We start from the raw sequence: 57,671 nt of genomic DNA on the forward strand, positions 1-57,671 counted from the left end.
AGCTCCGCTACGAATATGGCATCGTGGCCCGCGCCACTGACGATATCCTGATAGCTGTATCCATAGTGCTGCGCGCCTCTGCGAACCGCGTTTACACAGCCGGTCTCAAAGTGCAAGGGAGGGAAGTCCGCTGTTGGCGTCAGGGTGTAGCTCAGCCCATGGCGCTGACAAGCATTCTCTATCGCCTCGGTCGTTTCAGCCACCATAGCGTCAAGGTGAGTGCTGTCTAGATGGCGAAAATCAATTGTCATCTGAACCTGTCCTGGAATCACGTTACGCGACGCGGGGTATACCTCCAAGCATCCTACGGTACCGCATGCATGGGGGAGATGCAGGTGTGCTGCACGGTTTACCGCTTCCACGACAGCGGCAGCTCCAACAAGTGCATCTTTACGCAGGTGCATCGGCGTAGGACCCGCGTGGGACTCCACACCCGTGAGGGTGAGGTCAAACCACTTCTGTCCCAGGCACCCTGTTACCACGCCAATGGTCTTACCCTGGTCTTCCAGGATCGGACCCTGTTCGATATGTGCTTCAAAATAGGCACCCACTGGATGACCCACAGCGGAACGCGGGCCAGCATAGCCAATGGCTTCCAGTGCTTGCTTGACGCTGATGCCACTGGTGTCACACCTGGAATAGGTCTCTTCTACGGAAAACTTCCCAGCAAACACCCCTGAACCCATCATGCAAGGGGGAAACCGTGATCCTTCCTCGTTGGTCCAGACGACGACTTCAAGTGGTGCCTCGGTTTCAATACCATGGTCGTTAAGCGTACGAATGACCTCCAGGCCCGCCATGACACCAAAACAGCCATCAAACTTGCCTCCTGTGGGTTGGGTATCGATATGGCTACCCGTCATGACAGGAGCAAGAGCTGGATTGCGGCCTGGCCGTCGTGCGAAAAGATTGCCTATGGCATCGCACGTGACGACGCACCCGGCTCCTTCGCACCATTGAATGAACAGATCGCGGGCCTGGCGATCAAGGTCAGTCAATGCCAATCGGCAGACTCCACCTTTAGGCGTGGCGCCTATCTGAGCAAGTTCCATGAGCGACTGCCACAGCCGTTCGCCATCGATTTGAGGAATCAAGGGTTTGTGCGCACGTGATGCAAGAGACATGAGCGTCCTCTCTAGTTGAGTATTCATGTTCCGGCAGTCGAAAAAGGATCAACACATCGTTGCGCTCTGTGGCGCTTTAGACAATCTGACTTACCCTTGCAAAGTCCAGAAGAACGTGGCGTGCCATCTCGCCTTCGAGTGCTGTCATATGTTGCTCGGCATCGCACATATGCTCATGCATCAGCTGGCGAACAGCCGCTTCGTCCTTGACGCGCCAGGCCTGGAGGAGCGCCTGGTGATAATTTACGTTTGATTCCCCAAATGCATCACGACTCGGTAGATAGGCTTTTTTTAAGACCACCAGATCACGAAGCATGTCGTTCATAAAGCGTGACATAAAGCCGAGTAGGGGGTTGGCACACCGTTCAGCCAGAAGGTTATGGAACTCAATCTCTGCAATTCGTTGAGCACGCTGTTGAGCCTCGCTCGTAAGCGGCAGGCTACAAAACTCAATGTTTCGCTCCAGCTCTTGGAAGTCCTCTTCGTTTAGCCGACCTATAACCGCCACGGCAATCTCGACTTCTATGATCTTGCGTAACTGGTAAACCTGCGCGCCAGCGACGTGATTGAAGTGCAGGTAATTACGAAGCGCCCGACTGGCCGGCTCCATATCCACTTCACAGAGGTAGGCGCCACCGCTAGGGCCAGTTCGCATGATGACCAGTCCTTCTACTTCTAAGGCCTTTAAGGCCTCTCTGACCGTTCCCTTGGAACATCCAAAGCGCTCCATCAACTCTTTTTCCTGAGGTAAACGACCACCAGGCTTGAGCTGCTCCATAACAATAGAGCGCTTCACTTCCTCGACAATAAGATCAGATAACTTTTGTCTTCTCCGAACTGGCGGCTTCATGATTTATCACATTTATACGTATAAATAGAACCTAGGAGGTGCTTTGGCAGGTGTCAATCCATCCGCAAGCTCCAGTGTCGTACCTACACCCTTAATGTCGTTTACAGAACGTGTTTGGCTTCTGTAGGCCTGCAAGCACTCACCCCAAGGTCTCAATCCTTAACGCAACCTGGTGTGTCTCTACGATATCCATGAAGTGCCGCCGGCCTTGAGTCTATTTTTGCCCTCAATACAGACCTTTTACTCTCACGATCCAGGTACAGGTCGCCGCGCTTGATAAGCCTAGTCACAGCGATCCTAGTGATCGCCTTGGATCAAGTGACTCAAGTTATGGTTACTAGAGCTTGATAGCGGATGTCTGACGGACCTTTCCTAATCTTCAAAATTTCTAGCTTGTTCCAGAGCTATAGGGTTCTACCCGGTTTCCACGGACACTTTCAAGTAAGCTCCCATCGAGCCAAAGGAGTGTTCATGAAACGAAAGAAATACAGCCTTGAATAAGCAAGAAGCGAATGAATTGGTACGTCGCTCCGGTGCCAGTTGCCGACAGATAGGGCAGGAAATCGGCGCTGCGCCAAACCTGCTCAGTCGCTGGGTTCGAGAGGCTCATCCGGGCGTAGAGAAGGCCTTTCCTGGAACCGGAAGCCTGCGAGATAAGAAGCTTGCCCGCCTTAAGCGCGAATTGGCCGAGTGACTAAGGAAGGTGATTTTTAAGAGGCACGGCAGCGTACTTTGCCAGGAAGTTATCCAGCGGTACACGGTGATCCAGCGCTGCCGCACCGAGTATCAGGTACAACTGATGTGCCGTTGTTTGCAGGTTTCCGCCAGTGGCTATCACGACTGGCAGGATCGTGAGCCAAGTCTAGGCGCCCAGGAGAATGCGCGCCTGGTAAGGTGCATTCGTGATATTTACTAGGACAGCCGCGGCCTGATCGGCGCACCTCGTATGCATGAGGATCTGCTCGATGAAGGTGAAAGCGTCAGCCTGAAACGCGTTGCTCGCCTGATGGCCGCAGAGCGAAGTCAAGGCTGTCCACGCCGAAAAAACCGCGGCTTTGGCCGAGTTGCTTCTGACCGCCCGACAGGTGTGAAAAACCTGCTAGAGCGCGACTTCACCGCCCTGGAGCCGGAGCGCAAGTAGGTTACGGACATCACGGAGATCGCCACCCTGGAGGGCAAACTGTTCCTGTGCGTTGTACTCGACCTGTACAGTAGGCTGGTGATCGGCTGGTCGATGCATCACCGCCAAGATCGGAAGAGGGTGATCCGAGCGGTTGAGATGTCGACCTGGCAGCGTCAGGGCAACTGGTCAGTAATTCGGCACTCGGATCTTGGCGACCAATTCACCAGTACAGAGTACCAGCATTTCTGACTCGAAATACACTGGTTTGCAGCATGGGCGCCGTTGGCCACTGTAGTGATAATGCTGCCTGCGAAGGCTTCTTCGACCAGCTCAAACGCGAGTGTGTAGTCCATCAAGTGTATCGAACGCGCGATGAAGCACGGGCGGATCTATTCGATTACATCGAGCGGTTCAATAATCTACAAATGGGTATTAGAGACGCTTGGCAAGATCTGAAGTTTTCAGCCCTTTTCAAACCGTCCGTGGAAATGGGGTAGAGCCCAGCGGACCGTACGTGTTTGTCCGGATGACAACTTTAAGAAGTTGGCAGGGCGACTGTTGCACTCTGAGTTTTTCCGCGTGTAGCTGGCCACTGATTCGGCAAGAACCGAAAAGGTGTACTGGTGCTGGCCAGACATGCTGCTGGTGTAAAGTCTCTGACTGGAATACCCGTCGACTTGTAGACTCGCTTGATTGACATCTAAAGGACGGGGATTCCCCAAGATGGACGCTCATGTCCGAGTGCGAGAATGTTTCTGGCCGCGTTAATATCGCGATCGTGAGCGACACCGCACTCATACGCCAGTACATCGAGCAGCAGAACAGGCCGCATTAGGACCGCTTCGTGACCCGCGCTAAAAGAGTACGGAGCATGTTGCGCTTTTTGGCCAGATCCACCACTAAGATTTCCAAAAGAAGTGTGATTCTATCAGTGCCGACGATGATAATGTACTGATAGGTCTTGCCAGCTCAGATAAGCTGCCCTGTTTGCACCGTTTGGGCTGTTTCAGACAACATTTCACGGACAAGCTCTACGAACCGTAAGGTGAGCAAACCGTGTGGTCTTTCAGCAGGTAGAACTAAGTAAGTTGTGAATCTCACCTCTGGATAAAATGGCCGGGTTTCTATTCCAGTATGCAGATACTCCATCGCGACGATCGGACTTACTATGCTTACCCCCAACTCAAGCGCTACCAACGAACAAATTGTGGCTGCATGAGGTGTTTCAAGCTTCAGCTTTCTGCGTCCTCCATCAGCGGGGAACGCGCGATCGACTTTGGCGCGTGACCCATCATTTTGCGATAGTGAGATGAACTCTTCACCCTCCAAATCTTTAGGTGTAACCGTGTCCAAGCTACTTAGCCGATGGCCTTTAGGAAATATGCATACCCCTGGCACGTCGCACACCGTCTGGATCTTCAACCCCGGCATATCTTCGCTGATATAAGACACAAGTCCGACATCACAGAACTGAGATGCGGCCCATTGATTGACCATCGGTGAGTCGTTTGTATGAAGTGAGATTGCCACACCAGGATTTTCCTGCACGAAGCGTTTAACGACCTTAGGCAGTACCGACGACGACAAGGAAGGTACCGCCGCGATACGCAACCGGCCCGTACCGCTCTGCCGAATAGCTTGAACCGACTTCTCAAGGCTCTGCAGACCAATAAAAGCACGCTGCACGTCAGCAAACAGCGCAGCCCCTTCGTCGGTCGGCATTAGTCTACTACCGACACGTTCAAATAATCGGAATCCACTACCTCGCTCCAGCTGCGCTATTAGTCGGCTGATATTGGGTTGCGAGGTATGTAGCGATTCGGCCGCTGAGGTCATCGAGCCGCTCAACATAACTGCTCGGAACGCTTCAATTTGTTTGAAATTCATAAGCCCTATATCAATTTGGTATGCGTGACTGTTGAATTGTGATTGGATGATATAGGTTAGAACCTTTATAACTATCGTCAAGTCGCTGCTTTACGCCGTTTGGATGCGACTCACGACACATAAAACAACAACAGCTCTTGCCCCTCTTTGTAAGCCTGCTTTCAAACTCGTCGCGCCCCGCTGCGCCTTGGCCAGTCAGCGTTGATCTTTCATCAGGAGGCATCATGTCGTTATCTCTCAAGCGTTTCGCTCGTGCTCTCTCGTTTTCTTATCTTTCAATAGCGGGTCTGGCCGCTCATGCAGCAGAGCTGCCGCAGGTTCCTGATGAAATTAAAGAGGCGGGGCAATTGCGCGCTGGCGTCCGGTGTGATCAGCCGCCTTATGGCTTTCAGAACGGCAGTGGCGACTTTGCTGGCGTTGAGGTCGAAATGTCAAAGCAGATTGCCTTTTGGGCATTAGGCTCTAAGGACAAGGTAACATTTACCTGCGTCACCGCTGAGAACCGAGTGCCGCAACTGCTAGGGCGCAAGGTCGATTTACTTATTGCGACGTTAGGCGTCACCCCAGAACGCCAGCGTGTCATTGACTTCACCACGCCTTACCGTTGGGGTGCCAGCGACGTGGTCGTCAGGAAGGACAGCCCGATTAAGTCGATTAGGGACCTCAACGGCAAGACTCTCGCGACCCTTAAAGGCTCAGTTCAGGCCAAGTGGTTTGAGGACCACATGCCCGGAGTTAAAACCCTTCGCATGAATAGCGCTGCTGATGCATTACAAACCTTCCGCCAAGGTCGGGCCGACGCCTACACCCACGACGCCGCAACGCTGGTCGTAGTCGCTGCCAATGACAATAACGCACGGCTGATCAACGAACCGTTTCAAATATCCGACGCCGCCATTGGTGTACGGAAGAACGATGAGCAGCTGCGTGAATACCTGAGCGCGGCTGTAGCCAAGATGCACGATGAAAAACTGTTTGGTGAGTGGGTACGCCAATACGTTCCGGAAAATATTCAGAGCTACTACTTAAGCGTATTTGAACAAGCCAAACCTGCTGAAAGCCTCTGATCGGAAGCTGCCATGGACTTCGATTTTAATTACCTGCTGGCGCAATGGCCTGCACTGCTTGAGGGCGTGCTAATGACACTGCGGGTTTCGCTGCTTGCCATAGCCTTCTCGCTGTTGATTGGCATCCTTGGCGGCGGCGCACGAGTAATGCGGGTGCCAATAGTGACTCAAGTCGTAACGTTGTATGTGGAGCTGATCCGTAACACCCCGATTTTGGTGCAGCTGTTCTTCATTTTTTATGGCCTACCCGCGATTGGTTTTGAGCTATCACTGTTCTGGTCAGGCGTGTTCTGCCTATCGCTATGGGCAGGTGCTTATCAGGTAGAAAATATGCGCGGAGGGCTGGCTACGGTTGAGCATGGAATGCGCGAGGCGAGCATGGCTCTAAGTCTTAAACCAAGTTATTACTTCTGCTTGGTGGCTCTGCCAATTGCTTTTCGTACAAGCCTTCCGGCAGTGCTCAACACGGCGATTTCACTGCTTAAAAACTCGTCATATCTACAGGCAATTGGTCTGGCAGAGCTTACCTTTGTTGCAGTAGACAGGATTGCCACGGACTTCCGGGCCATCGAGATGTTTAGCGCGATCTGCGTAATGTACCTGACGTTGGTTGCGATCCTGGCACTATGCACTGGGCGTCTGGCCGCCTACTTGCAACGCCCGTTCAGGCAGTGAGATTGCGATGAATTTTATAGTTGAGAACTGGAGCTTTGTGCTCAAGGGCTTGTGGATGACTGTACGTCTGGCGCTGGTAATCCTGCTGTTTACTACTGTTATCTCAGCCGTGTTCGGCGTCTTGGCGACTCTGAAGAACCGCCTGTTATGGTGGGCCATTCATAGCTATGTCGAGCTATTTCGTTCGATTCCGCTGATTGTCAATGTATTTTTCATTTTCTTCGGCGCACCCATGCTCGGTATGGATCTCAGCCCATTTGCGGCAGTGGTTACGGGCCTAACGTTATGGGGTAGCGCCAACGGCATTGAGATCGTGCGCAGCGGGCTTGAGTCGGTGTCCCGGCATCAGTGGAAAAGTGCCTGGACCCTAGGCCTGCGCTCCTGGCAGATCTACCTCTATGTAATTATCCCGCAGTCGATGCGCGCGATTCTTCCTGCGTACACAGGGCTTTTGACCATGTTAGTGCAGGCCACTTCGCTGGGCGCACTAGTAGGCGTTGGTGAGTTTCTCAAGGTGGGCCAGATTATCGTCGAACGCTCGACGGTAATGACCGGTGTCAGCCCGGCATTCAGCGTTTATGGGGTGGTACTGCTGATTTACTTCTGTATCTGCTCGCTGCTGAGCTGGCTCAGCCGTTATCTGGAACGTCGCCTGGGCCGCCCGGCGTCTCGCGCTACTCGTTAGGAGTTCAACATCATGCAAGAGTCAAAAGTCAGCCGTCGCCTGAAAGAGACCACAGCACCAGAGGTTAATGAATATATCTATCGGCCGCGGCTAGAGGGGTTCGCCGATGGCTTTGCCAACCTGGGTAATGTCAACAAGGCGCACATCGTGATGCTGGCCGAGCAGGGCCTGATCCGCAAAGAACATGCAACCGCATTGGCCAAGGGTGTATTGGACATGGAAGCCTCCGGGCCAGGTGCGGTAACACTCGATCCGGCCCGTGAAGACGCCTATTTTAACTACGAGGCGCATCTGATTGAGCAGATCGGCGCTGATATTGGCGGACGCCTTCATACTGGCCGCAGCCGCAACGATATTCTCGCTACACTTGATCGCCTGCGTTGCCGTGAAGTGTTGATGAACTTGATCGATGCGCTGATACAGACCCGGCAGACCGCGCTGAACAACGCTGAAAGGTACGCTGAGGTGGTAATGCCTGGTTATACTCATCTGCAACCGGCACAGCCCATTACCTACGGCTACTACCTGTCGGCCGTAGAGCAGGCGCTGGAGCGAGATTCCAAACGCCTAACTCAGACACTAGAGTCCATGAACCGAAGCCCACTAGGCGCCGCAGCATTTGCGGGCACGCCGTTCGATATTGATCGAGCACGCACTGCGGAGCTGCTTGGTTTCGATGATTATCTAGACAATGCTCTGGATGCAGTAGGCTCGCGAGACTTCATTTTGGAAAGCCTGTCGCACCTCAGTTTGTTATCGGTGTTCTGGAGCCGGGTGGCTCAAGACTATTTTGTCTGGAGCACCCATGAGTTTAACCTTATCGACTTCCCAGACAGCGTGGCGGCGACATCAAGTATTATGCCGCAGAAGAAAAACCCTACGGTACTTGAATACCTTAAGGGCCGCACCGGGTACATTATCGGGTTGCTCATGGCTTCGTCTGTAACCCTTAAAGGTAGCAATTTCTCTCACACAGGCGACGCTAATCGTGAGGGAACTCGGGGTTTCTGGGAAGCTGCTGAAGAAAGCCTGCGTTGTCTGAAATTGCTGGAGCTGGTCTTGCGTACGGCGACTCCTAATACCGACCTTGCAGTTCGTCGTGCAAGCGAGGACTTCTCTACAGCCACCGGGTTGGCCGATCTGATTGTGCGTGAGGCGGATATATCTTTCCGAGAAGCGCACCATATTGTTGGTGCCGCAGTGCGCATGGCCATGGACACGGGGCTGCCAGCTTACAAGATTGATACCGCAATGATTGATGTCTGCGCTATGGAGCAGGTGGGGCACGCTCTCAATCTAGATGCAAATAAGGTACGTGACTGCCTAGACCCGACAGCTAACGTACAGTCGCGTAATTCAGCAGGTGGCCCAGCCCTGTCTTCATTACGCCCTAGTCTGCTACGGGCCAGCCAGCGTCTGGAAGTCGAGCGTATGACCAATAAGGCTCGACGTGACCGTTTGCAGGCCGCTCAGGAGAAACTACAGGTTGCTACCCGTGCGCAGGCTGAATTATGAGCATGATGCTGACGGTGCGTGGGCTGCACAAGCGGTTCGACGAGCATGAGGTGGTAAAAGGCGTGGACCTGGATGTACGTCAGGGAGAAGTCGTGGTAATCATCGGTCCCAGCGGTTCAGGTAAATCGACGTTTATTCGTTGCCTTAACAGCCTTGAAGAGCCTTCGGCAGGCACGGTTGTAGTGGGCGGAGGGGAATCAATCAATGCAAGAGACCGTAAAGCCCTTGGACGGCTCCGAGAAGACGTCGGCATGGTCTTTCAGGATTACACGTTGTTTCCGCATATGACTGTTATGGACAACATGACCCTGGCGCCGGTCAAGCTTAAGCGTATGAGCAAGCTTGAGGCGCAGGCCAATGCGCTGGCGCTGCTAGATCGGGTCGGGCTGCGCCACAAGGCAGACGGCTACCCCTGTGAGCTGTCGGGCGGTCAGCAGCAGCGGGTGGCGATCGTTCGAGCACTGGCAATGAAACCGCGTCTTTTGCTGTTCGATGAGCCCACTTCGGCGCTTGATCCAGAAACAGTCGGCGAGGTACTAAACGTAATGAAAGGACTTGCTGCTGAAGGCATGACCATGATCGTCGTTACCCACGAAATGGGGTTTGCACGCGAAGTCGCGGACAGGGTGGTGTTTTTTGATGATGGAAAGATTGTTGAGATGGGGCCGCCCGCACAAATCTTTTCCGCCCCTGAGCATTCTAGAACACGGCAGTTTCTACAAAGCATTCTTCATTAGACATCAGTGATGAATGCAGCTGCGGTTAAGCACGAGGACGCCAAACTATGATCAGGATGGAAGGCGTACATAAGTGGTACGGCCAGTTTCATGTGTTGAAAGACATTAACTTGGACGTGTGTGAGGGTGAGCGTATCGTCCTGTGTGGCCCCTCAGGCTCGGGCAAATCGACGACTATTCGCTGCCTCAACCGTCTGGAGGAGCACCAGCAAGGTCGCATCATAGTTGATGGTACTGAAATGACTTCAGACCTCACGCAGCTCGAATCTATCCGTCGCGAGATTGGCATGGTTTTTCAGCACTTCAACCTGTTCCCGCACCTGACTATTCTGGAAAACTGCACACTCGCACCGATGTGGGTGCGTAAGATGCCGAAAAAGAGGGCGCAGGAGATTGCTATGCACTACCTGGAGCGTGTACGCATTCCAGAGCAGGCGCACAAACACCCAGGTCAGCTGTCTGGCGGTCAGCAACAGCGCGCGGCCATTGCCCGGGCCCTATGCATGAAGCCGAGAATCATGCTTTTTGACGAGCCGACGTCAGCCCTAGACCCGGAAATGGTGAAAGAGGTTCTGGATACTATGGTCGGCCTGGCGGAAGAAGGAATGACCATGCTTTGTGTGACCCACGAAATGGGTTTTGCCCGCACCGTCGCAAGTCGCGTGATTTTCATGGACAAAGGGGAAATCATTGAGGAAGCAGAACCTGTTAAATTCTTTGAAAATCCGAGGAACGACCGCACGCGTTTATTTTTGAGCCAAGTTATACATTGAGCGTTTGTTAATTCGGTCGCGAGATAAAAGGCTTTTCTAGCTAATTAAATTGTACGTATAGCTCAGGCTACGGGTATTCCTTAGTGAAATGATTTACAGCTCACTCAGTAGGCGCAAACGCAGAAAGCATTTCGACTACTGAGCATCCAAGGGTTGCTGCTAGTCATTTAAGTTACCTATTTCTCAGCAACGTACGGCCTAGAACTGATCGAGCTGTGTGGTGTAGCTCTGGCTCATCAGCTCAGGCCGCATCGCCTAGCCGGGTTCAGCCATAATACGCGCGCAGGGCGGAGCATGCCTTGGCCAAATTTTTGTTTGATCCTGTCCATAATTCTTATGAGTTTATCGGCACTGGCTGATTGCTCGGGCTGGAGCAGGTCCCTTGAGTATTCGCTACGCTGCTTGAGACCCACAAGGAGGATCTCGGACTTGTCTCAGCCATAGCCCCCTTCCGGTCCAGCCCTTGCCTGGCTAGGTTTTCTACGAAAAGCAGTGACGCGTGTAGCGTAAGGCACACGACAGCGTGACCAGAGCCTTGAAGCTCTTGGCCAGCTTGTCATTGAGGGCCGCCAGTTTACGCCTTCCTTTAGCCAGCCGAACGTCCGCTCGATCGGATTACTCTGATTTACTTGGGACAATTGAGCAGCCTGAGCGGCCCTGGCTTCGGTTTGCGGTTTATGTCACGTCGCGCAATGACAGGCCTGAACCGGTAGCAGTTGCAGTACTGATGCAGGTGTTCGGCATCTCTTGTCCACCGCTAAGCAGCGGCTACGCTTGCGAAGCCGACCAGCCCGCCAGGTATGCGCGCTTTGTCCTGCAAGGAGCAGGCATGAGAGATATCACCAGTCTGTCCCGACGTTAATACAAAAGCTCAACGGGATGCCGTTGAGGTCATAGAGCATATGGTTCTTGATGGTTCGTCCATCTCAGCTGCGGTCCGAGGAATGATTGGCTGGCTCTTCAGTTTCGCTTTTTCCCGGCACCGCTAGCGGCTCGGGCTGCGCGGAATGGTGGTAGAGTTAATCATCCAGGTGTCCAAGTCGATTAGAACCTGTTGATTGAACCCGAGGTGCAGGCGTTCAAGCATCTGTTGAGTGTCTGAACACCTTGGGCCCTCGAAACTGTTGGTACACCGTTGACCAAGGTCCGAATCGCTCTGGCATATCACGCCAGGCGGCACCAGAGCACAAAATCCAGAGGGTGCCGTTAAGCATCAGCCTGCTGTCACGGCACGGCCGGGCCATCTTTTGTGCGCAAGAGAACAGATTGGCAATCACGTTTCAGGCTACATCCGGTAACCTGTAGCGCCTTGCCACACGGCCCTCCAGTGGCTCTAGACGGTCATGTTACCTATTTAGACTTTCGTGCAAAGCCTAGATCCATAAGCGATATTAGTGGTTCGACTCTGGCAGCTAGATGACTAAATTAAGTTGATAGATTAACCCACTTATTTAGCTAAGACTTTCTAATCCTGCATAGCTGATCCTATCGCACTAAAATAAAGCCCTTTACTAACGGGCTATCCAACACTGCTCTGTCCTGGTGCCTAAGGAGGCAACCTATTTACCAATATATGCGGCATATCTCTTGCTGATAGTCTCCGGATGCAATGTTGCATCTGCACAGGCTAAAGGTTTTTTATGCAGGCAAAACCAATAACTCCCACATTGCTAGTGATGTCAGTCTTGGCCAGTTGCCAGCTACTGACTCAACAGGCATTAGCTAAAGACATCAAGATCGTAGAGCTGACAGCGCAAGAAGCCCAAATAGCTCTTGAGCGAAAACAATATACCTCCCGGCAGTTAACCGAAGCGTTCCTGGCCCGTATTGAAAAATATAATCCTGGCTACAACGCTATTATTACTATGAATCCAAATGCTTTGAGCGATGCCGAGGCGATTGATAAACGCCGCGCCGCAGGTGAAAAGCTCGGGCCTTTGGCTGGGATTCCCGTAGTGGTAAAGGACACAATGGACTTTGCAGGGCTTCCTACCACCGCTGGCTGGGCGCCGCTGAGTCGCCGTGCTGGCGGGATCGACCTGATTCCGGCCGTTGACGCTCCGGTCGTCGAGAGATTGCGTGCTGCTGGTGCAGTTATTCTCGGTAAGACCAATGTGCCTGTCTTAAGCCTAAGCGGTACTAATGCTAATGACAGCTGGGCAGGTCCTACTTACAACGCAGCAGATCAAACACGTGCGACAGGTGGAAGCAGCGCAGGAACAGCTACAGCAGTTTCAGGTAGCCTTGCGGTGTTGGGACTCGCTGAAGAAACAGGCGGTTCTATTCAGAATCCGGCCGCAGCACAAGCGTTGGTCAGTATAAAACCTACTTTTGGTCTCGTTCCTAATGTTGGAGTAGTACCGCTTGCAACGAGTACCCGTGATGTTGTGGGGCCACATGCCAAAACCGTTTATGATGCTGCCATCACGCTTGATGCTCTGGCCGGTTACACTGCGGCTGATCCCAAAACCGTAGCCTCGATTGGACATATACCTGTTAACGGGTATACCAGTCAGCTCATTCGTACAGCGCTGAAAGGTAAACGGATTGGGCTTTATGGACCTGGCTGGCGTGATGCGCCACTCTCCCCTGATACCCAGGCACTCTACAAACAAGCGATTGCTCAACTTGAGGCGGAAGGCGCGATAGTAGTCACCGACCCGTTTGCCGGGTCAGGATTTGCTTCGATTGCACAACCCTCTCCTATTCCAGGGCTTGGTGGGTATGATCCACGGGGTGAGGATTCTGTTGCCTTTGATCTACAAAACTACCTACAGCGTCTTGGCCCACAAGCTCCAGCGCATACGCTGGAAGAGCTTACCAAGTTGATTAAGCAGGATTCCTTCGCTGAAGGTGGCCCGCTAGCGTACGAACGCTCTCAACCAGGCTTTGAGGATTCTTTGGCAAACCCTTCAAAGCCGCCTAGGCTAGAAGCATTCTTAGAGGCGAAGACCAAATACATCGAGACGTTAAACGGGGTCATGGATAGGCAAAAGCTGGATGCTGTTGTATTACCCCAGATGCGCAAAGAAACGCCTCTTCTGTTTAGTTCGGATGTTATTGCTGAAACAACCGTATCGGAGATTAATATTGGGGGCTTTCCTGGCGTAACGGTGCCTGCGGGGTATTATCCTTCGGGCTCGCCTTTCAGCCTTATATTTATAGGTCGTCAGTGGGACGAAGCAAACCTGCTAGGCTTGGCCTATAGCTATGAGCAGGCTACGAAACTACGAAAAGTCCCAAAATTGATAATCAAACCCGTAGCTCAAAGATAATATCCAGCAAAGCCAGGTTTTTCTGGGCCAAAATCATTGTAAAGAACGGTGCCATCCTCAATAAGGTGCTAGAACAGCTAACGGTAGTGTTGTGAAAAGTTACCTTGTGAATATGAGCCTGCCGGGTCAGGAACTGAGTTCTGACCGGCCCGGCTATAACCGCTACCATTGATATCAATATCGATGGTAGCTCGCTCCTATTTATCCGCTGAGTTAGGGCCGGTCTAAGGATGATTTTCTCAAGCCGATCCGTATCCAGGTCAAAGCGATCATGGCTTCAACGCTGCTCTGAATGACCTATATTACCGTGGGAATTCTGTCTCATAATGCTCGCGCAGCGCCTGGATGAACTGTCTTGCTAGTGGCGTCTGGCCTGATGCCGCAGGAGTTACAACATAAACCGGGAATAACAGTTCAGGCTCAAAGCGGTGGATGGTGATGCCCTTGTGCAGAAAGTCTTGTGCAACGTTCGGGCTTACCAGTGCTGCTCCCATCCCGGAGGCAACCATCTCGCAATTGATGGCGCTGTATTGGCCTTCTACGACCAGCTTTCGTTCGACGCCGGCATTTTCGAAGACCTTATCCATCTGCTCGCGTGTACCGTCGCCATGACACAGCGACACAAAATTCTCTCCGTGCAGATCCTGTGCCGTTATGAGTTCCTGCACGGCTAGGCGATGCCCAGGCGGCAATACACAAACGGCTCGCAGCTGAGTAATGAGGAGTGTCTCCAAGGGACCGGCATCGCTTGGTTGGACCACTACTCCGAGGTCGCAGAACTGTGATTGCACCCATTGCACGACTGTGGGTGAGGCATTCATATGCAGCGATACGGTCAACTCCGGGTGTGTTTCGACGAAGTGTTTGATGACCTGAGGTATCAGTGTAAGTCCAGTCGAAGGTACTGCAGCGATACGTAAACGGCCTGTACCAAGATTGCGAATGTTCTTTGCGGATTGACGCAGGCTATCCAGCCCGACGTAAGCGCGCTCTACCTCTTGAAAGAAAGCGCTGCCTTCCTTCGTTGGGATCAGCCGTACACCTGCGCGTTCAAATAATTTGAGCCCCGTACTCAGCTCAAGCTGCGCAATCAATCGGCTGACGTTGGGTTGTGACGTGTACAGCGCTTCGGCTGCAGCGGTCATGGAGCCCAGGCGCATAACGCTACGGAATGCTTCGATCTGCCTTAGATTCATGGCGAGCCTTCATATCAAATATGAATACCTAACCCACACATCCGTATTTGACCTTATGGGTTTGGAGCGACAATACTCGATCCTAAGCCAAATGGCCCCATAAAAAGAAAGCGTTTCCGAAAGGTGTGATAGCGAAGTCTTCGGAAGCGGATGCATCGACCTTCTTGTCGTGATCCACGAAGTTCTCGATCTGCCGCTACGCAAATAAGGGAGCATTGCCCGTGACTAGCTCGCATTCTATCCTCGCCTCATCGATCTCCTTACGCCATGGTCTATCCGCGCTGCTGTTGGTCACAGCCGGTTTCTCATTAACCGCTCAAGCCGAAACCACACTGTATGTGGCAGGTGTTGGCGGTTCCACTGAGCAGATGTACAAGACTCGCGTCATTCCCAACTTCGAAAAGGCTCACGGGGTGAAGGTGGTCTACGTCTCCGGCAACTCAACGGAAACATTGGCCAAGCTGCAAGCGCAAAAGGGGCGCCAGCAGATCAACGTCGCCATGATGGACGATGGTCCGATGTACCAGGCACTGCAACTGGGCTTTTGCGAAAAGCTGGCTGATGCACCTGTCTACCAGGATCTGTATCCGTTGGCGCGGTTGAGCCCGGAGGCAACTGCACTTGGCATGGTCGCAACAGGTATTGGTTACAACGAGGAAGCCTTTAAAAAGCGCGGCTGGGCAGCGCCGACCTCTTGGAACGATCTCAAGAATCCCCAGTACCAGCAGTTGCTGGGTATGCCGCCAATTTCCAATACCTACGGCTTACATTCCTTGATCGAAATGGCACGCCTAAATGGCGGCAGCGAGAAGAACATCGATCCAGGCTTCAAGGTGTTCGAAGAGGACATCGCACCGAATGTCCTGGCCTGGGTTAGCGCCCCCGGTGAGATGGACGGCATGATGCAGAACGGTGACGTAGTCATGGCGGTGTACGGCAGCGGTCGAGCAGTTGCGCTTCAGAACACCGGCTTCCCGCTCAAGTTCATCTACCCAAAGGAGGGGGCGGTGGCGCTGCAGATCGCGGGCTGTTCCGTGACGCCAAACGCGCAATCAGAGCTTTCGCAAAAGTTTATCCAGTACGTGCTATCCCCCGAAGTGCAGAGGATCCAGTCGGAAAGCAATGGCTTCGCGCCGGTAAACCGGACCGTTGAACTTCCGCCTGAACTCGCCGCCCGCATGCCTTATGGACAAAAGAAGGTCGACAGCCTGATCAAGGTTGATTGGGACACGATCAACCAGAAGCGTTCTGAGTGGACGACACGCTGGAATCGCACGATCGAGCGCTGAATCGATGTGCCTGACGGTCATGGATAGAACCATGACGGCGGGCGTTCGAACCCTTTCCGAATACGGACGTTGATCAATCGCGAACGCGTTTGTCACCCTGGAGGCATGCATGGCTTTTCTGACCCTCGATGGCATCGTCAAGACGTATGGCGACTTCACCGCCATTGCCGGCCTGGACCTTTCAGTGGAAAAGGGCGAGTTCCTCTCACTACTTGGGCCCTCCGGCTGTGGCAAAACCACTACCTTGCAGAGCATTGCAGGCTTTGTTCAGCCCACGGCCGGACGTATCGTTCTGGACGGCCGGGACATCACCCATGTTCGCCCGGAAAAGCGTGGGCTCGGAATCGTTTTCCAGAGCTATGCGCTGTTTCCGCATATGACGGTTGAGGAGAACGTCAGCTTTGGGCTGGAGATGCGAGGTGTTCCTCGCAGTGAGCGGGTAGGGCGCGTACAGTCCGCGCTCGACATGGTTCGCCTGCACGGTCTCGGCGCGCGTTATCCCAAGGCCCTATCCGGTGGCCAACGACAGCGCGTTGCCATTGCTCGTGCGCTGGCGATCCGTCCGGATCTATTGTTACTGGACGAGCCGATGTCCAACCTCGACGCCAAATTGCGCGAAGACATGCACATCGAGTTACGCGCCATCCAGCGTGACCTTGGCATCACCACCATCCTCGTGACACACGACCAAGTGGAGGCGATGACCATGAGCGATCGCATCGCCGTGATGCACGGCGGACGCATTGTGCAGATCGGTTCTCCATTCGAGTCCTACGAGCGACCACAGTCGCCGTTTGCCTCGAGCTTTTTGGGCAAGACCAATGCCTTCGCTGGGGCGATTCATACCCGCAAGCCTCGCTGCTATGAGGTGAAGGTGGACAACCTGATGTTTCACGTTCCGCACGAGGGGCATCAGTTCGACGGGAATGTAAATGTCTACCTTCGGCCCGAGAAAATCCGCCTGGCCGAGCCCACCGAGGCACGTTTGCGCGGCACCGTGCGTATGCGGGTATTCCTTGGCAATCTTTGGCTGATCGGAGTCGAAAGCCCATTGGGTCCGGTAAACGTTACGCAACCGAACTTTGGCCCTCCGCCACCGATGGAGGGTGAAGAAATAGGCCTAACCTGGCTCGATGATGACCTGCGGCTGTTAGAGCAGGAGGTCGCCCATGGCCACGTATGACGCCGAACGCATCGGCAGCTCGCCCTGGCTGCTAACCGGGCCCGCGATGCTTGTCTTCGTCACGCTATTGGCTGCGCCCTTGGTGTTGACCGCGATGCTGTCACTGAACCTATTCAGCGATACCGAGGGTGTGATTCCTATTTATACGTTTGCCAACTACCTGGAAGTCTTCAGCGATGACTACTTCCACGAGATCTTCCTGCGTACTGGCGGAATGGCAATAGCGGTGACGTTCTTCTGTGTGCTGCTTGGCGTACCGGAAACCCTCATCATTGCGCGCATGCGTAGCCCGTGGCGCTCCCTGTTCCTGCTGGTTGTATTGGGGCCGCTACTGATTTCGGTCGTGGTACGAACCATTGGCTGGGCGATCCTGCTGGGCAACAACGGGTTGATAAATCAGGCACTACAGGCGCTCGGCATCACAGAGTTTCCCATTCGGATGATGTTCACCCAGTTTGGTGTCGTGCTCGCCCTGACCCACGTACTGGTGCCTTTCATGGTGATTGCGGTTTGGGCCAGTCTGCAAAAGCTCGACGTGCAGGTAGAGCAGGCGGGACTATCGTTAGGCGCGTCCCGCATGAGAACCTTTCGCCGGGTTGTGCTGCCGCAGATTATGCCGGGGATTCTTTCGGGCTCGATCATCGTCTTTGCCTTGGCTGCCTCGGCCTTCGCGACGCCTGCGATCATTGGAGGACGTCGTCTCAAAGTGGTGGCGACGGCGGCCTACGATGAATTCCTCGGTTCGCTGAACTGGCCGCTGGGCGCTGCAATCGCGGTGCTGTTGCTGATTGCCAATCTGGTAATCGTGGTGGGCTGCAGTCGGCTGGCTGAGCGCCGTTTCAAACACGTCTTCGAGTGATTGCCATGTATCGCAACGGATTTTTCTCGCTCGCATTTCATACGCTCTTCATTGCCTTCATCGTCGCGCCGTTGGTAGTAGTGATGGCAGTTTCTTTCACGGGAGGGGGATACATTTCCTTGCCGACCGATGGCTTATCCCTACGCTGGTTTCATGCGCTGTGGGAAAACCAGGAAATGATCGATGCGTTCTGGCTATCGCTAAAGCTGGGGCTAGTCTCTGCCACCTTTGCCACGCTGCTGGCAGTTCCCGCGGCCCTGGCGATCAGCCGATACAACTTTCCAGGTCGCGGCGCGATAACAGGGTTCCTACTATCACCGCTGATGATTCCTTCCGTGGTATTGGGCATTGCCTTTCTACGCTTCTTTTCGCTGGCGCAGGTTGGCGGGTCGTTATGGGCGCTGAGTGTTACACATGTGATCGTCGTACTGCCCTATGCCTTGCGCCTGACCTTAGCCTCAACCATTGGCCTCGAACGCGATGTCGAGCAGGCGGCGTTGTCGCTGGGAGCCGGGCGGTTCACTGTGTTCTGGCGAGTGATCCTGCCCCGCATTCGTACCGGTGTGATTGGGGGGTGGCTGTTGGCGTTCATTCAGAGTTTCGACGAATTGACCATGACGGTATTCGTCGCCACGCCGGGAACTACGACGCTGCCGGTCGCGATGTACAACCAGATTTCCCAAACCATTGATCCTCTGATCACGGCGGTCTCGACTGTGCTGATCATCGGCACGCTGGCGGTGATGGTGTTTCTCGATCGTCTGGTCGGTCTGGATCGTGTACTGATTGGAGAGAAGCAATGACGAACGCTATCCCCACCTCCGCGGATGTGATCGTCGTTGGCGGAGGTTTGGTCGGCATGGCCGTGGCCTATGGCCTGGCGAAGTCTGGTACGAGTACGCTGGTACTGGATCAGGGCGATGATGCGTTCAGGGCATCACGCGGCAACTTTGGTCTGGTGTGGGTACAGGGCAAAGGGTTCGACCGTTTGGAGTACTCGCGTTGGACTCGGTCATCAGCTTTGGCTTGGGCTGGCCTGGCCGAAGGATTGTTGAAGGAAACGGACGTCGACGTACGCCTCAAACAGCCCGGCGGGTTCCACATGTGCTTTTCCGATAGCGAGTTGGCAGAGCGGCAGTCGCGCTTGGCAGGCATGCAGGCCGAGCTGGGTAATTACCCGTTCGAGATGCTCGACCAGGCTGACCTGAACGCGCGATTGCCAGGTATTGGGCCCAAGGTCGTGGGCGCCAGCTACACCCCCATGGACGGCCATGTAAACCCCTTGAAACTGCTGCGAGCGCTGCATGCAGGCTCGCGTTACCACGGCGCGACTGTGCTTGGGCGAATGCCTGTGGAGCGTATTGAATCTCTGTCCGGTGAATTTGCTGTGGTCACACCACAGCGGCGTTTCACCGCGCCACGCATTGTTCTCGCCGCTGGCCTGGGGAACCGAGTATTGGCCGAGCAAGTGGGGTTGCATGCGCCAGTCGCACCGAACCGTGGTCAGGTCCTGGTCAGCGAGCGTGTCCAGCCCTTTCTTGACTATCCCACGATCAATGTTCGGCAGACGGACGAGGGCAGCGTACAGCTGGGCGACTCAATGGAAGAGGTCGGTTTTAATGACCTGACGACTACCGACGTGCTCGCAAAAATCGCGCAGCGTGGGGTTACAACGTTCCCGCTTCTCGCGGATGTCCGCCTGGTTCGCGCCTGGGGCGCATTGCGGGTGATGAGCCCGGATGGCTATCCCATCTATCAACAGTCCGATTCGCATCCTGGGGCGTTCGTTGTCACCTGTCACAGCGGTGTGACGCTTGCTGCCGCGCATGTGACACGGATTGCCCCATGGATTCGGGGCGGTGAACGACCGGAAGAGCTGGCGGTGTTTGCTGGCGAACGTTTTCTCACGGGGGAGGTATTTTCCCATGTCCACTGATTCCTTGTTCCGCCGTGTCGATGCCGATGACAGCCCGCTCATCACCGTGACGTTCGATGATCAACCGTTCCAAGTACCGAGCGGGCTTACTGTTGCCGCCGCGCTGTTACTCGCGGGCGTACGGCATTTCCGTACATCTCCAGTCGGCGGTGAGGCACGTGCGCCGTACTGCATGATGGGTGTGTGCTTTGAGTGCTTGGTTGAAATCAACGGGGTGCCGAGTCGCCAGAGCTGTCTGATCGAAGTGGCCGATGGCATGCGTATTCGTTCGCAGCAAGGCGCACGGGATCTGCCGTTTACGGCGCTTGAGCCAGTCGTGATGGAGGTGCAGCCATGAATCTTGAACCGATCGATGTTGTGGTCATTGGTGCAGGACCTGCTGGGATGGCAGGTGCACGAACCTTGGCCGAGCTTGGCATTTCTGTTGTATTGCTGGACGAGCAGGTCGCCGCCGGTGGGCAGATTTATCGCGGTATCACCAGCGCCTCACCTGCACGGCGCGAAATGCTGGGCCCGGATTATGCGGCCGGAAGCTCGTTAGCGGACGCACTAAAAGGTTCGATGGTGCGCCACGAGACCGGGGCATCCGTGTGGCAGGTGACACGAGAGCGACAGGTGCATTACTTAAAAGATCGTCGAGTACGCTCGTTCGCTGCGAAAAGCGTACTCCTGGCGACCGGGGCGATGGAGCGACCCTTTCCCATTCCTGGCTGGACATTGCCAGGCGTGATGACGGCCGGTGCCGCACAGATTCTGCTCAAGACCGCAGGTATTGGACCCCAGGGGCCAGTTGTTCTGGCTGGGTGTGGGCCACTGCTTTACCTACTTGGATGGCAGTACCTGCGAGCCGGTATCGCGATTAGTGCTTTGGTAGACACTAGCCGCCGGGATGACTACTGGCGTGCCCGCGGACATTTGCTGGAGGCGCTTCGCGCCTGGCCCTATCTGCGTAAAGGCATTTCGCTGCTGCGGGCGCTACGTAAAGGCGAGGTACCGCACTATACCGGCGCCGAGGGTTTGCAGGTCGAGGGGGAGGCGCAAGTGCAAGCACTTAGCTTTGTCGTCGATGGACAGCAGCACCGTTTGCCGGCCAGCACGGTCCTGCTTCATCAGGGCGTGGTACCGAACATCCAGTTTACACAGGCGCTCAGGGCGCAGCATCGGTGGGATGATGCACAACTGTGCTTTGTCCCCGAGATAGACCAATGGGGCCGACTGGATGTGCCGTTCATATCGGCGGCGGGTGATGGGACGGGAATTGGTGGCGCGCAGGCTGCTGCGCTTCAAGGGCAGCTAGCTGCGCTTGGACTTGCGCGGGACCTGGGGCGTATTACGCCAGCGCAGCGTGACAGCAGGGCAGCGCCACTGCGGGATCAACTTGAAAAAAACCTGCGTATTCGCCCGTTCCTTGACGCGCTGTATCGTCCGCGAGACGAGAACCGTATTCCGCCACGTGATGATGTCACTATCTGCCGCTGCGAAGAAGTGACGGCGGGTGATATCCGGCGTTTCGTCGAGCTGGGGTGTAGTGGACCGAACCAGGCAAAATCGTTTGGTCGCTGCGGCATGGGGCCCTGCCAGGGGCGGATGTGCGGATTGACCGTTACTGAAATCATTGCCAGGACACGAGGCCTGTCGCCGGAGGAGGTGGGATATTTCCGCATCCGTCCTCCCATCAAGCCGATCACACTCGGGGAGCTGGCCAGTGGCTGACACGACCTCCGACGTACTCGTCATCGGCGCTGGCCTGCATGGTTTGAGTACAGCGTTTCATCTTGCTCGTCGGGGCATAAAGGTGACGGTCCTGGAGGCCGACTATGCTGGCCGCCATGCCTCGGGTGTAAATGCGGGTGGAGTGCGGACACTCGGCCGCCATCTGGCGGAGATTCCATTGTCGCTGGCATCCCGCGAAATCTGGCACAACCTGCCGGAACTGCTGGGTGACGATGCGAGCTTCGTTGCAAGCGGACAGTTGAAGCTTGCCGAGACCGAGGCGGAGCTTGCGCAATGTCAAATGCGCGTCGCCGAATTGCAGGCGAATGGATTTACTCATGAGGTTCTTATCGATCGGACGGAAGTCTTTGAGCTACTCCCCACGGTGGCCCCACATGTCGTTGGCGGTATATGGGTAGCGGATGACGGCTACGCAGTGCCGTTTCGCGTCGTGACGGCTGTTCGGAGGGCGGCGCAGCGACTGGGCGTGGTGGTGCATGAGCAAACGCCGGCGCTTGCCATCACTCAACAGGCCTCGCATTGGCACGTCAGCACGCCGAAAGGGCGGTTCGAGGCGGACCACCTTGTGGTGACTGCCGGTGCTTGGGCGGGACGTCTTGCCGCTGACATAGGCGAGCCTGTTCCCACCTATCCGCAAGGCTTGATGCTGATGGTGACCCACAGAGTCGCACCCTTTTGCAAGCAGGTGCTTGGGGCCACTGGACGCGCGCTGTCGTTTAAGCAGTTTGATAACGGTACGGTCGTCATCGGCGGCAAGCTCATCGGCGACCTGGATTTCGATGCCCGGCACGGCGAGGTCGATATCACTCGCCTCATCACCAGTGCGCTAACTGTGACCGATCTTTTTCCGCATTTAACGCACCTTGGTATCAACCGCGCCTGGGCAGGTATCGAAGCGTTCACTATAGACGATCTGCCGGTTATTTCGCACAGCTGCCGTGCAAGCGGGCTGACCTATTCGTTTGGCTACTGCGGTAGCGGCTTTCAAATGAGCCTTGGTACTGGAGAGCGCGTCGCGCAACTGGTCCTGGGCGAGTCTTCATCTATCGACCTGGCAGCATTCGCCATCGATCGCTTCAATCTCGATTCTTCCGCCCTCAGGGCATCCAAGGAGCCTTCATGCAACCGATCACCCGAGTCGAAACCAACCAGCGCATGAGCCGCGTCGTCCAGTATAAGGGCGGCATAACCTTTATCGGTGGGCAAACCGCCGGCGACCGCACGCAGGACATCAAAGGCCAGACGGAGCAGGTGCTGCAGAAGATCGACCACTACTTGGCCAAGGTCGGTCTAGACAAGACCCGCATTCTTAGTGCGCAGGTCTGGCTGTCGGATATTGAGGCGAATTTCGCTGGTATGAACGAAGTATGGGACGCCTGGGCACCAGAAGGGCAGGCACCTGCACGGGCTACTGTCGAGTCAAGGCTGGCTGCGCCGGAATTACTGGTGGAAATCGCAATCGTGGCGGCGGTTGATTGAGCACAAGCGCATCGGCTCGCCTCACACGAGCCGATGCAGCTAGATGGAGACCGTCAGCAAGTGACACGAGCCCATGCTCTTATCGGGAAGCACCAAGAAATTGGACATTTCCGCTTTATCTATCTGAAACAAGATTGCAAGGAGACGTCGCTCGTGTACAGGGTGTGTTCCTCGTTCGCCTTGTAAGGGTCAAGGATGCTTACGTTGCGTATGTCCCGACCCGTTCACCCTCTAATAGTCAGGATTTCACATGCCCTCATCGGGTTTGTGCTGAGCTTTCCCTGCTAAGCTCGTGCTCCCTAGTGCATGGCGAGCGCTTTGGTGTAATTGCGACGAGGTATCAGTCGCAGTGTTAACCCTTGAAAAGAATTTGACGTCCTTCCGCCCTAAAGGAGGGGATTCCAAATTTAACGAGAACAGGACATCTAGACTTTTCCTATACCGCTTATATCTTTCCAGAGGCTAAGCTAACACCGGGTAGCATTTACGTTACGGTCATGTTCTCTTTACACTCAGGGCAAGCCTGCAAGCGGATGTTGAGGCACTACATGCCCGCCACACGAAGAACGCTTTGAGCTGGGATAACAGTGGTCGATAACGACCGCTTGCCTGCTCATGGACCCCTATATTAGAGCTGGCGGGTAAGCTTGCCCCAACCGACGTCTGCTATCGTCCTGCGCTCTTGATCAACAGGACTACACCCCTGATTGTCAATGCCTCTACTGGTAGTCATGCGCCTAATAAAGCACACCCAACCGGAAAAGTAGGGTTAACCCGTGCCTAGGTAGAAAAGGACAATTGGCCAATTAAAGAAATGACCCCAGTGCAGGCCTTAGATGCGAAAACAGCCTAGGCTCTACTGCATATTTATTCTTTCAGACTTGCCCGAAATGCAGGATCGTCCAGGTAAGCGACGTTTAACCGGGTCCAGGGGACGGGCACATGGCGGTTTACAGCAAAGATAGAGCCTGGGGCGAGCATTACGCCTTTACTCAGGCAGTGACGGGTGAGGTTGTTAGCGTCGTCGATGCCTGGAAAGCGGGCCCAGAGGTAGAGGCTTTGTTCGGGGCGGCAGAAAAGTTCGGCGCCCAGTTCGTCAAGGATGTCGATGCCGCGCCTTGTCGCCTCGCGGAGTCTGTCCTGCAGGCGTGCCAGGTGCCTAAGGAAGTGACCCTCACTCAGGATCACATCTATGGTGCGCTCGCTGTATTCGGCGCCGCTGTTGTGCAAGAGCATCTTAATATCGGCCAGCTCCTCAATGCGCTGCTTACTGCCGGCAATAAAGCCGACCCGTAGCGCGGCAGAGATAGACTTGGAAAAACTGCCCAGGTACAGCGTACGGCTCAACTGGTCTAGAGCCGATAGCTTGATCGACGAACTTGGCTTGAAGTCAGCCATGGCATCGTTCTCGACGATAAGCAGATCGTGCCTCTGGGCAATTTGTAGGAGCCGGTGGGCCTTGGCGGGTGAAAGGTCAGCACCGGTGGGGTTGTGGCCAACGGACTGCAGGAAGAACAGTCTAGGTTTGTGCCGTTTGAGGATGCGTTCCAGCGCGTCAAGGTCAGGTCCATCAGCCTGGCGGGGTACACCCAGCAGGCGTGCGCCTTGCAGCTGTAGTTTGCCGAACAGAGGATAGTAACCAGGATCCTCTACCAGCACGATGTCACGCGACCTGACATAGCGGCGGATAATCAGGTCCATGCCATGGTTGGCACCCAGCGTAGTCACGACCTGTCTTGGGGAGACGCTGATTGCATAGGAGGCAAGCTTTTGAATCAGCCGCTGGCGAAGGCCCGGGTTGCCCAAGCGCGTGCCATAGCGAAACAGCGTCGTTACTCCTCCCCGTACGACCTGACGGTGAAATTTGTCCAGACGCATGTCCATCAACCACTCCACAGGCGGGAAGCCTTCACCCAGATGAGAGTGACCCGGCTCGCGCACGAACTGTTGGCGCATCATCCAGATGGTGTCCAGCGCGCGGGTGTACGGCTCCGCGTCGTCGTCCTCCATGCTGGTGGCTGGCACGGCGCAAACAAAAAAACCCCGTCCATGGCGCGCCTCGACGAGCCCCTGCGAGGCCAGCTGCTCGTATGCGGTGATGATCGTATTCTTGGAGTACCGGTGCAGGCGCATGTACTCACGGAGCGAAGGCAACCTGTCCCCTGCCTTGAGCGCGCCATCAGCAATTTGCTGGGCGAGGGCAGTGGAAACTTTCTGCGCGAGCGTCTGACGGGCCATGATCCTGCTCCAGAGGGTGGAGGGCTTTAACTGTCCAGCCAAACTGTACCTTTTTTCGTGGTTACAGACAGGGCTAACGTAGGCACACCAAAACAATTGACTCCCCAAGGAGCATCTGATGTCCATTGACTCACGCCTGCCTCAGTTCCGAAGCCTTACACCTGTTCAACGCCTTGAACACCTACAGCAACAGCTGGCGCTGTCTAATGCGGACACTGCCCTGCTACGTAAGGCCGGAGCACTGCCGCTAGGAGTTGCCGAGGGCATGATCGAAAACGTAGTAGGCACATTTGAGCTGCCCTATGCGATCGCCACCAACTTTCAAATCAATGGCCGCGATGTCCTGATCCCCCTTGTGGTCGAGGAACCTTCCGTCGTCGCCGCGGCCTCTTTCATGGCAAAGCTGGCGCGCCCGGGCGGTGGTTTCCTGACCTCCAGTACAGCGCCGCTCATGCGCGCTCAGGTCCAAATCATGGGCGTCGACGATCCCTACAGTGCCCGTCTAAGCCTTCTACGCAATAAGGATGAGATCATCGCTCTGGCTAACAGCAAGGACCAGCTTTTAAACACGCTGGGGGGCGGGTGTCGGGACATCGAAGTGCATACCTTTATTGAAAGCCCCCGGGGCCCGATGCTTGTTGCGCACCTCATCGTCGACGTGCGCGATGCTATGGGTGCCAATACGGTCAATACCATGGCCGAGGCTGTGGCGCCGCTGATCGAGCAGCTCTGCGGCGGCAAGGTGCGTTTGCGCATTCTTTCCAACCTGGCCGACCTGCGCCTGGCGCGTGCCCAGGTGCGCATTGCCCCCGAGCAGCTCGATGCTCCAGGCTACCAGGGCTCGGAGGTTATCGAAGGCATCATTGACGCCTATACCTTTGCCGCGATCGACCCGTATCGGGCAGCTACTCACAATAAGGGCATTATGAACGGCATCGATCCGCTGGTTGTGGCCACTGGCAATGACTGGCGTGCTGTCGAAGCGGGCGCCCATGCCTATGCCTGCCGCAACGGGCACTACGGCTCGCTGACGACCTGGGAGAAGGCAGGTAACGGCCATCTGGTCGGAACCATTGAGATGCCCATGCCGCTGGGCCTGGTGGGCGGAGCAACCAGGACTCATCCGCTGGCGCAGCTCTCCCTACGTATCCTGGGCGTCAAGACGGCTCAAGAGCTGGCCGAGATTGCGGTCGCGGTTGGCTTGGCGCAAAACCTTGGTGCGCTGCGCGCCCTTGCTACTGAAGGTATTCAGCGTGGGCACATGGCGCTGCATGCACGCAACATCGCACTGTCAGCTGGGGCGCGCGGCGAAGAAATCGATTGGGTGGCCACGCGTATGGTCGAGGCAAAGGATGTGCGTGCCGACCGCGCCCAAGCGCTGCTGACAGAGAGGCGCGGTCAGTGACTTCCGATGTGGTCAAGCTGGTCGAGGTTGGCCCACGCGACGGTTTGCAGAACGAGTCACGCAGGGTGCCGGTGGCGGTTCGCGTCAACCTGATTGAGCGTCTAATCGCAGCAGGTCTGCGCAACCTTGAGGTCGGCGCGTTTGTCTCGCCTCGGTGGGTGCCGCAGATGGAAGGGTCTGACGAGGTAATGCGAAGCCTTTTACCATTGCCTGGGGTAAGCTACTGCGCGCTGGTGCCAAATGAGAAAGGCCTGGAGGCTGCGCTTGGCTGTGGCTGCCCCGAAATTGCCGTGTTTGCGGCGGCCTCGGAGGCCTTCTCCCAGCGCAACATAAACTGCTCCATTGCCCAGAGCCTTGCGCGGTTTGAGCCGGTACTGATGAGAGCGAGACACGCAGGCATTCCCGTACGTGGCTATGTCTCCTGCGTGCTAGGCTGCCCGCTTGGCGGTGATGTTGCTCTTACCGATGTGGTAAGGGTCAGCACGTCGCTGTATGAGATGGGCTGCTACGAGATCAGCCTTGGCGATACCACTGGCGTAGGTACGCCAGAGAAAACGAAAGCGCTAGTCAGGGCCTGCGCCAGCGAGATTCCGCTCGCCTCGCTTGCTGGTCACTTCCATGACACCTACGGCATGGCCATCGCGAACCTGTACGCCGCATTGGACTGTGGCGTTCGGGTGTTTGACAGCTCCGTTTCAGGACTTGGCGGCTGCCCCTATGCGCCCGGCGCCACGGGCAATGTCGCAACGGAGGATGTTGCCTATCTGCTTCACAGACTTGGCGTTAGGACCGGCATAGACCTGGACGCGCTGGTACACGCGGGCACCTATATCGACAAGGCGCTGGGTCGGCTGACTGCATCGCGCACCGCAAGGGCAATCAATGCACGATCAGACAGGGGATAAGACACTTTTCAAACTAAGACATTTTCTCTTGATAACAACAAAAGCCTACAAAGGCCGGAGAAACATCATGGAACATCAACTGACGCAAGCCGCATGCCCCGTGCCCTTCCAGCAGGAGGCACAGCCATGAAAAAGCCGGAGCTCTATGAAGTCTGGGGTGACACTGTTGATCGCAGCCACCTGCTCATGTCCATCATCATCGGCGCCCTTATCAGCCTTGGCACCTATTATCTTGCGCAGCACGTACTCCTAGGCGTAGTCGAATCCAGGCAAATGGCACGGGCCTATGCAATGCTGACGGGCATTCTGGGCTGCCTGGCAGGTGGCTTAATCAGCGCGATGCTTTTCAAGCCAAAGCGCAAAGTCGTCGAGCACATGATCGATCCGACGTTTCGCCAGCAGGTACTCGTAGAACTTGCGGCGGAACACGGCACGATAGGGCGGCTGGACGAGCTACCTCATGAAGTAGTAGTCGAACTGCGTGAGCTGGGGCTCTATGCCCTTTTTCGTGAAGCCGAGGCCGCTGAAGCCCGGACGGCCGCCCAGGCGCCTAGCGCTGTCGTGGTGGTTCCCGCACACGTCAGTCTGAGCGGAGGGCAGTCATGATGGAGGGCCTTGTTGAACAGATCCTTGTCGCCTGCGGTATGGGGCTTATCGGTGCTGTCGTATTTGCCGCTATTGGCCTGATATCTGGTAGCGACGAAACCACGACCTTGGCGCCGTTGACGCTGCTGGTGGTATTGCTTGGGGTTCCGCCGGAAGGAGTATTTACCTTTTTTCTAGCAGGTGCCGTCGCCAAACATATGACCCACGCGGTGCCAACCGCCTTGCTGGGTATTCCGGGAGACACCATGGCCACGCCCCTAATGGACGAAGCCAACTACCTACGAAAACTCGGTGTGCCTCACATTGCGCTTCGAAAGATGATTTCCGGCGGTGCCATTGCCGCACTGGTTGCCGTGCCGCTGTCAGTATTGTTCGCGGTACTGCTGGCTCCGTTCGGCGAGGTGATCAAGGCATTCGCACCCTGGGTATTTCTTGGCGCCGCCATCCTTATTGCCTATTTCTCGGCCGGTCGCTGGGCCTCGGTATTTACCCTGGTGCCCTTCGTTTTGGTCATCGTCGCGCTGCAAACCCTGACGGCAACCTATGGGGTGAAGCTGGGCGTCAGCTATTTTCTAGGCATAGCGATTGGCCCTCTGGTCGCTTCGTTGTTTGCTCTGATGTCTCCCGGTGAGCGGGTGCGTATGCAGCGCGATAGCGTCCGGGTATTCTCACTGTCACCCGATGTGAAAGGCTGGGGCGGATATTTCCCTAACCCGTTAAAAGTGCTCGACAAGCGCCAAACTCGCATGACACTGGCCACGGCCGCAGTATCGAGTGCCACCTTTGTCTTTAGCCCGGTGGCGATGACCGTGATAATGGGTGAGGTAATCGGAGCACGGATCAAGCATGCCTATCATCGCCTGACATCCGTGATTACGGCGCGTAACGGTGTCACCGAGGCGACCTACATCGCCGAGGCGCTGATTCCGCTGATTGCGTTTGGCCTGCCCTTGAGCCCGGTTGCTGCAGGCCCAGCCGCCCCGTTGTTCAACGCACCGCCGCGCTTTTCGGTCGATAGCACCTCTGGCGAGATCAATAACCTTCATACTTTAATGAGCACATCCGAGTTCTTCGGCTACGGGATGCTGGCTGTGATCATTGCTATCCTGATCGCCTATCCCTTTTCAATGAATTTCGCCCACCGAGCGGCCTTGTTTGTTTCGCGCAAGGTAAGTCACGAAGCGGTTATCGCCACCTTTGTCGGTCTTATTCTGGTCATAGGCCTCTGGGAAGGCGGCCTGCTTGGTCTGATGGTGATTATTACCGTAGGGCTGCTGGGTGGTTTTCTCTCGCGCTTTTTGGGCTTCAACATCGGCGTGCAGTTCATGGGGTACTACACCGCGGTATTGACAGTGCCTGCGCTGCTGACACTCGGTGGCTAACGCCTGCGTGATGTACCCTACCTTTCGCCTTGCTGTATTCCTTGCCCTTACAAAGAGGCACCTGGATAGGCGGCGCTGGTCGCCTCTCCATGCTTGATATCTGGAAACTATAAAAACCATACAGAGGTAATCATCATGCACGCAAGAATTCTTGCCTGCCTTGTGTTTGCGTTAAGTACTCTTGCGCCTTTAGTGGTAGCGCAAGAGCCGATTCCGGCACTTGTTTACCCTCCGGGCGACCAGCAATTGTATGCAATCCCTGAGGCAGAGCGAAACCTACCCACAATTACGGCGCAGCGTTGGCTTAAGGTTTCGGACAAGGGCTTGCTGCTAGAGGGGCCAGCCTTTGATCGAAACGGCAATCTGTTTCTGATCGAGGTGTTTGGCGGCCAGGTACTCAAGGTTGATATCCAGCAAAGGCTTAGCGTCGTGGTGCAGAAAAACGCCCTGGGCTCAGCAGGGCTGGCCATCCATAAGGATGGGCGCCTGTTTGTCGCAGGCCTGGGTAACTTCAATAATACTGGCAACCTAACTGCCTACCAGCCTGACGGAACAGGCAGGAAATCATTACCGCTGGCCAGCATTACCTAGTCGATGATCTTGTCTTTGATAAAGCGGGTGGCCTTTATTTCACTGACTTCAAGGGCACCTCTACCGAGCCAAGTGGCGGCGTCTATTATCTGCCAGCCGACGGCAAGAGGATTGTGCCTATCCTGCCTAGGCTGGCAATTGCCAACGGCATTGCACTGTCGCTCAACGGGAAGACCCTCTGGGTCACCGAATTTGCGACTGGCCTGCTACATCGTATAGAACTTGAGAATGCACAAAAGATTGCCCCCTTTGGCGAGGCCGTAGTCTATCGGTTCAACGGCCCGTCGCCAGACTCTATGCACGTCGATGAGGACGGCAATCTCTATGTGGCGATGTACAGCCAGGGGAGGGTCTTGGTTCTCAATCCAAGCGGCCTGCCTATAGGCCAGATCCTGATACCGGGACGCGAGCGCGGCCACTTCCTGCGCTCAACTAGCTTGGCCATTAAGCCTGGCACCCGCGAAATCTACTTGGTCAGTAGCGATGGTGATCAAGGCGAAGGGAGTGCGCTTTTCCGGGCGCAAGGTTTCGCTCGGGCGTTACAGCTCTATTCCCACCAGTAAACCAACCAAAACTCTAAGTCGGGCGGGCTATTCAAGAAGGGCACTGTCTTTTTCTGGATCAACTAAGCTCCCTAACAATGGATATACCCGGGCTTACAGGTCAGCTCAACAGCTCTTAGGCGATATAACTGCTACCTGCTCGCTAGAACAGCAAGAAAGGTTTGCAAGGGGGATAAATGCTCAGCCTTCGCTTGGGATGCATCGCCTGTCTGGAATACAGTTACTTTCCAAAACATTCACTATGCTTCAATCCACCATCATATCTGGATGACGGTCCCGGCAGACGTTTACAAAAGCGAGGTCAGGCTGCGTGAGTGCCGGTGCTCCTCTTGGTCGAAAAGTTCGGCTTATCTATGAGCATTTAGGGAGTTTTCTATGAAACATTCAACACTTTCGATAGGGATAACGTTGCTATTGGCCTCCGTTGCTATTCACGCAGATAACAACATTGCAGAGCAATATCAGGATGGGACAGGGCTTAAGTCATCACTTACCCAGACAGGATCGGACAACTATTCCTTGCAGCGTCAGGAAGGGGGCCGATATGACACCATCGAGACAAGTCAGGTGGGCACCGGAAACCGGGCGACTGCGCTTCAGAATGGATTTGGAGAAGGCAACATACAAATCGATCAAAATGGAGCAGCCAATCAGGCAATGGTTCAGCAACAGCCAGGCAGTGAAAGCTACACGGCTGCTAATGGTGGGTCTATCAGCCAGGTAGGTAGTGGAAACCTGTCGGAGGTGACTCAAGGCGGAATCCAGAATTACGCGCAAAGCCTGCAATCTGGAGATAACAATGAACATACTGTCATGCAGGACGGTTACCTGAATTACGCAAGCCTTGCCTCTTACGGAGATAATAATAGGATTTCGGTATCGACACTCGCAGGTGCCCTGTCAATGGATAACAGCGTAGGCGCCATTCAGGTTGGTAACGCTAACACGGCTGTTGTGGAGCAAAGTGGTACAGGTGCGTACATTAGGACAAGACAGGAAGGTAGCGGCAATACTGTTGAGGCGCTTCAACGAAATGAAAGTGACAGTTTGGCTCCTGATGCCATTGTTTCCATATATGGCAGTGATAACCGACTTACTATCGATCAGAATGGCGCATCCCGTATGGAGGCTTACCTGGATGGGAACTCCAATAGCGTAAACGTTCGGCAGGAGCGTCAACAGACAGGTTCGGCATCTAGTCTGTTAACGGATGTCATTGGCTCAAATAACAGCATCGATGTCTCTCAGGTCAGCAATGAACTTAGCCTCCCAAGCAGGATGACCATTACCCAGCGTGGTGATGAGCTTGACGTTACCGCCCGCCAGGACAATACAAGCAGCGGTAACCTTGAGGTGTTTCAGAGCGGGTCGCTGGGGGTTGCCACTGTGCAGCAGAGCGGCATCTATAACGAGGCCAGGCTCGTCCAAAACGGTACGGCAAATAGCGCAAGCATCACGCAACAATGATACCTTTGCTTAGGCGATATGACTGTTGTGCTGCAGCAGAAGAGCCTTGTTTCGGATATACACGCCTGCTCTGCCAGGTGTGTATTCTTAAAGACAGCATCCTCTCACTGATTCACCAGAACTAAATGACACTGCTAGAGGTTTGAGTACACTCTTGTGGCTACAATGCACGCCCGTCTCGTTTGCCCTGCGTGTGTGTTGCATGCAAGGTTTCGCGCGCAAGCGCTAGACATGGCCCGACGACCAGATTCCCGGGGAGCTGCGTGACGCTCAACTCTGTCCCTCTATTATCAAGAATACGCTGGGTTTTGATCGGAGCTGCCATCGTTGCAATCGAATTCAGTAGCCCTAGCTCGTGCAAAGCCCGTGCTGCATTTCCTGGCAAGTAGAGCCTGGTGCCTCCCTGTGGCGCATTGGCCTTGCGCTCGACCAAGTCGGGCTTGTTCTAGCGCCCTAGCCATTTCAAGGCCAGCTATACCTCCGCCAACTATTATTATCCTCACTGCATTACCCGTTAAGACACAGATATTGTAGCCCTCGAACCATGCGCAGCGAGAACCATGTCGGCAGCACGTTCACCAATGACAACGCATGGAGCCATCGTATTGCCGACGGTTATTCGAGGCATGATCGAGGCATCCGCGATTCGAAGTTTCTCAATGCCATACACCCGAAGCTGACAGTCAACCACTGACATCGCATCGCGACCCATTTTTGCAGTGCAGGACTGATGCCAGTAGGTCACGGCAGCATTACGGATGAACTGCTCCATAGCGCGACGTTCTTTCGGGCCAGGAACGACCTCGCGCTTTACCAACCCGTTGAAGGCTTCGCTGTTGCCGATCGCCCGGCACAGGTCGATCGACGCGAGCGCCGCGGCCATATCCTCAGGGGCGCTCAGCGATTCCGGCTCAATGAGTGGAGCGTCCTGTGGGCCGGCACCAGACAGGCGCACGCGCCCTCGACTAACAGGCCTGGCCAGCCCTGCAAACATCGTCCAGCCATGTTGCGGCGGCTGAACACCGACCTCAGAGGGAGAGGGCACTGGAAACTCGAGCTGACATTGCAGCAGGTCTGGAGCGTCCAGGCGGCTGTCGCTCCTCCAGTACAGGGTGGTTTCACATCCACTACCGCCTATCAGCTGAGGTTGCCGATACTCCCAGGTACAGCCAAAAGCAATATGGTCCTGAAGATTTTGACCCAGACCTGGAAGGTGATTGATCAAGGCGATGCCATGGGCGCGCAGTTGATCCTCCGGACCAATCCCCGACTGCATGAGTACCTTTGGCGTATTTACCGCGCCCATAGATAGAATGACTTCAGCTCCAGCATGAAAGCGGTGCCGCTTGCCGTCCACTACCGCTTCAACACCGATTGCCTTTGTCCTGCTAAGCAGTACACGGGTTACCAATGCACCGGTCAGAACCGTCAAATTCGGATGCTGCAGCCGTGGCCGGATATAGGAGTCGTAAACGGATTCGCGCTTGCCCTGGTTGATGCGCAGATCGGTAATCGCGACCCCGCCCGGGCCTTCCATCATTTCTCCATTGGGGCTTTCATATCTAGGAATGCCCAGACAGCTGGCTGCTTCCAATGTCGCCCAGGCGAGGGGCTGAGGTGTGGCTGGCTGCTCAACATGCACGGGACCGCCTGAGCCGCGCCGCACTGCATCCGGACTTCCTTGCCAACTCTCAATCCTGCGATAGTAATCTAGTACTGAGCTGTAGCCCCAGGCGGGATCGCCGGACTCGGCAGCGAAATAATCCCAATCCGAGCGGTGCCCGCGCGCCCAGACCATTACATTGATGCTAGATCCACCTCCGAGCCCTTTGCCCATGCTCAGGGAAAGGCGACGATCATTGAGGTGCGAATTAGGTTGCCCCTCGAAAGCCCAGTCGCGATCCGTACCGAGGTTCATCGGCCATTGTGCCGGTTCGACAACCTCCGGTCCGGAATACGCGTTGCCTGCTTCTATCAGCAAGACGCGTGCGTTGTTATGGTCGGCAAGGCGGGCAGCAACCACGCATCCCGTCGTACCTGCACCACACACAATGAAGTCATAGCTCTGAGCATATAGAAGGTTCATGTCCGCTCCGTATCAATGTAACGAGTGAGTTCAGGAGTATCAGTGGCGTCACGAAGGGATCACTGACCGCCATCGCTTCGCACTGCTTCGAGAATTACCTTGGCTACCTCGGCGGGTTGTGACTGTTGAGGAACATGACTCGTGTGTAGCTCATTCAATTGCGCGCCGATACGCTTTGCAGTAGCGCGCTGGACGTCGGGGTGAATCATCCGGTCCTCAGTGGCCAGCAGATACCAGGACGGTTTGGTCTTCCAGGCAGAGACAGTCGTTCTATCCTCGAATGCAGATGCCTTGATGGGTCCTTGCGTTGCGGTCATCACGGCGGTCTGCGCTGCAGGGAGGTCCTGAGCGAAGTCCTTGGCCATGCCTTCTGGCGTCAGGTAAAGGAAGCCATTGCCGTCTGCCTTGATTTGACTGATACCAGGAGGCGTAGGCGCGCCCCTGCCCTGTTCGCCGCTGGTTTGTCCGGCATCCGGCGCGAATGCGGCGACATATACCAGAGCGCTGACTTTCTCGTCGCTGCCGGCCTCGGTAATCACGGTACCGCCCCATGAATGGCCAACTAGAACTACTTTTCCCTGCTGGTTATTTAAGACACGGTGTGTAGCGGCAACATCGTCGGCAAGCGAGGTGAGCGGATTTTGCACGACCGTAACGGCAATCCCTTCAGCCTGAAGCAGCGGCACGACTTTGGCCCAGTCGGATCCGTCGGCGAATGCGCCATGTACGATCACCACCGAAGGCGTTGTATCCTCCGCTTGACTAGTACTTGCGATAAACGTGCCTGTAAGGGCAAAGGCGAAGGCGGCGACTTTTGATCTGAGTGTTTTCATTGAATTGGCTCCTGTGTGGGAGCTCAAATTCTGCTGACTGGCCTGCTTTATGTGCATCGGTCATTTATCCGACCCGGGGTATTTTCAATGAATAGCGCGTTGGCACTGAACATCTCATTGAGCGGAGCACTGGGAGTAATTGCCCAGGTCGGTGACCTCAGCATGGGACAGCCACTCCGGCATTCCCGGCGCGTTGCCGAACTGGCGCGGATGCTGGCGCGGGCCAGGCACGGCGACGGTGAGCACCTGAGAGTAGCGGAACTGGTCGCCCTACTGCGCTGGTCTGGCTGTACCGCAAACGCCGAAGGGTTTGCGGATCTGTTGGGTAATGATGTAGATGGCCGCCGCGCGATGCTTGACCTTACTCTAGGCAAGGAGGAAATGAACGCGGTGCATCAGGCAGCCCCGCTTGCGGTCGTGCACTGTGAGGTATCTGGAGAAATAGCCAAAACCCTCGAACTTGGTGCCGCTGTCAAGGCAGGCCTGTGCCACGTATTCGAAACCTACGACGGGACTGGCCGGCCGCAGGGCCTGACGCATGAGCATATCCCAGAGGTCGCCTATCAAGTGGTGCTTGCTGGTGATCTGGATATTCTCAGCCGAGCCTATGGCCTTGATGCGGCGCTACGCTGGATCCATGAACAGTCGGATCGGCGCTATCCTGCTTATCTCGCATCGTTGCTCATAGGAAACGCCAGGGAATGGCTGGCGGACCTAGAGGCGTCCTCCAAACTCACTGACCATGAGCAGGCCGAACGTTACGTCTCGCTAACGCTGGTGGGAGACGTGATTGACCTGAAGCTGCCCTGGTTGGCAGGGCATTCACGACAGGTGGCGCATGTCGCCATGGAAGCTGCACGCCAGTGGGGGCTGGGTGAGCCAGCCCTTACCGAGATCGGAAAGGCAGCGCTTGTCTACAGTCTCGGTCGGGCAGCCGTTTCCAACCACCTCTGGAATACCGCGGGGGCGCTCCCATACGGCGCTGCGGAGCGGGTACACCTCGTTCCTTACTGGACGCAACAGGCGCTAAGACCTTTTAATGAATTGGCCGCGTCTGGAGAGATTGCAGCCCATGCTTATGAACGGCTCAACGGCAGTGGCTATTTTCGAGGCGTAATGGGCGATGCGCTGTGTGCCGAGCACCGACTGCTCGCCGCTTCCGTAGCCTGGGTCGCACTGAGGCAAGCCCGGCCATGGCGGCCGGCCTATAGCGAATCAGAGGCGGCGAGACTGCTCGAGCGGGATGCTGGCAGTGGCTTGTTTGACAACAATGCGTGCCAAGCGGTGATTGCGACCGCACGGGGCGAGCGGGGGATTTATAAGCCCAAGGCTTCGTTACTGACGACGCGTGAGTGTCGCATCCTCCTTGAAATCAGCCGTGGCGCCAGCAACAAGCAGGTGGCGCGGCTGCTGGCCATCAGTCCGAGCACGGTTCGCACACACGTGGAGAGCATCTTTCGCAAGCTGGAATGCTCGACCCGCGCAGCGGCTACATTGAAAGGCCTGACACTCGGTTTGATTAATTAATGTTGGTGGTGACCATAGCCCGCGGCTCTCTGTTGCAAGTGCGCCAGAGATAAACATGAATCACGCTCGTGCGTTTTGGCTGACTTGATGGGCGCGAGCGAGGGTGATGAATGCCTTAAGCGCGGCGGAGGGGTTGCGACGGTTCGGGTAGTACAGGCAGAGATTGTCTCTAGGCGGTGTCCACGCTTCCAATATCCGCTCGAACTGTCCGGTCTCGATTTCACCTAGTACGTCCTGCTCCATAAAGAATCCGAGCCCCATGCCCTCCTGCACTGTCCATTTGACGACGCTGGGCTCATCAAGCGTGAGCGGCCCGCTTACATCGAGCCTGGTTACTTCTCCATCTCGTTCGAAATGCCACGGGAAGATTGCGCCATTGGGTAGGCGGACCCGGATGCATCGATGGTTGAGCAGATCAGGCGGTGTTTGTGGCTTGCCAAATTTTTCGAAGTACGCGGGTGTACCGACTACGGCGTACCGTTGCGGCAGGCCGAGGGGGATCCCAATCATATCGCTGGGTACGAGGCTCGCGGAACGTACGCCAAAATCGAAGCCGTCAGCGACGATATCCACCAGGCGGCCTTCGGTAACGAGATCAATATGGACCTTTGGATGATGCCGCAAGAACTCTACTACCAGTGGTAGAAGTGCTGCTCGGGCAGCGCTGGCGAATGCATTGATACGCAGTGTGCCCGAAGGCCCCGCGTTGTGTGACCGTACTGCGTCGAGCGCAGCACGCAAGTCTTGCAGGGCTGGCCCCACCTGCTCCAGAAAGATCCTGCCCGCCTCAGTGACGGCCACGCTGCGTGTCGTGCGATTGAATAGCCGCGTTTCGAGACTCGCCTCCAGTTTGGCGATGGTGGCGCTCAACGCGGTGGTTGAAACATCGAGATCGATAGCGGCCTTGCGAAACGAAGCTCTGCGAGCGACCGCTAGAACAGCGTCCAACTCACTAAGCCCTAGACGAAGATCTGACATTGATTGTCCTGGATTATGGGATAGCTCATACGCTTTGTCCCAGTTGAGCAAACTATTAGTCTGGTAGCAAGATCGCTTCGAGTAATCGATTCGGGAAACAGCAAATGAACGTTCAGCTTTCCAATGTCGCTGGGACATACCTCGACATTAGCAATGACGGTAACGTATCGCAGCGCAAGAATTGCTTCTGCTCACAGATCACGGTGTCTGGCGAGAGCAAAACGCATGAACGCATCAAGGCCATCGAAGCCTGGCAATATGAGACCCAGGGGGCGGTCTCGTATCCAGTCCAACCTCTGCACGCCGTGCCTGGCGAGGGTAGGCTGACCGTCTTTGCACAGCTTACCGGCAACTTTCCTGCTAGCCCGGTCCAGCCTGGGTACATATTCCTGCTGGAGGGCGATCAAGTCTGCTCACTGGAGATCATGGCATGCTAAAACTTAATTTGAGTAACAAGCGAGTCCTCGTTACCGGCGGCACTAAAGGCATCGGGAAAGCTGTAGTCGAACTGTTCCTGGCCGAGGGTGCGAAGGTGATTACCTCGGCCCGGCAGACGGACATTGAGATGCCGAATGACCTCTTCGTCTCGGCTGATCTCTCGACCCGGGAAGGCTGTGCTGCGTTGGTCGCCGCGATCAAGCAGCGACTGGGCGGCGTAGACATCATAATTCATGTCCTGGGTGGTTCGTCGGCACCTGGCGGCGGCTTCGCTGCGCTGGACGACGAACAATGGCAACATGAACTCAATCTAAACCTGTTTCCGGCGGTGCGCCTGGATCGCGCCTTGCTCCCCGATATGCTAGAGCGAAAGGAAGGGGTTATTATTCACGTGACTTCCATCCAGAGTCAGCTTCCTCTGCCAGAGGCTACACTAGCCTACGCGGCGGCTAAGGCTGCGCTCTCGACTTACAGTAAGGGTTTATCCAAAGAGGTCTCGCCCAAGGGGGTGCGTGTCGTCCGGGTCTCGCCGGGTTGGGTTGAAACCGAAGCGTCAGTTGCGCTTGCCGAGCGACTCGCGCAGGAGGCAGGTACTGACTATGAGGGCGGCAAGCAGATCATTATGGAAGCACTAGGGGGCATCCCGCTCGGGCGTCCATCCTCCCCGTCTGAGGTTGCTGAGCTGATTGGTTTTCTGTCTTCTCCTCGAGCGGCATCCATTACCGGAAGCGAGTTTGTTATCGACGGCGGAACAGTGCCAACGGCCTAGCCGTCTTTTTCATAGTATGTGTTAAACACTCGAATCAGGGAGTAGAGTGTGTTTACTCTTGGCCCACTGCAGACGTCTGTGGAAGGTTGCAGTGGGTCGGTTGTAGTTGTTTGAAGGGCTCCCTGCAAGACACTCAAATTAATGGGCTTATGGAAGCTGCACATGCTTCATAGCAGAGGCAGATATCAGGCCGGTTGTCTCAGGAGATACTTATGTCCATGGAAATCACGCCCAGCGCCAGCCCCACACTATCCTTAACCTTGCCAACTAATCTGCAGAGTACCGAGCCGCGCTAAAACCTGAGAGGCTGAAATGTTTGCGTTCTGGCAGCAGAACCGCGAGCGCAGCTATGTCGAGGCCGGGAGGATCTTCAGCGAAAAGGAAAAGCGCAAGGGGACTTTCGGGCCTAGGCAGAAGGCTAGATCGAGGCGCTAGAGCCACAGCACACTATCTTCCATATCGCCCGGTAAAATTATGTCTATGGCATTCTCTCGAAACTCCATAGCAGCAGAGCCTATAGAAGGGCGCTCGAAGTTTTCCCTGGGTCCGTAAACGATTCGTATCTTCCTGTTCTCAACACGCATATGCCTGTCAGGCGGAGCGAGAAGGATCTTGCTACGAACAATGGGGGCCAGCTCTTTTGCGTAGCGGCGGATAGGCAGTTGAGTGTGCTGTGAAAATATCGAATAACGCCTGCTTGTCTGGAGTCATATGCACAACCACTAGTACGCGCGTCACAGTACATAAGGGTGCCATAGCATGGAGAATTGATGCGAGGCCAGTCAGATGAGTATAAAGCGATCATCCATCTCGTGGCGTCCCGTTGCCTCTAGTCAACTGCACTAAAGAGGTGAAAGCGTAGCAAATCGGTCTTCAGAAAGGGCATAGGAAGTTATCTTATTTCAGGTATATTTGGTCTACGCCTAATAAGCAGGTATTATTTTCCTACTGTATTAGCTTGGTGTTAAGAGAATTATGAAAAAGCACCTGAATGACCAACTATATGATGTTATAAGTACCAGCATTCAAGAAAAACGCATTGAAGAAGGCACATTGTTATTGGAAGGTAATCTCTCGGAGCTATTTTCTATAAGCCGTTCTCCGGTACGTCAGGCACTTAATCGTTTATGTGATGATGGACTAATTAGTACTTTTGAAGGGCGTGGATATCTAGTAGGTACACAGCCCGAAGGCGTAATACGCAAAAAGCTTCAATTAGATGTGTTTGCATCTTTGCCTAAAGAACTCTTGCCAAAAAAAACCGAGACATGGCAGCGTGTTTACAACAATATTGAGCGTGAGCTTTTGTACCATTCGCTATTTGGATCTCATCGCATCAATGAGCTTGAGTTGTCCAAGTATTATGGTATCAGCCGTACGATATCGAGTCAGGTCCTAACACGCCTTCAACTTAATGGGTTGCTGGAAAGAGACGAACGCTCGCGTTGGCAGCTATTAGAGTGGAATGAGCAAAGACTGAACAATCTGTATGAAATTCGGCGCCGACTTGAACCCTATGTGCTCATGAGAGCTGCCGAACATATCCCTGTTACCAAGATTCAACTATTTATTCGGCGACTAAGCCAGGCTATAGCTCAATATCCCAATATGGAAAGTCGTCAATTTGACGATTTAGAAAGTGATTTACACATTCGCACGCTGGGCTATTGCCCTAATCGAGAAATGTTGCAACTGCTCCAACGTACTCACTCTTTGCTGTTATCGGGAAAACATATTCTTTTGGATAAGACTCATTTTCCAGAAGAGGAGCCTTTTTTCCAAGAGCATCTTGAGATATTTAAACATCTCGAATCTAAGCAGCCTAAAAAGGCGGCTGAAAGTATGGAGGAACATCTTTGTATTGCTGAGCGCAAAGTTTCCCAGCGGTTAGCCGTTTTCAAGGAGAATAATCTAATAGCCGATGTTCCGTATTTAGAGTAATTGTCTTTATTGTTTAATGTAAAGTTTGAATGCCGTTTTAAAAAGTTCTAGAAATTTTCAAAGTCCTAGTCTAAGTAGACGCAGCCGGTAAGAGCTGCGTCCAAACAAAGAGCTAATTAAGTTACCGCGCCTATTGGCCATGGTACAAACTCATTATCACCGTAGTTATACGCTTCACTTTTAGAAAGCGAGCCTGACGCAATATCGATGATAGCCTCAAAGATTCGTTCGCCAGCTTGAGCTACAGTCTCGTGACCCTCTACGATCCCGCCACAGTTAATGTCCATATCCTCTTCCATACGCAGATACATTTCAGTATTGGTCGATAGCTTGATACACGGCGCTGGTTTGAAGCCTGAAACCGAACCGCGTCCGGTTGTAAAACAAATAATATTGGCTCCTGAAGCAATCTGACCGGTCACCGAGACAGGATCGTAACCAGGGCTGTCCATAAAGACGAAACCCTTTTCAGTAATAGGCTCGGCATATTCGTAAACCGCATTGAGTGACGTTGAGCCGCCCTTGGCGGCTGCGCCCAGAGATTTCTCCAGAATCGTAGTCAGTCCTCCAGCCTTGTTGCCAGGGGAGGGGTTATTGTTTAGCTCGGCGCCATTGATTCGGGTGTAGTGTTCCCACCACCGAAGCCGCTCAAGGAGTTTATTGGCCACCTCATGGCTAATGGCTCGTTGAATCAAAAGATGCTCGGCGCCATAGATTTCTGGCGTTTCGCTAAGGATTGCCGTACCGCCGTGGCGTACCAGCAGATCCGCGGCATAACCTAGCGCAGGGTTAGCGGTGATACCGGAATAACCATCGGAGCCACCACATTCAAGTCCTATACAAAGATGCTCGACACTCTCTGAGGTCCGCTCAAGCCGGCCAATTGAGCTCGCTATAGATTCGACCTGCTCAATGGCCTTCTCGATGCTCTTGCGTGTTCCTCCAGCATTTTGGATATTGAACACCTTAAAGTATGGAGTCTCCTCCAGACCATATTTCTTCATAAGTGACGATATCTGATTCGTTTCACACCCCAGACCGATAATCAGAACCCCCGCTAGGTTCGGGTTTCGAGCGTAGCCCCATAAGGTTCTTTCAAGAAACTTGAACCCTTCTGACTCCGTATTAACGGCGCAGCCGCCTCCATGAGTCAAAGCCACCACACCATCAATATTGTTCGCTTTGAGGTGCCCTGATTTCTCGAAATGCGCAGCTACCGCCTTAGAAACGGTTGCCGAACAATTAACCGTAGACAGAATGCCAATGTAGTTGCGTGTTCCTACAGTACCATTCGAGCGGCGAAACCCCATGAAGCGACGACGCTGTTCGGGAGGTAAAACAGGTGTACGCTCGAAAGGAGAAGGAAGCTCATCACTGGTATGACTTGCCGGCATTACCACGTTATGAGTGTGCACATGCGTGCCGACAGGAATAGCTCGGCTGGCCATACCGATCACTTGGCCATACTTAATTACATATTCGCCTTCGGCAATGTCACGTAAAGCAAGTTTATGTCCGCTTGGAATGTCCTCTCCTGTACTGATCCCTATTTCGGTAACCAGCGTGCCTTGAGCGATGGGTTTGCGTGCTACGGCCACTGAATCCTGGTCGTTAAGAACGACAACGGACTGCGGTTTGGTAATCAGCTGCATGATGAGGTCTCGGTTTCTTGTTGTAGGTGAGAGTCATGATCATGGCAAAAATGAACATTGCATGCAATGTTTGTTGATGCTAGTGTCTTTTTCAGATCGCACGCTCACATCGTCACAAAAATAAGAACCGAGGTCTGATCCCATGTCGTACGCAGTCGTTTCGTATTTTCCTTGTATTCGTGGGCAGAGCGGATTTCTCTGTACTGCCTCACCATGCGCTTTCTCCGTATCTGTCATTCATCCGCTTAAGGATCTAACTACCTTCTTAGAACGCTATCTAGGAGAGCAGCTATGATCCGTAAGCTCGTAGCTGGTTATTTCCATCTGCTCAAAGTGATCGCTGTTATCAGCCTGGTTTTAATGGTCGTTCTGGTATTCGGTAATGTAGTGCTGCGTTACGGCTTCAATCAGGGCATTACAGTGTCTGAAGAGCTGTCGCGTTGGGCCTTTGTATGGCTGACCTTTATTGGCGCGCTAGTCGTGCTACGTGACCGGGGCCATATGGGTGTAGACATTGCTCTAAAACATATGCCCCGGTGGGGAGAACGGATCAGCCTGATTATTAGCCAGCTGCTAATGCTGGCCTGCTCGCTTCTCTTTTTAAGAGGCAGTTGGTTACAGACAGACATTAACTGGAATTTTCCTTCGCCAGTAACCGGGCTTTCGATGGGATGGTTTTATGGTGTAGGCATCGTCTTCGGCCTATCCGCCAGCTTCATTCATCTCTATGAAATATTCCTACTGATTATGAGCAAGGATATCCGGCAGCCTGACTCCAGCAAGCTGGAAGCACATCTTTAATAACATCGTTATCACGAGACGCCGTATCGGCAGGCCGACGGCTGCTCGACAATAATAAAGCGGAGTCAGTAATGGTCATTATTGCCATATTCGTTTGTTCGCTTCTGGGTTCCATGATTATTGGTGTACCCATTGCGTACTCGCTCATCATTTGCGGTATCGGAATGATGTACTACCTGGATCTTTTCGATGCCCAGATTATTGCTCAGAACCTAATCAATGGCGCCGACAGCTTTCCACTGATGGCCGTGCCGTTTTTTATGTTGGCCGGTGAGTTGATGAATTCTGGCGGCCTGTCCAAACGAATCGTCAATATGGCAATAGCCTTGGTCGGCCATATCAAGGGCGGCCTTGGGTACGTCACTATCTTAGCTGCATGCTTGTTGGCAAGCCTATCTGGCTCGGCTGCAGCCGATGCTGCCGCATTGGCGGCCCTGTTAGTTCCAATGATGGTCAAGGTGGGGCATAACAAGGGGACTGCTGTAGGCTTGGTTGCATCCGCTGGAATCATTGCACCTGTCATTCCGCCTTCGATAGGCCTGATTCTGTTTGGCGTAGCGGGTAATGTATCGATAACCAAGCTTTTTCTGGCAGGCATCGTTCCCGGCTTAATGATGGGTGTATCGCTCTGTATTGCCTGGTATCTGGTTTCCCGCCGGGAGGTCATCGAGACCACGCCAAGGGCCTCGTCCAAAGAGGTATTCAAGGCATTTTATGAGGGTATCTGGGCACTGATATTGCCCATCATCATTCTTGTTGGCTTGAAGTTCGGAATATTCACGCCTACCGAGGCGGGCGTAATAGCAGCCGTTTATGCATTGCTGGTTTCACTGTTTGTCTACCGTGAGCTAAAGATTCAAGACCTTTATGGCGTACTGCTTTCAGCAGTTACCACGACAGCCATGGTCATGTTTCTTGTAGCGTCGGCGCTGGTTGCCGCGTGGGTGATCACTGTGGCTGATCTGCCCAGCGAAGTGATTGCACTGCTTGAGCCGCTTATGGATAGCCCGCGCCTGCTCATGCTGCTAATCGTCGTGATTGTCATCCTGATCGGCATGGCTATGGACATGTCTCCTATCATTCTGATTCTGGCTCCTGTCATGTTGCCAGTCGCAGTTGAAGCGGGCATTGATCCTGTGTACTTCGGCGTAATTTTCGTGATGACCTGCGCCATCGGCCTGATCACACCGCCTGTTGGGCTGGTGCTGAATGTGGTTGCCGGCGTGTCGAAAATCGATTTCGTTGCCACTGTCAGAGGGACGCTGCCTTTCCTGCTTGCAGAGTTGCTGATCGTCGGACTGCTGCTCCTGTTCCCTGATCTTCTGATCGTGCCTGCCGCCTGGATGAGCTCCTGATGGCTACCTTCACCGAAAACGGGCGCCCATAGAAATAAATGGCTCTTAATGAGCAACATCTAAAAAACCGCAAAGACAACAATGACAAAAAAGAGGAAAACACCATGGGAATTATTCCAAAAGCACTGACGGCACTGCTGTGTTCTGCCTTGCTATTTTCAACGACCAGTCATGCAGAAGATATTAATCGGCATAATTTCAAGATTGCTTTCGTCCAAGCAAAGAACCATCCGCATGGCTTAGGCGCTCAGAAATTCGCCGATCTGGTCAAGGAAAAGAGCGATGGCAAGATGAAAGTGATGGTGTTTGCCAGCGGTACGCTTGGGGGCGACACTCAGGTTATTTCTTCTCTGCAGGGTGGCACAGTGGATATGACGCTGGTTACTCCTGGTTTACTCACAGGCATTGAGAAGGGATTTGGTCTTTATGGTATGCCGTTTCTGTTCCAAAACTCTAAAGAAGTTGATGCTGTTCTAGATGGCCCTGTTGGAAAGAAGTTATTGGATAGCCTCCCTCCGCATGGGTTGATTGGCTTGGGGTATTGGGACCATGGTTTCCGGCATGTATCCAACAGCAAGCGTCCTATTACCAAGCTTGAGGATCTTCAGGGATTGAAGATCCGTGTACAGCAGATCCCGACGGCTATCGGAACCTTCAAGACCTTAGGGGCCAATCCCGTACCTATGTCATTTACCGAGCTATACACGGCGATGGAGACCGGTACGGTCGATGGCCAGGAAAATCCCTTGGCTGCGGTTGAGACATCCAAGTTTTATGAAGTACAGAAGTACGAGTCATTAACGGGGCATTTCTATGATCCGCTGGTTGCGATTTTCAGTAAAAAGACTTGGGACAAACTGAACGACAGCGAGCGCAAGATTGTTCGAGACTCAGCGACCGAAGCTCAGGCTTACGAGCGTAAAGTTTCTCGGGAAATGGATATAACCGCTCGTAAGGCGCTAGCTGATGCCGGAATGCAAATCAATGAGTTAGCCCCAGCAGAAATTCAGCGTATGCGGGACCACCTCAAGCCTGCTACGGAGAAATTCACTCAGGACTATGGCCCAGAATTGGTCGGCGAAGTCATGGCTGAAATCCAGAAGGTACGTGGCGCCCAGTAAGGCAGGCAGGTCGCCTGCCTGTGAACAGGAAGCGACCGGTTTCGATTCTAGGAAAGGTCCATCGAGGAGACTTCGAATGTCTGAAATGAATGTGGGCTTCATTGGGCTTGGTCTGATGGGGCATGCCATGGCAACCAATATTCTCAAAAAAGGTTTTAGCCTGGCCGTGATTGCCAATCGCAATCGCCAGCCTATCGATGACTTGGTCGGCAAAGGTGCCAAGGAGGCAACGTGTGCCGCTGAGTTGGCTAAGCAGGTCGATGTGGTTCTGCTGTGCCTACCTGGCTCTCATGAGGTGAGACAGGCTTTTGGGGGTGAGAAGGGGCTACTGGCAGGGTTGCGCCCAGGGCAGATTGTGGTTGACTGCAGCACAGGTGACCCGGCCATTACGCCGGAGCTGGCCCAGGCGGTGACGGAAAAAAATGCTCATTATCTGGATACGCCGGTTAACCGCACGCCAAAGGAGGCCGTAGAAGGGCGTCTGAACGTTTTGGTCGGAGGAGAGGCTGACGTATTGGAAAAAGTCCGACCGATACTGCAGTGCTTTTCCGAGACCATTCATTACTTGGGCCCGGTAGGGTCAGGCCACAAGGCCAAGGTGATTCACAATTTTATTGCCCAGGGGAACGCTGCGATCCTGGCAGAAGCGTTCTGTGCCGCTGCGAAGAATAGTATCGATTTGTCTGCTTTTGCCGACATTTGTAGCCTTAGTGGTGGCTACAGCCGGACCTTTGAGCGAATTATTCCTTTCGTGTTGCGTGGGGATGACTCCGGGCAGAAGTTTGCCATTGCCAATTGCGAAAAAGACATGCGTTATTACACCCAGTTGGCCAAGGCAACACCGTCTACAGGGATTGTCGCCGAGTCGGTCTACCAGACTTTCCTGCTTGCCAAAAGCCTAGGGCATGGCGACAAATATGTACCTCATCTCTTCGATGTATTGGGCGAAATCAATGGGACGCGGGTTCGGGCACGCCAGGAGGGCGAATCATGAAACTGCTACGTTATGGGCTTGCCGGACAAGAGAAGCCCGGCCTGCTGGACGCGAGCGGGGTGATTCGTGATCTATCCGCCATCGTTGCCGATATTGATAGCGCAACGCTGTCCATGGAGCGTCTTACGGAGTTGGCCACACTGGATCATACCAGTCTGCCTTCTGTTTCAGGCAATGTCCGGCTTGGGCCACCTGTAGCCTCCATCGGAAAGATTGTCTGTGTGGGATTGAACTATGCCGATCATGCCAGAGAGTCCGGCTTGCCTGTGCCCTCTGAGCCCGTGCTGTTTATGAAGGCAACCAGTGCCGTCGTGGGGCCTAACGATACGGTGATTCTTCCTCGTGGCTCGACCAAAACGGACTGGGAAGTGGAGTTGGGTATCGTCATTGGACGTCGAGCACAGTATGTCGAGCGTGACCAGGCTTTGCGACATGTCGCAGGCTACTGCATCGTGAATGACGTGTCCGAGCGTTCGTTCCAGCTTGAGCGTGGCGGGCAATGGGATAAGGGAAAAAGTGCCGACACCTTTGCGCCTATCGGCCCGTGGTTAGTAACGCCTGATGAAATCAGTGACATAAGCAACCTGGAGCTACGTCTGGCAGTAAATGGCGAGGTGCGCCAGCAGGGTAATACCCGCACCATGGTTTTCGGAGTCGATGAGATCGTTAGCTATATAAGCCAATTCATGACGCTTAATCCTGGCGATGTGATTTGTACCGGTACGCCACCGGGCGTAGGCGCCGGTATGAATCCACCTCAATTTCTCAAGGCCGGTGACTGCATGACCTTGAGTATTTCAGGGTTAGGTGAGCAACGTCAGGACGTAAAGGCCTGGCAGGGCTGATCCCATTATCAGCGCTCACCTTCTGGTTTTCGACAGTTGCCTGCGGGCGACTGTCCTCTCGAATGACGGGTCAATACATGAAAAGGCGACTCTATTCTGGTCGTGACTATCTGCGTGCGCAGAATATTGAAGAGTTGCGGGAAGTTGCTCGGCGTCGACTCCCCAATTTTTCCTTCGAGTACGTAGAGGGCGGCTCCGATGATGAATTTACGCTTAAGCGTAACCGAAGCATTTTTGAAAGCATCACGTTGCAACCGAGAACACTTCGCAACGTTAGTACACGCAACCTGTCGCGCTCATTCTTTGGCAAACCTTCAGCTTTGCCATTTTTGATTGGGCCTACGGGTTTCAACGGTTTGCTCACAGATAAAGGGGATCTTCGGTTGGCCGAAGCGGCAACTCAAGCGGGTATTCCTTTTGTGTTAAGTAATGCCTCGACCACGTCCATTGAAGATATTTCCCGGATCGAAGGCGTGCGTGCTTGGATGCAGATCTATTTGTATCGTACCCGGGATCATGTGGCCAAACTGGTGGAGCGAGTAAAAGCACTGAATCTGGAGGCGATTGTCGTTACTACTGATAGTGCGATTTTCGGAAACCGTGAGTGGGATCGCCGAAACTATATACGTCCTCTCAAGCTCAACTGGCGTAACCAGCTAGACGTGGCGATGCATCCCGAGTGGGTCTGGGATGTGTTAGTGCCTCGTGGCGTGCCACGCTTCAAGAACCTGGGTGACCTTTTGCCGCCTGGAAGGGACTCAGTAAAAGGTGCTGCCAGCGCCTTGGCTGCTGAGCTTGATCCTAGCCTGAATTGGCAGGATATCGCTTGGCTTCGAGACATGTGGAAAGGTCGGCTGATCATCAAGGGGATTATCCACCCGGCTGATGTCGAGTTGGCCCTTCAATACGGTGTAGATGGCATCGTTCTGTCAAATCATGGCGGCCGTCAACTCGACGGTTCGGTATCAGCCATGGAGACATTGCCGGAGGTAGCACGTATTGCAAAGGGAAAGCTTGAAATCTTTCTCGATGGTGGCTTTCGCCGGGGTAGCGATATCGTGAAGGCTTTACTGCTAGGCGCCGATGGCGTGTTGATCGGACGGGCAGGGCTTTATGGACTGGCAGCAGGCAAGGGGCCTGGGGCTTGTCGTGCCATCGACATCTTGCGAACCGAGGTCGAGCGTACGCTGGGGTTGCTAGGTTGTAGCAGTCTTGATGAACTCAGCGCCGACCTTATTCATGATCCAAAATGGCGAGCGGCTGCCGACGCTATACCGCTCAAGTCCTTTGCCTCTAAACGTGCTGTATTAACGTAACTGTCTTGTGCGACAGGCCTTACGGGTTATCCCGTCAGGCCTGTCTGTTAGGCGAGATGTTAAATCCTTGTTACCTGGTAGCTTAGCGGGCTGATCATAAGACTTACCACGTCAAGGAGTTAAAAGGGGCTACTCAGTCCGCCTTCCTGTGCTGCTGCGCGAACAGCATCCAGTACGTCAGTAGGCAATGGGATTCCTTCTTCCAGATAACGCCTGCGCCGAGCGAGGCCAGCATGCCCTGGCATGCGTACTGACTGACCTTGTATCCTGGGTCGGCTGTTCTGACAGCGTTCAACAAAGTGGTTCATTTCTGCTTTAAAGGCGGCAAGCCCGCCAAAGAACTCGGGGTCCAGCGTCATCACATACACGGCTGCGCCCCACTGACTAACCCCGTCTTTCCGGCCAAAGCCTCCAAGGCCTGACGTCAAGGCTTCGACCATGATGCCCAGGGCAAAGCCTTTATGGCCAAACTCGAGCCCGCCCAGCGGAAGGATGCTGCCAGGAGGGTTGGTAAAAAAATCCTCGGGGTTTCGAGACGGTTGGCCTTGATTATCCAACAGGGCCTCATGTTGCAGTTGGCCACCCTCTTGCCGGGTCCTGTTTACCAATCCGTTCGTAATCGTCGACATGCTGACATCGATTAGAATGGGCTCACCCTCATTGGGAATGCCAATCGCTAAAGGGTTCGGCGTATAAACAGGGTCTAGTCCTCCATAAGGGGCTACTGACGCGACCGCAGGATCAGAAGACAAAACAATAGGCACCAGTCCTTGCTCGGTAACAGGTTGAAGGTATGCGGCCAAACAGGCGATATGATGCGAGCGTCGAATGTTAGCGACACCTACGCCGTACTGGCGTGCAGCGTGGGTAGTAGCGTCCAGAGCCTGGCTAACCACATAAGGGCCTAACAGATAATCGGCATCGTATAGCGTACAGACCGGCGACTGCTTGACCACTTCCAGCCGCTGCGCATCGACCTTGGCATGTCCTGCACGAATATCCTTGAGATAGCCCTGGGCGAGTTTAACTCCATGAGTATGGTGGCCGAGCAGATCGCCTTCTACTAATACACGGGCTACTGTACTGGCCACCACGTCAGAGGCGCCGGCCTTTTCAAACAATTGATGAATCAGGGTTTCCAGCTCGATGGCATTAACAACGATCATTCAATGGCCTCCTTGAGCGGACTGTAGCGCGGATGCCGCCCGGCGTTTCAGCCACAGTTTGGATATCAATGGGTACAGCACGATCAGCAAGACCAAAGCGCCCAACGAGGCGCTGATAGGCCGCTGGAAAAAAGCCATCAAGTCTCCATTAGCCTTGAGAATAGACGTCAGAAAATTGGTTTCGAGAATATTGCCAAGTACCAGGCCTAGAATTGCAGGAGCAGTGGGGAAGTCTGCCGTACTGAGTACATAGGCTGCGATTCCACAGGCCAGCATGATCCAGACGTCGGTCAGGGTGTTATTGATAGCGAAGGCACCGACAATGCAGAAGCAGAGAATAATCGGCATTAGTAACTTGGCTGGTGTGATGGCAAAAATATGGGCTCCGTGAATAGCCAGATATCCAACCGGAATCAGGATCAGGTTAGCCACAAAGAACGCTATAAACAGCCCATAGGCCATGCTGCTGTTGTCCATGAAAATGGTAGGTCCAGGGTTCATGCCTTTCATATAGAGCACGCCGATCACGATAGCGGTGATCGAATCGCCAGGGATTCCGAATACCAGCGCAGGCACCCAAGCACCACAGATACCAGCATTGTTTGCTGAGCTGGCATCAACGATACCTTCCATGTGTCCCGTGCCATACAGCTCTGGCGTTTTGGAGCGCTTCTTGCTGATGGCATAGGAAATCCAGGCAGCAATATCAGCTCCCGCTCCGGGGAGCGCTCCAATCAGAACGCCTAATGTGCTGCCGCGAGCAGCATTACGCCAATAGCGTTTCAAATGACCGGGTACTGCGCCAAATACGGTACCTTGCTGTGGAATGGAAAGAGATGAGCCCTTTGTAGAGATCACTTCCTTTGAAGCATAAAGCTTCATGACCTCGTTCAGCGCGAAGAAGCCAATCATGACAGGAATAAAGTTGATGCCTGCCATAAGGTCGGGTATGTCGAAGGTAAAGCGCGGCGTACCGGTTACCATATCTAGCCCAACGGTACCCAGCAGCAAGCCGACCATCAGAGAAAGAAAACCTTTGACTGGCGAACCCTGGGAGATGAAAACGGCGCTGCTCAAGCCGAGTACGGCTAGCCAAAAATACTCAAACGAACTGAAGTTCAGTGCGAATTCAGCGAGAGAGGGTGCTACAAGGATGAGAACAATAGTGCCGGCTAAGCCCCCGATTACAGAACAGATCAGGTTCGTACCTAGACACTCACGGGCGCGCCCTTGGCGACCGAGTTTGCTGGCATCGCCTACGTAGGCGGCAGAGGCGGGTGTACCGGGAATGTTGAGGTAGGCTCCAGGAATATCGCCCGCAAAGATAGCCATTGCTGCCGTAGTAATGATTGCGGCGATAGCCGATGTGGCATCCATGTAAAACGTGATAGGTACGAGTAGCGCCACTGCCATCGTCGCGGAGAGCCCAGGAACCGCACCGACAAAGACACCAAACAGAGCTGCCAGAAGAATGACCAGTAGGGTTTGGAAATTGAAGACCAATAAAAAACCTTCAAGAAGTTCAGACATGGCAAATTCCTTATATTCCCAAAGGTCCCTTTGGTAAGGGTACGGAAAGCAGATAGGTAAAGGCCACGCTAATTAAGAGCGAGAATCCTATGGCTATCAGTAACGCCGTTAGTACCCTTGTGCCACGAAGGCAGAACAGGATGAACATGGCGATCATCAAGTACAGCGTTGAGCCTACGGTCTCACTGAGCAGTATGTAACCTACTACCATGACACAGGGTATTAATGGTGTCAGTCCCTGCAGAGAGGGGCGAGCAAAACGGAGAGAGCCACCTTCTGCGGCGCCACTTTTAATAACTTGGCGTGCTGCGCCTGCTGCGAGGAACAGACCGGCAAGGATTAAGCCGATACCGATTAGCGAGGGGAACAGACCGGCACCATACTTCAGGCCGCTAATAGACGGAAAATCCTGAGCCATGAACAGAACGACGATTCCTAAAGCTGCGAAAAACAGGCCGATAACCAGATCTTTCATACGAAGGCCCTTCCGGTTGTGCATATAAAAACTGGCTGCGCCAAAATTGATCTACTTTGAGGCAGACAGCTCCTGGAAAGACCTATTTTTTCAGGCCTACCTTTTCAATAATGCCGCCCATATAGGCGTTGTTCGTTTTCAAAAACTCTTTGAAGTCAGTGGCGTTGCGCCACTCTACGCCGAAACCTTGTTTCTTCATGAAGCTCTGGTAGGTGTCGCTTTGATAAGCAGCGTCAAGCGCTTTCTCCAGTGTTGCTACGACCTCAGGGTCCATACCTTTCGGACCGGCAACACCGCGCCATTCACCCAGGATGTAATTACTACCAGTCGCTTCCTTGAGCGTAGGAATATCAGGAAAGCTGGGGTTTCTCTGGGGCGCTACAACGGCAAGGCCTTTGGCTTTGCCGGCATCGATCATCGAACGTGCCTCAGGGACCGAGGAAGGAACTATTTCCACGCTTCCTGCGGCCAGTTCAACCATTGCTGGGGCAGCCCCTTGGCTTGGAATCCAGGTTATGTGATCAGGGGCGATGCCCTGATCAAGGAGCAGACCGGCAAAAGCGATATGCCAGATTCCCCCAAGACCAGTGCCAGAGGCTTTGAATGTGCCTTTGGGCTTGCTCTTGATAGCCTGTAGTAACGATTGCACGGTGTCATACGGTGCATTGGCAGCAATCTGCACGCCCGGATAGTCATAGTTAGTCATGGCAATGGGGGTGAAATCTTCATGGCTAAGCTTGGTAAGGCCCTGCCAATGCAGCATGTTCAATTCACCCGTAATAAAGCCCAGCGTATAACCATCCGGCTTGGCCGCTGCCATGGCAGTATGCCCAACGACACCACTGCCCCCAGGGCGGTTGACGACGTTGATCGTAGTCTTTAGTTGCTCTTCTAGAGCAGCGGCAATACCTCTAGCTGCGGCATCACTACCACCTCCAGCAGCCCAAGGGACGATTAATTGAATAGGCTTTTCGGGATAGGCGGCCATGACCATTAGCGGCGAGACCAGTAAGGCGGGCAACAATAGGGTCTTCAGTAGACGAAAGGAGCGTCGCTCAAGGCGATTCTTGTTGTTCATGGCTGGTCTCACTTATTGAAATTATTGTCAGTGATGATCGAGGCGTCTTCATGTCTGCATGAGTTGCAATACATGAGAAGTGCGTCGAAGCCAAGCTATTAAGCACGGGGGCGCGCTGTCTAATGAAGCTTTCTCATCAAGCTATAACGGTTGGTTATCAATGCTGCTTAACTGCATGTCGGCATTGGCACTGAACTCGAGCATGTCAATAAATAGTTGGGCGACAGGAGACAGGAGTTCATCTTTTCGAGTCAGGATGCCATAGCCTAGCGGATTAATGCTGAAGGTGCTCGATAAGGCATGCAGGCTTCCACTGGTTAGATAGGGTCGTACAACGGTTTCGGGGAGAAGGGCTAGAGCGTTGCTATTTTGCAAAAGATGCAGGGTTGTCTGTACCGATGTGGTCTCTATGCTATCGACAGGAGAGGCTATGTCGGCTTGACCGAACGCATGCTCCATCATCTGTCGAAGGGGAGTATTCAAAGGGTAGAGTACCCAGGGCCAATCAATCAGCTCTTTGGCTGAAATATCTTTTTGTGTACAGAGGGGGTGGGAGGGATTTACAGCAATCAGGAAGGGCTCACTGGCCAACGGCTGATAAGTGAAATACTGCTGCTGGTATGATTCCGTAAAGCGCCCTACAACCAAATCGAGCTGCTTATGCTCTAGCATTTGTAGCAAATAGTCGCTGGTTTGCTCGACTAGCTCGATGGACAATAATGGGCGCTTCTGCTTCATCAGCAATATGGCCTTAGGCAGCGTAAGCGCCGTTGCAGCGTAAATTGCTCCGATTTTGATATAGCCATAACCACCATGGCGCAAATTGTCTAATTGTCGACTAAAAGCGAGGTTGTCATTAAGGGTACTTTGGGCATAGCGGACAACTACCTGCCCTAACTCCGTTACAGCTAGTTTTCTAGGCAGGCGCTCGAACAGAGCAAAGCCGAACTGTTCTTCAATGTCGCGAAGCATTTTGCTGATAGCCGGCTGGCTTAGGCACATCTGTTGTGCCGCCAAGTGCATGTTGCCGGTACGCGCCAACGTATCGATCAAGACCAGATGCCGAAAACGCAGCCAACTCTGCAACGCGAACGACTTGCCTGTTCTTTCCGGTATCCCTAAGGCGTCCTGTTTCGATAACAAAGTCATATCGTCCCTTGAAAAATTGTCATTGGTCGGGCCACGGTACGGTTGGTTATGGTCGCACAGCTCATTGCTCTACTCCATGTCGGCTATATCGGTTTCAGGCCGAGTGGGGCCTAGTCGCTTCTAAGAAGAGATAGAATATCCATGGCTATACCGCTCTTGCTGACATCTGAAAACACACTGCCTGCTGATGGTCTAAAAGGTACTTTGATTGGTCGCGCCTGGGTTCCGGGAGATCTGGCAGGACCTTCCCCGATCCAGCTGCGCGATGAAGGGGTATATGACCTGTCCTCATCTTCATCGACCTTAAGTGCTTTGTTTGAAAGGCCTGATCTCTTATCACACTTACGGGAAGCGCCTGGAACGTATCTCTGCTCAGTAGCGGAGCTACTGGCTAATAGCGGAAGTCAAAGAGATCCCAGGTTACCAAGCCTGCTACCGCCTGCAGACTTGCAGGTGATCAAGGCAGCAGGGGTTACCTTTGCGGCCAGCATGGTCGAGCGCGTTATCGAAGAACGTGCCGGTGGTAATCCCCAGAAAGCCGAATCGATTCGTGCCAAGGTGCGTAACATCATTGGTGATAACTTGCGTAACGTGGTGCCAGGCTCGGACAGCGCACAGCAGCTAAAGGAGTTGCTAATCGAGCAGGATCTCTGGTCTCAATACCTAGAGGTGGGTATAGGGCCTGACGCTGAAATATTCACCAAGGCGCCCGTATTGGCTTCGGTCGGGAGTGGAATGGATATTGGTCTGCACCCGGGCTCGACCTGGAACAATCCCGAGCCTGAGGTTGTTCTGGTGGTAAATAGTCGTGGTGAGGTTGTAGGCGCTACCCTGGGTAATGACGTTAACCTGCGAGATTTCGAGGGCCGTAGCGCCCTGTTACTAAGTAAGGCCAAAGACAACAATGGATCCTGTTCCATTGGGCCGTTTATTAGACTGTTCGATGAAAGCTTTGGGATAGACGATATACGTTCTTGCGACGTGGATTTACGCGTAGAAGGGGAAGACGGCTTTGTTCTAAATGGCCGTAGTTCGATGAGTCAGATCAGCCGTGACCCATTGGATTTAGTGAATCAGACAATCAATCGCAACCATCAATATCCCGATGGGTTTTTACTTTTTATGGGAACGCTTTTCGCTCCGACTGAGGATCGTGATCATCCAGGCGGTGGTTTTACGCATAAGTTACATGATCGGGTTACTATTTCTAGCGCTCAATTAGGGGGATTACATAACCGGGTGAATCATAGTAACGCTATAGCGCCTTGGGACTTCGGCGTGTTGGCTTTGATGAAAAATCTCAGTCGCCGCCAATTGCTATAGATCATCCAAACAAATCAACAAGACGTGCCTTTCTAAGTAAAAGGCGCTCTTTAGAACAGATGCCGCTCATAAAAAAGGATTTTCAGTATTTGCCAAAACCTCGGTGAACAGCTTGGCTACAGGTGAGAGAGTTGTGCCACGCCGTGTAATTAGCTGATAAGGATCACTACGGCCATATAGTATTAATGGCAATCGTGTCGTTAGGCTAAAGTGCGTGAAGAAGTGTGCTACGTCGTTGGAAAGTAGTGCTACAAAAGAAGGGTTTTGCTGAAGTAGGGTCAAGGTTGCAAGAGCCGAAGTGGTTTCGACCAGATACGTTGGAAAGCGCAGGCCAGCCTCATGGAACTCTCGCTCTAGGAGCAGGCGCATGGGCATGTTGGCTGAGTACACAACCCAGCGTGAGTCTGAAAGGTCTTTGAGGGAAAGCTTTTCACAATGCGCCATTGGATGTTTCGGGCTCGCTACTACCGCTAGCGTTTCGTCACAAATATCTAGGCTGTCGTAGGAATCAGGGTGACGGCTGATGCTGGTGCGGCAGATAGCCAGATCAATACGCCCATCATCAAGCAAAGTCAGCAGTTGAGCGCTGGTATCTTCTACGATTTTTACCGACAAAGCCGGCTGCTTATCTAGCAGTCTACTCAATGCTTTGGTTACGAACGGCACGGCTCCCATGATGACTCCAACCGATAGGCGACCGCCATGCCCTTGCAATATGCCAATCATCTCATCGCGTAAATGCGTTAAGTCTGTCTGGATTAGGCGTGCGTAGCGAATAGCACAATAACCTAAGTCGTTTGGCTCCAGCCCTCGGTTGGTCCTTGTGAACAAGGGCGCCCCTAATATCGTTTCAATCTCCTGTAGCGCTTTCGTGGCTCCCGGCTGACTGATAGCGACGTGTTCGGCTGCTTTGACGAGCGAGCCTTGCTCACCCAATGCTATCAGGAGGCGCAACTGCTTGAGCCGTAAGCGTGAAAAGATGGAGGTGACAGAAGGCAGCATGGATATAACCTTTTCTTATAGTTGTATCAGACCCCTTCATTAGCTGCAAAAGTACCCATGCAGTAGTGTCAGGTCGTAAGGCAAAGCTTGTCCTGGATTCGCCAGTGCCCTGATTGTATTTAAGGCATAGGCGCTTCAGCTATTACAAAAACAATCTCCGCACAAGGTTGAACCTACTATGGCTCTTATCAGCTATCTCACTCAGATTCAGTTCGATTACGGCTCGATTGCGTTATTGCAGCAGGAATGTGATCGCATTGGTATACAAAAACCTCTGGTAGTGACTGATGCCGGCGTGCGAGCTACAGGTATTGTGGATCGCGTTCTGACGCATCTCTCCCGTGGGCATTTAGTCGATATTTTTGACCAGACGCCAGCTAATCCAAACGAGGCGGCTGTACGCGCTGCTGCAGAGCTTTATCGTTCCCAGGGCTGTGATGGGATCATTGCCATTGGAGGGGGATCTTCAATTGATTTGGCCAAGGGCGCTGCTGTTTGCGGTACCCATGAAGGACCATTGAAGAGCTTTGCCTTTATCGAGGGTGGAGTGGGGCGTATCACTGCCCGTACGGCACCTGTAATTGCTATCCCTACAACGGCAGGTACTGGGAGTGAGGTAGGTCGTGGCGCTATTCTGATTCTGGATGACGGCCGTAAAGTAGGCGTGCTGTCGCCACACTTGATCCCCAAAGCGGCTATTTGTGACCCAGAGTTAACGCTAGGCTTACCTCCTTTGTTAACCGCTGCC

At 54.0% G+C, this 57,671-nt stretch carries 51 protein-coding genes and 2 pseudogenes (2 of these 53 running past the window's edge); 36 read left to right on the plus strand and 17 right to left on the minus strand.

The features are described 5' to 3' along the window. Together JQR90_RS21320 and JQR90_RS21325 are read right to left on the minus strand one after the other, a co-directional pair. On the minus strand, positions 1-1,124 hold the 5' portion of the coding sequence (locus JQR90_RS21320; RefSeq protein WP_245960720.1) for a Zn-dependent hydrolase. Its footprint begins 175 nt before the window's first position; the window shows 1,124 of its 1,299 coding nt (coding positions 1-1,124); its start codon is at positions 1,122-1,124; its stop codon lies off the left edge, out of view. Positions 1,125-1,200: 76 nt separating this feature from the next. Further along, positions 1,201-1,974: a FadR/GntR family transcriptional regulator gene (locus JQR90_RS21325; RefSeq protein WP_185755823.1), complete on the minus strand. Its 774-nt coding sequence runs from the start codon at positions 1,972-1,974 to the stop codon at positions 1,201-1,203. Between the two features lie 471 nt (positions 1,975-2,445). On the opposite strand from JQR90_RS21325, the pseudogene JQR90_RS21330 reads away from it, so the two are divergent. Further along, positions 2,446-3,594, plus strand: a pseudogene (locus tag JQR90_RS21330) (IS3 family transposase). A 472-nt stretch (positions 3,595-4,066) separates the two neighbouring features. Here JQR90_RS21330 and JQR90_RS21335 read toward each other — a convergent pair. After that, a complete protein-coding gene (locus JQR90_RS21335; RefSeq protein WP_112298085.1) occupies positions 4,067-4,984 on the minus strand; it encodes a LysR substrate-binding domain-containing protein in 918 nt (305 codons plus the stop codon). 224 nt (positions 4,985-5,208) lie between these two features. Between JQR90_RS21335 and JQR90_RS21340 the strand changes: the two genes are divergently transcribed. Genes JQR90_RS21340 through JQR90_RS21365 form a run of 6 tightly spaced genes read left to right on the plus strand, consistent with a single transcriptional unit; the run spans position 5,209 to position 10,436 of the window. Further along, positions 5,209-6,051, plus strand: coding sequence for a transporter substrate-binding domain-containing protein (locus JQR90_RS21340; RefSeq protein WP_073450441.1), 843 nt, complete (start codon positions 5,209-5,211; stop codon positions 6,049-6,051). A gap of 12 nt (positions 6,052-6,063) precedes the next feature. After that, entirely contained in the window at positions 6,064-6,726 is a 663-nt protein-coding gene (locus JQR90_RS21345; RefSeq protein WP_073450442.1) for an amino acid ABC transporter permease, read from the plus strand. Positions 6,727-6,733: 7 nt separating this feature from the next. Continuing rightward, positions 6,734-7,411, plus strand: a complete 678-nt coding sequence (locus tag JQR90_RS21350; RefSeq protein ID WP_073450443.1) for an amino acid ABC transporter permease — start codon at positions 6,734-6,736, stop codon at positions 7,409-7,411. A 12-nt stretch (positions 7,412-7,423) separates the two neighbouring features. Further along, a complete protein-coding gene (argH, locus tag JQR90_RS21355) occupies positions 7,424-8,926 on the plus strand; it encodes an argininosuccinate lyase (protein ID WP_073450444.1) in 1,503 nt (500 codons plus the stop codon). Further along, positions 8,923-9,663: an amino acid ABC transporter ATP-binding protein gene (locus JQR90_RS21360; RefSeq protein ID WP_112298060.1), complete on the plus strand. Its 741-nt coding sequence runs from the start codon at positions 8,923-8,925 to the stop codon at positions 9,661-9,663. Before argH ends, JQR90_RS21360 begins: the two co-directional genes overlap by 4 nt. Before the next feature lie 47 nt (positions 9,664-9,710). Next, positions 9,711-10,436, plus strand: coding sequence for an amino acid ABC transporter ATP-binding protein (locus tag JQR90_RS21365; protein ID WP_073450445.1), 726 nt, complete (start codon positions 9,711-9,713; stop codon positions 10,434-10,436). A gap of 480 nt (positions 10,437-10,916) precedes the next feature. Here JQR90_RS21365 and JQR90_RS21370 read toward each other — a convergent pair. Further along, a pseudogene (locus JQR90_RS21370) lies at positions 10,917-11,701 on the minus strand (IS5 family transposase). 411 nt (positions 11,702-12,112) lie between these two features. Here JQR90_RS21370 and JQR90_RS21375 point away from each other — a divergent pair. Continuing rightward, positions 12,113-13,711, plus strand: a complete 1,599-nt coding sequence (locus JQR90_RS21375; RefSeq protein ID WP_434141136.1) for an amidase — start codon at positions 12,113-12,115, stop codon at positions 13,709-13,711. Positions 13,712-14,013: 302 nt separating this feature from the next. Here the strand turns inward: JQR90_RS21375 and JQR90_RS21380 are convergent, their stop codons facing one another. Then, complete coding sequence (locus JQR90_RS21380; RefSeq protein ID WP_073450447.1) at positions 14,014-14,907, minus strand: LysR substrate-binding domain-containing protein; 894 nt, start codon at positions 14,905-14,907, stop codon at positions 14,014-14,016. A gap of 221 nt (positions 14,908-15,128) precedes the next feature. Here JQR90_RS21380 and JQR90_RS21385 point away from each other — a divergent pair, with 221 nt between their 5' ends. The 9 genes from JQR90_RS21385 (at position 15,129) to JQR90_RS21425 (ending at position 23,387) form a co-directional block, all read left to right on the plus strand. After that, entirely contained in the window at positions 15,129-16,196 is a 1,068-nt protein-coding gene (locus JQR90_RS21385) for an ABC transporter substrate-binding protein (RefSeq protein ID WP_073450448.1), read from the plus strand. A gap of 109 nt (positions 16,197-16,305) precedes the next feature. After that, entirely contained in the window at positions 16,306-17,379 is a 1,074-nt protein-coding gene (locus JQR90_RS21390) for an ABC transporter ATP-binding protein (protein WP_073450449.1), read from the plus strand. Beyond that, positions 17,366-18,238, plus strand: a complete 873-nt coding sequence (locus tag JQR90_RS21395; RefSeq protein WP_073450450.1) for an ABC transporter permease — start codon at positions 17,366-17,368, stop codon at positions 18,236-18,238. The genes JQR90_RS21390 and JQR90_RS21395 overlap by 14 nt, the downstream gene beginning before the upstream one ends. Positions 18,239-18,243: 5 nt before the next feature. Continuing rightward, the gene (locus JQR90_RS21400; RefSeq protein WP_073450451.1) at positions 18,244-19,041 is read left to right on the plus strand and encodes an ABC transporter permease; all 798 of its coding nucleotides are present in this window, start codon (positions 18,244-18,246) and stop codon (positions 19,039-19,041) included. After that, on the plus strand, positions 19,038-20,174 hold the full coding sequence (locus tag JQR90_RS21405) for an NAD(P)/FAD-dependent oxidoreductase (RefSeq protein WP_073450452.1): 1,137 nt from the start codon (positions 19,038-19,040) through the stop codon (positions 20,172-20,174). The genes JQR90_RS21400 and JQR90_RS21405 overlap by 4 nt, the downstream gene beginning before the upstream one ends. After that, on the plus strand, positions 20,164-20,511 hold the full coding sequence (locus JQR90_RS21410; protein WP_073450453.1) for a (2Fe-2S)-binding protein: 348 nt from the start codon (positions 20,164-20,166) through the stop codon (positions 20,509-20,511). The genes JQR90_RS21405 and JQR90_RS21410 overlap by 11 nt, the downstream gene beginning before the upstream one ends. Further along, the gene (locus tag JQR90_RS21415) at positions 20,508-21,887 is read left to right on the plus strand and encodes an NAD(P)/FAD-dependent oxidoreductase (RefSeq protein ID WP_073450454.1); all 1,380 of its coding nucleotides are present in this window, start codon (positions 20,508-20,510) and stop codon (positions 21,885-21,887) included. The genes JQR90_RS21410 and JQR90_RS21415 overlap by 4 nt, the downstream gene beginning before the upstream one ends. Further along, positions 21,880-23,067 carry an NAD(P)/FAD-dependent oxidoreductase gene (locus tag JQR90_RS21420; RefSeq protein WP_112298063.1) on the plus strand — a complete coding sequence of 396 codons (1,188 nt, stop codon included), beginning with the start codon at positions 21,880-21,882 and terminating at the stop codon, positions 23,065-23,067. Before JQR90_RS21415 ends, JQR90_RS21420 begins: the two co-directional genes overlap by 8 nt. After that, complete coding sequence (locus tag JQR90_RS21425; RefSeq protein WP_073450455.1) at positions 23,028-23,387, plus strand: RidA family protein; 360 nt, start codon at positions 23,028-23,030, stop codon at positions 23,385-23,387. Before JQR90_RS21420 ends, JQR90_RS21425 begins: the two co-directional genes overlap by 40 nt. 867 nt (positions 23,388-24,254) lie before the next feature. Here the strand turns inward: JQR90_RS21425 and JQR90_RS21430 are convergent. Continuing rightward, positions 24,255-25,625 carry a PLP-dependent aminotransferase family protein gene (locus tag JQR90_RS21430; protein ID WP_073450456.1) on the minus strand — a complete coding sequence of 457 codons (1,371 nt, stop codon included), beginning with the start codon at positions 25,623-25,625 and terminating at the stop codon, positions 24,255-24,257. Between the two features lie 118 nt (positions 25,626-25,743). On the opposite strand from JQR90_RS21430, the gene JQR90_RS21435 reads away from it, so the two are divergent. From JQR90_RS21435 to JQR90_RS21465, 7 genes are all read left to right on the plus strand, one after another. Then, on the plus strand, positions 25,744-27,030 hold the full coding sequence (locus JQR90_RS21435) for a hydroxymethylglutaryl-CoA reductase, degradative (protein WP_073450457.1): 1,287 nt from the start codon (positions 25,744-25,746) through the stop codon (positions 27,028-27,030). Then, a complete protein-coding gene (locus tag JQR90_RS21440) occupies positions 27,027-27,935 on the plus strand; it encodes a hydroxymethylglutaryl-CoA lyase (RefSeq protein ID WP_073450458.1) in 909 nt (302 codons plus the stop codon). The genes JQR90_RS21435 and JQR90_RS21440 overlap by 4 nt, the downstream gene beginning before the upstream one ends. Before the next feature lie 126 nt (positions 27,936-28,061). Next, positions 28,062-28,541 (plus strand): hypothetical protein, encoded by a 480-nt coding sequence (locus JQR90_RS21445; RefSeq protein ID WP_073450459.1) that lies wholly within the window; start codon positions 28,062-28,064, stop codon positions 28,539-28,541. After that, positions 28,538-29,923 (plus strand): tripartite tricarboxylate transporter permease, encoded by a 1,386-nt coding sequence (locus JQR90_RS21450; RefSeq protein ID WP_073450460.1) that lies wholly within the window; start codon positions 28,538-28,540, stop codon positions 29,921-29,923. Before JQR90_RS21445 ends, JQR90_RS21450 begins: the two co-directional genes overlap by 4 nt. A gap of 135 nt (positions 29,924-30,058) precedes the next feature. Next, positions 30,059-30,514, plus strand: coding sequence for a hypothetical protein (locus tag JQR90_RS21455; RefSeq protein WP_230382269.1), 456 nt, complete (start codon positions 30,059-30,061; stop codon positions 30,512-30,514). Then, on the plus strand, positions 30,490-31,077 hold the full coding sequence (locus tag JQR90_RS21460) for an SMP-30/gluconolactonase/LRE family protein (protein ID WP_244294429.1): 588 nt from the start codon (positions 30,490-30,492) through the stop codon (positions 31,075-31,077). The genes JQR90_RS21455 and JQR90_RS21460 overlap by 25 nt, the downstream gene beginning before the upstream one ends. 375 nt (positions 31,078-31,452) lie before the next feature. Next, the gene (locus JQR90_RS21465) at positions 31,453-32,544 is read left to right on the plus strand and encodes a hypothetical protein (RefSeq protein WP_073450461.1); all 1,092 of its coding nucleotides are present in this window, start codon (positions 31,453-31,455) and stop codon (positions 32,542-32,544) included. A gap of 514 nt (positions 32,545-33,058) precedes the next feature. Here the strand turns inward: JQR90_RS21465 and JQR90_RS21470 are convergent. Then, positions 33,059-34,630 (minus strand): GMC family oxidoreductase, encoded by a 1,572-nt coding sequence (locus tag JQR90_RS21470; protein WP_073450462.1) that lies wholly within the window; start codon positions 34,628-34,630, stop codon positions 33,059-33,061. Positions 34,631-34,689: 59 nt separating this feature from the next. Beyond that, positions 34,690-35,463, minus strand: coding sequence for an alpha/beta hydrolase (locus JQR90_RS21475; RefSeq protein ID WP_073450463.1), 774 nt, complete (start codon positions 35,461-35,463; stop codon positions 34,690-34,692). Positions 35,464-35,550: 87 nt separating this feature from the next. Here JQR90_RS21475 and JQR90_RS21480 point away from each other — a divergent pair, with 87 nt between their 5' ends. Further along, the gene (locus JQR90_RS21480) at positions 35,551-36,990 is read left to right on the plus strand and encodes an HD domain-containing phosphohydrolase (protein ID WP_073450464.1); all 1,440 of its coding nucleotides are present in this window, start codon (positions 35,551-35,553) and stop codon (positions 36,988-36,990) included. Positions 36,991-37,050: 60 nt separating this feature from the next. Here JQR90_RS21480 and JQR90_RS21485 read toward each other — a convergent pair whose 3' ends face one another. Next, positions 37,051-37,968, minus strand: coding sequence for a LysR substrate-binding domain-containing protein (locus tag JQR90_RS21485; protein ID WP_073450465.1), 918 nt, complete (start codon positions 37,966-37,968; stop codon positions 37,051-37,053). 104 nt (positions 37,969-38,072) lie between these two features. Here JQR90_RS21485 and JQR90_RS21490 point away from each other — a divergent pair, with 104 nt between their 5' ends. Together JQR90_RS21490 and JQR90_RS21495 are read left to right on the plus strand one after the other, a co-directional pair. Next, entirely contained in the window at positions 38,073-38,405 is a 333-nt protein-coding gene (locus tag JQR90_RS21490) for a polyketide cyclase (RefSeq protein WP_073450466.1), read from the plus strand. After that, positions 38,399-39,175 carry an SDR family oxidoreductase gene (locus JQR90_RS21495; protein ID WP_073450467.1) on the plus strand — a complete coding sequence of 259 codons (777 nt, stop codon included), beginning with the start codon at positions 38,399-38,401 and terminating at the stop codon, positions 39,173-39,175. The genes JQR90_RS21490 and JQR90_RS21495 overlap by 7 nt, the downstream gene beginning before the upstream one ends. 431 nt (positions 39,176-39,606) lie before the next feature. Here the strand turns inward: JQR90_RS21495 and JQR90_RS21500 are convergent, their stop codons facing one another. Next, positions 39,607-39,858, minus strand: a complete 252-nt coding sequence (locus JQR90_RS21500; RefSeq protein ID WP_083603181.1) for a chemotaxis protein CheB — start codon at positions 39,856-39,858, stop codon at positions 39,607-39,609. Between the two features lie 292 nt (positions 39,859-40,150). Between JQR90_RS21500 and JQR90_RS21505 the strand changes: the two genes are divergently transcribed. Beyond that, positions 40,151-41,116 carry a GntR family transcriptional regulator gene (locus tag JQR90_RS21505; protein ID WP_181591866.1) on the plus strand — a complete coding sequence of 322 codons (966 nt, stop codon included), beginning with the start codon at positions 40,151-40,153 and terminating at the stop codon, positions 41,114-41,116. A 116-nt stretch (positions 41,117-41,232) separates the two neighbouring features. Here JQR90_RS21505 and JQR90_RS21510 read toward each other — a convergent pair whose 3' ends face one another. Next, the gene (locus tag JQR90_RS21510; RefSeq protein ID WP_073450469.1) at positions 41,233-42,768 is read right to left on the minus strand and encodes a UxaA family hydrolase; all 1,536 of its coding nucleotides are present in this window, start codon (positions 42,766-42,768) and stop codon (positions 41,233-41,235) included. Positions 42,769-43,059: 291 nt separating this feature from the next. Between JQR90_RS21510 and JQR90_RS21515 the strand changes: the two genes are divergently transcribed. From JQR90_RS21515 to JQR90_RS21540, 6 genes are all read left to right on the plus strand, one after another. Beyond that, positions 43,060-43,569, plus strand: coding sequence for a TRAP transporter small permease (locus tag JQR90_RS21515; RefSeq protein ID WP_230382270.1), 510 nt, complete (start codon positions 43,060-43,062; stop codon positions 43,567-43,569). Positions 43,570-43,640: 71 nt separating this feature from the next. Continuing rightward, positions 43,641-44,924 (plus strand): TRAP transporter large permease subunit, encoded by a 1,284-nt coding sequence (locus tag JQR90_RS21520; RefSeq protein WP_073450470.1) that lies wholly within the window; start codon positions 43,641-43,643, stop codon positions 44,922-44,924. A 104-nt stretch (positions 44,925-45,028) separates the two neighbouring features. Next, positions 45,029-46,045 (plus strand): TRAP transporter substrate-binding protein, encoded by a 1,017-nt coding sequence (locus JQR90_RS21525; protein ID WP_434141139.1) that lies wholly within the window; start codon positions 45,029-45,031, stop codon positions 46,043-46,045. Beyond that, the gene (locus JQR90_RS21530) at positions 45,984-47,039 is read left to right on the plus strand and encodes an NAD(P)-dependent oxidoreductase (protein ID WP_083603183.1); all 1,056 of its coding nucleotides are present in this window, start codon (positions 45,984-45,986) and stop codon (positions 47,037-47,039) included. The genes JQR90_RS21525 and JQR90_RS21530 overlap by 62 nt, the downstream gene beginning before the upstream one ends. Beyond that, positions 47,036-47,884 (plus strand): fumarylacetoacetate hydrolase family protein, encoded by an 849-nt coding sequence (locus JQR90_RS21535; protein WP_073450472.1) that lies wholly within the window; start codon positions 47,036-47,038, stop codon positions 47,882-47,884. The genes JQR90_RS21530 and JQR90_RS21535 overlap by 4 nt, the downstream gene beginning before the upstream one ends. A gap of 77 nt (positions 47,885-47,961) precedes the next feature. Next, positions 47,962-49,200: an alpha-hydroxy acid oxidase gene (locus tag JQR90_RS21540; RefSeq protein ID WP_434141106.1), complete on the plus strand. Its 1,239-nt coding sequence runs from the start codon at positions 47,962-47,964 to the stop codon at positions 49,198-49,200. 119 nt (positions 49,201-49,319) lie between these two features. Here JQR90_RS21540 and JQR90_RS21545 read toward each other — a convergent pair whose 3' ends face one another. From JQR90_RS21545 to JQR90_RS21565, 5 genes are all read right to left on the minus strand, one after another. Beyond that, complete coding sequence (locus JQR90_RS21545; protein WP_073450474.1) at positions 49,320-50,366, minus strand: Ldh family oxidoreductase; 1,047 nt, start codon at positions 50,364-50,366, stop codon at positions 49,320-49,322. Beyond that, complete coding sequence (locus tag JQR90_RS21550; protein WP_073450475.1) at positions 50,367-51,896, minus strand: tripartite tricarboxylate transporter permease; 1,530 nt, start codon at positions 51,894-51,896, stop codon at positions 50,367-50,369. 10 nt (positions 51,897-51,906) lie between these two features. Then, on the minus strand, positions 51,907-52,371 hold the full coding sequence (locus JQR90_RS21555; protein ID WP_073450476.1) for a tripartite tricarboxylate transporter TctB family protein: 465 nt from the start codon (positions 52,369-52,371) through the stop codon (positions 51,907-51,909). A gap of 82 nt (positions 52,372-52,453) precedes the next feature. Beyond that, a complete protein-coding gene (locus JQR90_RS21560) occupies positions 52,454-53,449 on the minus strand; it encodes a tripartite tricarboxylate transporter substrate binding protein (protein WP_230382272.1) in 996 nt (331 codons plus the stop codon). A gap of 141 nt (positions 53,450-53,590) precedes the next feature. Further along, positions 53,591-54,598 (minus strand): LysR family transcriptional regulator, encoded by a 1,008-nt coding sequence (locus tag JQR90_RS21565; RefSeq protein ID WP_073450477.1) that lies wholly within the window; start codon positions 54,596-54,598, stop codon positions 53,591-53,593. A 147-nt stretch (positions 54,599-54,745) separates the two neighbouring features. Here JQR90_RS21565 and JQR90_RS21570 point away from each other — a divergent pair, with 147 nt between their 5' ends. Then, positions 54,746-55,921: a fumarylacetoacetate hydrolase family protein gene (locus JQR90_RS21570; protein ID WP_181591873.1), complete on the plus strand. Its 1,176-nt coding sequence runs from the start codon at positions 54,746-54,748 to the stop codon at positions 55,919-55,921. A gap of 66 nt (positions 55,922-55,987) precedes the next feature. On the opposite strand, the gene JQR90_RS21575 is transcribed toward JQR90_RS21570, so the two are convergent. Then, complete coding sequence (locus tag JQR90_RS21575) at positions 55,988-56,923, minus strand: LysR family transcriptional regulator (RefSeq protein WP_073450479.1); 936 nt, start codon at positions 56,921-56,923, stop codon at positions 55,988-55,990. Positions 56,924-57,101: 178 nt separating this feature from the next. On the opposite strand from JQR90_RS21575, the gene JQR90_RS21580 reads away from it, so the two are divergent. Continuing rightward, positions 57,102-57,671 carry the beginning of an iron-containing alcohol dehydrogenase gene (locus tag JQR90_RS21580; RefSeq protein ID WP_073450480.1) on the plus strand. Its footprint extends 570 nt past the window's final position, so 570 of the gene's 1,140 nt are visible here — the first part of the coding sequence; its start codon is at positions 57,102-57,104; its stop codon lies beyond the right edge, outside the window.

Origin of the sequence: Pseudomonas sp. JZ114 (assembly GCF_051027705.1) — a bacterium.
Taxonomy (GTDB): domain Bacteria; phylum Pseudomonadota; class Gammaproteobacteria; order Pseudomonadales; family Pseudomonadaceae; genus Chryseomonas; species Chryseomonas luteola.

Excerpts from the sequence above, each read along its gene's own strand:
- JQR90_RS21325 (WP_185755823.1), bottom strand. The coding sequence starts at position 1,974 with ATGAAGCCGCCAGTTCGGAGAAGACAAAAGTTATCTGATCTTATTGTC.
- JQR90_RS21335 (WP_112298085.1), bottom strand. The coding sequence starts at position 4,984 with ATGAATTTCAAACAAATTGAAGCGTTCCGAGCAGTTATGTTGAGCGGC.
- JQR90_RS21340 (WP_073450441.1), top strand. The coding sequence starts at position 5,209 with ATGTCGTTATCTCTCAAGCGTTTCGCTCGTGCTCTCTCGTTTTCTTAT.
- JQR90_RS21345 (WP_073450442.1), top strand. The coding sequence starts at position 6,064 with ATGGACTTCGATTTTAATTACCTGCTGGCGCAATGGCCTGCACTGCTT.
- JQR90_RS21350 (WP_073450443.1), top strand. The coding sequence starts at position 6,734 with ATGAATTTTATAGTTGAGAACTGGAGCTTTGTGCTCAAGGGCTTGTGG.
- argH (WP_073450444.1), top strand. The coding sequence starts at position 7,424 with ATGCAAGAGTCAAAAGTCAGCCGTCGCCTGAAAGAGACCACAGCACCA.
- JQR90_RS21360 (WP_112298060.1), top strand. The coding sequence starts at position 8,923 with ATGAGCATGATGCTGACGGTGCGTGGGCTGCACAAGCGGTTCGACGAG.
- JQR90_RS21365 (WP_073450445.1), top strand. The coding sequence starts at position 9,711 with ATGATCAGGATGGAAGGCGTACATAAGTGGTACGGCCAGTTTCATGTG.
- JQR90_RS21375 (WP_434141136.1), top strand. The coding sequence starts at position 12,113 with ATGTCAGTCTTGGCCAGTTGCCAGCTACTGACTCAACAGGCATTAGCT.
- JQR90_RS21380 (WP_073450447.1), bottom strand. The coding sequence starts at position 14,907 with ATGAATCTAAGGCAGATCGAAGCATTCCGTAGCGTTATGCGCCTGGGC.
- JQR90_RS21390 (WP_073450449.1), top strand. The coding sequence starts at position 16,306 with ATGGCTTTTCTGACCCTCGATGGCATCGTCAAGACGTATGGCGACTTC.
- JQR90_RS21395 (WP_073450450.1), top strand. The coding sequence starts at position 17,366 with ATGGCCACGTATGACGCCGAACGCATCGGCAGCTCGCCCTGGCTGCTA.
- JQR90_RS21400 (WP_073450451.1), top strand. The coding sequence starts at position 18,244 with ATGTATCGCAACGGATTTTTCTCGCTCGCATTTCATACGCTCTTCATT.
- JQR90_RS21405 (WP_073450452.1), top strand. The coding sequence starts at position 19,038 with ATGACGAACGCTATCCCCACCTCCGCGGATGTGATCGTCGTTGGCGGA.
- JQR90_RS21410 (WP_073450453.1), top strand. The coding sequence starts at position 20,164 with ATGTCCACTGATTCCTTGTTCCGCCGTGTCGATGCCGATGACAGCCCG.
- JQR90_RS21415 (WP_073450454.1), top strand. The coding sequence starts at position 20,508 with ATGAATCTTGAACCGATCGATGTTGTGGTCATTGGTGCAGGACCTGCT.
- JQR90_RS21425 (WP_073450455.1), top strand. The coding sequence starts at position 23,028 with ATGCAACCGATCACCCGAGTCGAAACCAACCAGCGCATGAGCCGCGTC.
- JQR90_RS21430 (WP_073450456.1), bottom strand. The coding sequence starts at position 25,625 with ATGGCCCGTCAGACGCTCGCGCAGAAAGTTTCCACTGCCCTCGCCCAG.
- JQR90_RS21435 (WP_073450457.1), top strand. The coding sequence starts at position 25,744 with ATGTCCATTGACTCACGCCTGCCTCAGTTCCGAAGCCTTACACCTGTT.
- JQR90_RS21445 (WP_073450459.1), top strand. The coding sequence starts at position 28,062 with ATGAAAAAGCCGGAGCTCTATGAAGTCTGGGGTGACACTGTTGATCGC.
- JQR90_RS21450 (WP_073450460.1), top strand. The coding sequence starts at position 28,538 with ATGATGGAGGGCCTTGTTGAACAGATCCTTGTCGCCTGCGGTATGGGG.
- JQR90_RS21455 (WP_230382269.1), top strand. The coding sequence starts at position 30,059 with ATGCACGCAAGAATTCTTGCCTGCCTTGTGTTTGCGTTAAGTACTCTT.
- JQR90_RS21465 (WP_073450461.1), top strand. The coding sequence starts at position 31,453 with ATGAAACATTCAACACTTTCGATAGGGATAACGTTGCTATTGGCCTCC.
- JQR90_RS21470 (WP_073450462.1), bottom strand. The coding sequence starts at position 34,630 with ATGAACCTTCTATATGCTCAGAGCTATGACTTCATTGTGTGTGGTGCA.
- JQR90_RS21475 (WP_073450463.1), bottom strand. The coding sequence starts at position 35,463 with ATGAAAACACTCAGATCAAAAGTCGCCGCCTTCGCCTTTGCCCTTACA.
- JQR90_RS21480 (WP_073450464.1), top strand. The coding sequence starts at position 35,551 with ATGAATAGCGCGTTGGCACTGAACATCTCATTGAGCGGAGCACTGGGA.
- JQR90_RS21485 (WP_073450465.1), bottom strand. The coding sequence starts at position 37,968 with ATGTCAGATCTTCGTCTAGGGCTTAGTGAGTTGGACGCTGTTCTAGCG.
- JQR90_RS21490 (WP_073450466.1), top strand. The coding sequence starts at position 38,073 with ATGAACGTTCAGCTTTCCAATGTCGCTGGGACATACCTCGACATTAGC.
- JQR90_RS21495 (WP_073450467.1), top strand. The coding sequence starts at position 38,399 with ATGCTAAAACTTAATTTGAGTAACAAGCGAGTCCTCGTTACCGGCGGC.
- JQR90_RS21505 (WP_181591866.1), top strand. The coding sequence starts at position 40,151 with ATGAAAAAGCACCTGAATGACCAACTATATGATGTTATAAGTACCAGC.
- JQR90_RS21510 (WP_073450469.1), bottom strand. The coding sequence starts at position 42,768 with ATGCAGCTGATTACCAAACCGCAGTCCGTTGTCGTTCTTAACGACCAG.
- JQR90_RS21515 (WP_230382270.1), top strand. The coding sequence starts at position 43,060 with ATGATCCGTAAGCTCGTAGCTGGTTATTTCCATCTGCTCAAAGTGATC.
- JQR90_RS21520 (WP_073450470.1), top strand. The coding sequence starts at position 43,641 with ATGGTCATTATTGCCATATTCGTTTGTTCGCTTCTGGGTTCCATGATT.
- JQR90_RS21525 (WP_434141139.1), top strand. The coding sequence starts at position 45,029 with ATGGGAATTATTCCAAAAGCACTGACGGCACTGCTGTGTTCTGCCTTG.
- JQR90_RS21530 (WP_083603183.1), top strand. The coding sequence starts at position 45,984 with ATGGCCCAGAATTGGTCGGCGAAGTCATGGCTGAAATCCAGAAGGTAC.
- JQR90_RS21535 (WP_073450472.1), top strand. The coding sequence starts at position 47,036 with ATGAAACTGCTACGTTATGGGCTTGCCGGACAAGAGAAGCCCGGCCTG.
- JQR90_RS21540 (WP_434141106.1), top strand. The coding sequence starts at position 47,962 with ATGAAAAGGCGACTCTATTCTGGTCGTGACTATCTGCGTGCGCAGAAT.
- JQR90_RS21545 (WP_073450474.1), bottom strand. The coding sequence starts at position 50,366 with ATGATCGTTGTTAATGCCATCGAGCTGGAAACCCTGATTCATCAATTG.
- JQR90_RS21550 (WP_073450475.1), bottom strand. The coding sequence starts at position 51,896 with ATGTCTGAACTTCTTGAAGGTTTTTTATTGGTCTTCAATTTCCAAACC.
- JQR90_RS21555 (WP_073450476.1), bottom strand. The coding sequence starts at position 52,371 with ATGAAAGATCTGGTTATCGGCCTGTTTTTCGCAGCTTTAGGAATCGTC.
- JQR90_RS21560 (WP_230382272.1), bottom strand. The coding sequence starts at position 53,449 with ATGAACAACAAGAATCGCCTTGAGCGACGCTCCTTTCGTCTACTGAAG.
- JQR90_RS21565 (WP_073450477.1), bottom strand. The coding sequence starts at position 54,598 with ATGACTTTGTTATCGAAACAGGACGCCTTAGGGATACCGGAAAGAACA.
- JQR90_RS21575 (WP_073450479.1), bottom strand. The coding sequence starts at position 56,923 with ATGCTGCCTTCTGTCACCTCCATCTTTTCACGCTTACGGCTCAAGCAG.